At 51.8% G+C, this 57671-nt stretch carries 42 protein-coding genes and 1 pseudogene (2 of these 43 cut by a window edge); 13 read left to right on the top strand and 30 right to left on the bottom strand.

The annotated features are described in order from the left end of the window. The 3 genes in view from OGY01_RS01020 to OGY01_RS01030 are tightly spaced (at most 27 nt apart) and all read left to right on the top strand, a layout consistent with a single transcriptional unit that may run on beyond the window. On the top strand, nt 1–89 hold the 3' end of the coding sequence (locus tag OGY01_RS01020) for an ArsC family reductase (RefSeq protein WP_045446030.1). Its footprint begins 268 nt before the window's first position; the window shows 89 of its 357 coding nt (coding positions 269–357); its start codon lies off the left edge, out of view; its stop codon occupies nt 87–89. A 3-nt stretch (nt 90–92) separates the two neighbouring features. Beyond that, entirely contained in the window at nt 93–1220 is a 1128-nt protein-coding gene (dapE, locus tag OGY01_RS01025; RefSeq protein ID WP_045446033.1) for a succinyl-diaminopimelate desuccinylase, read from the top strand. Between the two features lie 27 nt (nt 1221–1247). After that, nucleotides 1248–1448 (top strand): YpfN family protein, encoded by a 201-nt coding sequence (locus tag OGY01_RS01030; RefSeq protein ID WP_003835080.1) that lies wholly within the window; start codon nt 1248–1250, stop codon nt 1446–1448. 79 nt (nt 1449–1527) lie between these two features. Here the strand turns inward: OGY01_RS01030 and ypfH are convergent, their stop codons facing one another. The 6 genes from ypfH to dapA form a co-directional block, all read right to left on the bottom strand. Then, nucleotides 1528–2226, bottom strand: coding sequence for an esterase (gene ypfH, locus OGY01_RS01035; RefSeq protein WP_045446036.1), 699 nt, complete (start codon nt 2224–2226; stop codon nt 1528–1530). Between the two features lie 85 nt (nt 2227–2311). Continuing rightward, a complete protein-coding gene (locus OGY01_RS01040; RefSeq protein WP_286492259.1) occupies nt 2312–4315 on the bottom strand; it encodes a tRNA(Met) cytidine acetyltransferase TmcA in 2004 nt (667 codons plus the stop codon). 15 nt (nt 4316–4330) lie between these two features. Then, nucleotides 4331–5197 (bottom strand): KPN_02809 family neutral zinc metallopeptidase, encoded by an 867-nt coding sequence (gene ypfJ, locus OGY01_RS01045; protein WP_045446047.1) that lies wholly within the window; start codon nt 5195–5197, stop codon nt 4331–4333. A 128-nt stretch (nt 5198–5325) separates the two neighbouring features. After that, entirely contained in the window at nt 5326–6039 is a 714-nt protein-coding gene (purC, locus tag OGY01_RS01050) for a phosphoribosylaminoimidazolesuccinocarboxamide synthase (RefSeq protein ID WP_045446050.1), read from the bottom strand. A gap of 110 nt (nt 6040–6149) precedes the next feature. Next, nucleotides 6150–7184 carry an outer membrane protein assembly factor BamC gene (gene bamC / locus OGY01_RS01055; RefSeq protein ID WP_045446053.1) on the bottom strand — a complete coding sequence of 345 codons (1035 nt, stop codon included), beginning with the start codon at nt 7182–7184 and terminating at the stop codon, nt 6150–6152. 16 nt (nt 7185–7200) lie between these two features. Continuing rightward, on the bottom strand, nt 7201–8079 hold the full coding sequence (dapA, locus tag OGY01_RS01060) for a 4-hydroxy-tetrahydrodipicolinate synthase (RefSeq protein WP_286492260.1): 879 nt from the start codon (nt 8077–8079) through the stop codon (nt 7201–7203). Between the two features lie 145 nt (nt 8080–8224). Between dapA and OGY01_RS01065 the strand changes: the two genes are divergently transcribed. Then, nucleotides 8225–8797 carry a glycine cleavage system transcriptional repressor gene (locus tag OGY01_RS01065; RefSeq protein ID WP_197086121.1) on the top strand — a complete coding sequence of 191 codons (573 nt, stop codon included), beginning with the start codon at nt 8225–8227 and terminating at the stop codon, nt 8795–8797. Next, on the top strand, nt 8797–9267 hold the full coding sequence (bcp, locus tag OGY01_RS01070) for a thioredoxin-dependent thiol peroxidase (protein ID WP_006683508.1): 471 nt from the start codon (nt 8797–8799) through the stop codon (nt 9265–9267). The genes OGY01_RS01065 and bcp overlap by 1 nt, the downstream gene beginning before the upstream one ends. Before the next feature lie 52 nt (nt 9268–9319). Here bcp and iadA read toward each other — a convergent pair whose 3' ends face one another. Both iadA and OGY01_RS01080 read right to left on the bottom strand, forming a co-directional pair. Further along, nucleotides 9320–10483 carry a beta-aspartyl-peptidase gene (gene iadA / locus OGY01_RS01075; RefSeq protein WP_286492261.1) on the bottom strand — a complete coding sequence of 388 codons (1164 nt, stop codon included), beginning with the start codon at nt 10481–10483 and terminating at the stop codon, nt 9320–9322. An 84-nt stretch (nt 10484–10567) separates the two neighbouring features. Beyond that, nucleotides 10568–11632, bottom strand: a complete 1065-nt coding sequence (locus OGY01_RS01080; RefSeq protein WP_045446065.1) for an AI-2E family transporter — start codon at nt 11630–11632, stop codon at nt 10568–10570. Between the two features lie 225 nt (nt 11633–11857). Here OGY01_RS01080 and bepA point away from each other — a divergent pair, with 225 nt between their 5' ends. Further along, nucleotides 11858–13321: a beta-barrel assembly-enhancing protease gene (gene bepA / locus OGY01_RS01085; protein ID WP_200010300.1), complete on the top strand. Its 1464-nt coding sequence runs from the start codon at nt 11858–11860 to the stop codon at nt 13319–13321. A gap of 12 nt (nt 13322–13333) precedes the next feature. Next, a complete protein-coding gene (gene arsC / locus OGY01_RS01090; RefSeq protein WP_045446071.1) occupies nt 13334–13693 on the top strand; it encodes an arsenate reductase (glutaredoxin) in 360 nt (119 codons plus the stop codon). Nucleotides 13694–13729: 36 nt separating this feature from the next. Here the strand turns inward: arsC and OGY01_RS01095 are convergent, their stop codons facing one another. The 3 genes from OGY01_RS01095 to upp form a co-directional block, all read right to left on the bottom strand. Further along, nucleotides 13730–14431, bottom strand: coding sequence for a DnaA inactivator Hda (locus OGY01_RS01095; RefSeq protein WP_223307030.1), 702 nt, complete (start codon nt 14429–14431; stop codon nt 13730–13732). Between the two features lie 95 nt (nt 14432–14526). Further along, a complete protein-coding gene (uraA, locus tag OGY01_RS01100; protein WP_045446077.1) occupies nt 14527–15819 on the bottom strand; it encodes a uracil permease in 1293 nt (430 codons plus the stop codon). 96 nt (nt 15820–15915) lie between these two features. Then, nucleotides 15916–16542, bottom strand: coding sequence for a uracil phosphoribosyltransferase (upp, locus tag OGY01_RS01105; RefSeq protein WP_045446080.1), 627 nt, complete (start codon nt 16540–16542; stop codon nt 15916–15918). A 441-nt stretch (nt 16543–16983) separates the two neighbouring features. Between upp and purM the strand changes: the two genes are divergently transcribed. From purM to ppx, 4 genes and pseudogenes are all read left to right on the top strand, one after another. Next, nucleotides 16984–18021, top strand: a complete 1038-nt coding sequence (gene purM / locus OGY01_RS01110; RefSeq protein WP_286492264.1) for a phosphoribosylformylglycinamidine cyclo-ligase — start codon at nt 16984–16986, stop codon at nt 18019–18021. Then, the gene (purN, locus tag OGY01_RS01115; RefSeq protein ID WP_045446086.1) at nt 18018–18659 is read left to right on the top strand and encodes a phosphoribosylglycinamide formyltransferase; all 642 of its coding nucleotides are present in this window, start codon (nt 18018–18020) and stop codon (nt 18657–18659) included. The genes purM and purN overlap by 4 nt, the downstream gene beginning before the upstream one ends. Nucleotides 18660–18868: 209 nt before the next feature. Next, nucleotides 18869–20932 (top strand): annotated as a pseudogene (ppk1, locus tag OGY01_RS01120) (polyphosphate kinase 1); the annotation flags it as partial. A 131-nt stretch (nt 20933–21063) separates the two neighbouring features. After that, the gene (gene ppx / locus OGY01_RS01125; RefSeq protein ID WP_286492265.1) at nt 21064–22605 is read left to right on the top strand and encodes an exopolyphosphatase; all 1542 of its coding nucleotides are present in this window, start codon (nt 21064–21066) and stop codon (nt 22603–22605) included. Here the strand turns inward: ppx and OGY01_RS01130 are convergent. Beyond that, nucleotides 22585–24855 carry a bifunctional diguanylate cyclase/phosphodiesterase gene (locus tag OGY01_RS01130; protein WP_200010304.1) on the bottom strand — a complete coding sequence of 757 codons (2271 nt, stop codon included), beginning with the start codon at nt 24853–24855 and terminating at the stop codon, nt 22585–22587. The two genes, ppx and OGY01_RS01130, sit on opposite strands and share 21 nt — an antisense overlap. A gap of 355 nt (nt 24856–25210) precedes the next feature. On the opposite strand from OGY01_RS01130, the gene OGY01_RS01135 reads away from it, so the two are divergent. Next, nucleotides 25211–25402, top strand: a complete 192-nt coding sequence (locus OGY01_RS01135) for a YfgG family protein (protein WP_048220835.1) — start codon at nt 25211–25213, stop codon at nt 25400–25402. Nucleotides 25403–25658: 256 nt separating this feature from the next. On the opposite strand, the gene guaA is transcribed toward OGY01_RS01135, so the two are convergent. Together guaA and guaB are read right to left on the bottom strand one after the other, a co-directional pair. Beyond that, nucleotides 25659–27236 (bottom strand): glutamine-hydrolyzing GMP synthase, encoded by a 1578-nt coding sequence (gene guaA, locus OGY01_RS01140; protein ID WP_045446095.1) that lies wholly within the window; start codon nt 27234–27236, stop codon nt 25659–25661. 63 nt (nt 27237–27299) lie between these two features. Continuing rightward, entirely contained in the window at nt 27300–28766 is a 1467-nt protein-coding gene (guaB, locus tag OGY01_RS01145; RefSeq protein ID WP_045446098.1) for an IMP dehydrogenase, read from the bottom strand. 161 nt (nt 28767–28927) lie between these two features. Here guaB and xseA point away from each other — a divergent pair, with 161 nt between their 5' ends. Further along, nucleotides 28928–30301, top strand: a complete 1374-nt coding sequence (gene xseA / locus OGY01_RS01150) for an exodeoxyribonuclease VII large subunit (RefSeq protein WP_200010305.1) — start codon at nt 28928–28930, stop codon at nt 30299–30301. 18 nt (nt 30302–30319) lie between these two features. On the opposite strand, the gene OGY01_RS01155 is transcribed toward xseA, so the two are convergent. From OGY01_RS01155 to OGY01_RS01230, 16 genes are all read right to left on the bottom strand, one after another. Continuing rightward, nucleotides 30320–35854, bottom strand: a complete 5535-nt coding sequence (locus OGY01_RS01155; protein ID WP_286492267.1) for an adhesion domain-containing protein — start codon at nt 35852–35854, stop codon at nt 30320–30322. A gap of 110 nt (nt 35855–35964) precedes the next feature. After that, complete coding sequence (locus OGY01_RS01160) at nt 35965–36930, bottom strand: SinI family autotransporter-associated protein (RefSeq protein WP_045446108.1); 966 nt, start codon at nt 36928–36930, stop codon at nt 35965–35967. Nucleotides 36931–36985: 55 nt separating this feature from the next. Then, entirely contained in the window at nt 36986–39172 is a 2187-nt protein-coding gene (gene sinH / locus OGY01_RS01165) for an intimin-like inverse autotransporter SinH (RefSeq protein WP_286492270.1), read from the bottom strand. 218 nt (nt 39173–39390) lie between these two features. Beyond that, nucleotides 39391–39606, bottom strand: a complete 216-nt coding sequence (locus OGY01_RS01170) for a zinc ribbon domain-containing protein (protein WP_045446115.1) — start codon at nt 39604–39606, stop codon at nt 39391–39393. A 51-nt stretch (nt 39607–39657) separates the two neighbouring features. Further along, nucleotides 39658–40740: a Gfo/Idh/MocA family oxidoreductase gene (locus OGY01_RS01175; RefSeq protein ID WP_286492272.1), complete on the bottom strand. Its 1083-nt coding sequence runs from the start codon at nt 40738–40740 to the stop codon at nt 39658–39660. Nucleotides 40741–40803: 63 nt separating this feature from the next. Continuing rightward, entirely contained in the window at nt 40804–42345 is a 1542-nt protein-coding gene (locus tag OGY01_RS01180; protein WP_045446122.1) for a peptide MFS transporter, read from the bottom strand. A gap of 298 nt (nt 42346–42643) precedes the next feature. Next, nucleotides 42644–44116, bottom strand: coding sequence for a ribosome biogenesis GTPase Der (der, locus tag OGY01_RS01185; protein ID WP_045449743.1), 1473 nt, complete (start codon nt 44114–44116; stop codon nt 42644–42646). A 117-nt stretch (nt 44117–44233) separates the two neighbouring features. Further along, a complete protein-coding gene (gene bamB, locus OGY01_RS01190) occupies nt 44234–45412 on the bottom strand; it encodes an outer membrane protein assembly factor BamB (RefSeq protein ID WP_045446125.1) in 1179 nt (392 codons plus the stop codon). A gap of 10 nt (nt 45413–45422) precedes the next feature. Continuing rightward, nucleotides 45423–46043 carry a YfgM family protein gene (locus OGY01_RS01195; RefSeq protein WP_045446128.1) on the bottom strand — a complete coding sequence of 207 codons (621 nt, stop codon included), beginning with the start codon at nt 46041–46043 and terminating at the stop codon, nt 45423–45425. A 13-nt stretch (nt 46044–46056) separates the two neighbouring features. Beyond that, nucleotides 46057–47331: a histidine--tRNA ligase gene (hisS, locus tag OGY01_RS01200; protein WP_045446131.1), complete on the bottom strand. Its 1275-nt coding sequence runs from the start codon at nt 47329–47331 to the stop codon at nt 46057–46059. A gap of 110 nt (nt 47332–47441) precedes the next feature. After that, nucleotides 47442–48560 (bottom strand): flavodoxin-dependent (E)-4-hydroxy-3-methylbut-2-enyl-diphosphate synthase, encoded by a 1119-nt coding sequence (gene ispG, locus OGY01_RS01205; protein WP_048220829.1) that lies wholly within the window; start codon nt 48558–48560, stop codon nt 47442–47444. A gap of 26 nt (nt 48561–48586) precedes the next feature. Beyond that, the gene (rodZ, locus tag OGY01_RS01210; protein ID WP_286492274.1) at nt 48587–49585 is read right to left on the bottom strand and encodes a cytoskeleton protein RodZ; all 999 of its coding nucleotides are present in this window, start codon (nt 49583–49585) and stop codon (nt 48587–48589) included. 283 nt (nt 49586–49868) lie between these two features. Continuing rightward, nucleotides 49869–51035, bottom strand: a complete 1167-nt coding sequence (gene rlmN, locus OGY01_RS01215) for a dual-specificity RNA methyltransferase RlmN (RefSeq protein WP_045446140.1) — start codon at nt 51033–51035, stop codon at nt 49869–49871. A 169-nt stretch (nt 51036–51204) separates the two neighbouring features. Next, nucleotides 51205–51636, bottom strand: coding sequence for a nucleoside-diphosphate kinase (gene ndk / locus OGY01_RS01220; RefSeq protein ID WP_045446143.1), 432 nt, complete (start codon nt 51634–51636; stop codon nt 51205–51207). Between the two features lie 138 nt (nt 51637–51774). Further along, nucleotides 51775–54087 (bottom strand): peptidoglycan glycosyltransferase PbpC, encoded by a 2313-nt coding sequence (gene pbpC, locus OGY01_RS01225; RefSeq protein WP_286492275.1) that lies wholly within the window; start codon nt 54085–54087, stop codon nt 51775–51777. Further along, nucleotides 54088–57671: the 3' portion of an alpha-2-macroglobulin family protein gene (locus OGY01_RS01230; protein WP_286492276.1), read on the bottom strand. It continues 1348 nt past the right edge of the window; the window shows 3584 of its 4932 coding nt (coding positions 1349–4932); its start codon lies beyond the right edge, outside the window; its stop codon occupies nt 54088–54090.

Consider the following 57671-nt stretch of genomic DNA (forward strand, 5'->3'; position numbering starts at 1 on the left):
TCAAACGCCCATTGCTCTGCGCGCCGGGTAAGCCTATGCTGCTGGGTTTCAGTGAATCCAGTTATATGCAGTTTTTTAATGAGGTGTAGTCTATGTCGTGCCCGGTTATTGAGCTGACACAGCAGCTTATTCGCCGTCCTTCCCTGAGCCCGGATGATGCCGGGTGCCAGGCGTTAATGATTGAACGCCTGCGCGCGGTAGGTTTTACCGTTGAGCGTATGGATTTTGGTGACACACAGAATTTTTGGGCATGGCGCGGACAAGGTGAGACGCTGGCATTTGCCGGTCACACTGACGTAGTGCCCGCTGGCGATGTTGATCGCTGGATTAATCCGCCATTTGAACCGACGATCCGCGACGGTCTGCTGTTCGGGCGTGGCGCTGCTGATATGAAAGGCTCGCTGGCGGCGATGGTTGTCGCAGCCGAGCGCTTCGTCGCCCAACACCCTAACCACAGAGGCCGTCTGGCGTTTTTAATCACTTCAGACGAAGAAGCCAGCGCCAAAAATGGCACCGTTAAGGTTGTTGAAGCGCTGATGGCGCGCAACGAGCGGCTGGACTATTGTCTGGTCGGCGAGCCGTCCAGTACGGAAATCGTCGGTGACGTGGTTAAAAATGGGCGTCGGGGTTCACTGACCTGCAACCTGACCATTCACGGCGTGCAGGGTCACGTAGCCTACCCGCATCTGGCCGATAACCCGGTTCACCGCGCAGCGCCAATGCTGAATGAACTGGTGGCGATCGAGTGGGATCAGGGCAATGAATTCTTCCCGGCAACGAGCATGCAAATTGCCAATATTCAGGCAGGAACCGGCAGCAACAATGTTATCCCTGGTGAACTGTTTATCCAGTTCAACTTCCGTTTCAGCACTGAGTTAAATGACGAGATGATCAAATCCCGGGTGCTGGAATTGCTGGATAAGCACCAGTTGCGTTACACCGTTGACTGGTGGCTCTCCGGCCAGCCATTCCTGACCGAGCGTGGCAAACTGGTGGATGCAGTGGTGAACGCCATTGAGCACTATAATGAAATTAAACCGCAGTTACTGACTACAGGCGGAACGTCCGACGGGCGTTTTATTGCCCGCATGGGGGCGCAGGTGGTTGAACTTGGTCCGGTCAATGCCACCATTCATAAAATAAATGAATGCGTTAATGCCGCCGACCTGCAACTGCTTGCCCGAATGTATCAACGTATCATGGAGCAACTCGTCGCCTGATGAGTGGCCCTGTAAGAGGAAATGAGCATGGACTGGCTGGCTAAATATTGGTGGATTTTAGTGCTGGTGTTTCTGGTAGGCGTATTGCTGAATGTAATTAAAGATCTCAAGCGCGTCGACCACAAAAAATTTCTCGCGAATAAACCGGAGCTTCCCCCGCATCGTGACTTTAACGATAAATGGGACGACGACGACGATTGGCCGAACAAAGACCAACCGAAAAAATAACCCGTAGGCCGAATTATACGCGTAGCGTTGCCATCCGGCACCCGCGCCTGATGGCGCTACGCTTATCTGGCCTACAGGGTTACATCATCTCAATGACATCATCATCGTTTGGTTTCCCCCCACTTAACGCTTCATCGAAATAGTGCTTCGGCACAGTAAAGCGCAAATGGTCGAGAGCAAACTGCATGCTGCGATCGTCAATGGCGTGACCCAGGTTTTCAACGATATCCAGCGTCACATCACCGCCCGCGCGAATTAACGCGTCCTGAGCCGCAACGGCGTGAGATAACTCAATCACCCGGTCTTCACCACCGTGAATCAAATGTACTGTCGTGGCCGTCGTTGCCACTTCCGGCAAACTGGCGTAACGACCATTAAAGGCAATCACCCGTGATGCCAGTCCAGGCTCGGCTTTGATGCTTTCAAGCGACATAATAGCCCCCTGCGAAAAGCCTATCAGTGCAGTTGCCCCAGGTGCGACGCCGCTCTGTTTTTGCCAGTAGCGAACGGTTTCGATAAATACCGGCATGATAGCGTCAACACGTTCCTGACGGTTCTCTTCCGTTACGCCCTGAACGGAAAACCATTGACGCCCGGAGGTTGAAGCATATGGCTCAGCACCGCCTATACTCACTATCAGCGCATCCGGAAACAAAGGTGCAAACCAGGATCCTATCTCTCCCATGGCAACAGGGTTATCGCCTACGCCATGAAACAACAGCAGCAACTGTTGCGCGGGTTTATCGGGGCTTTGAACAACAAAATGGTCATGTTTCATGGCGATCTCCTTAACTGATGAGCGTCATTCTACGCCGCTTAATCGCAATGACCATGCCAGGAAATTGAAGAAGTTAGTGAAAAAATTACCATTGCATAATGCGATTATGTAGCCGTTGTTCGCGTTCATTATCCAGTTGCGCTAACGCCTGCGCCGCCTCTGCACGCTGAAGCAGTAACAATGCTTTACGACCAGAAACGTTCAGTCGCTCGCACAGTTGTGCGTCAGTGCAGTGCTCTTGTAAACGTCCTCGCAGCGCCGGGAGAGGAAGCGTACTGTTCTGAAGCAGGCGACTCAGACAACCCAATGAGGTAAGTAGTGGCCGATGTGCAAAGGCAAATCCCGCCAGTTCTTCCCAGTCATCATCATTAAGCGTAGTTTCTTTCAGTGGGGATACCGGAATGGCCTCGTCATTCCACTGAGCCAGAATCACAGCGTCACGACGCAAGCGCAGGTTCTCCCTCTCAGCGAGACGCCTCCCCGCCTCACTGATGGGCAGTAAAGCCATTGCGGTGTAGCACCCGCTGCTGGCTTCCCGGTGGTTCCCCATACGAACCAACACAAAGCCACAACGCTGCCAGAAACGCCATAGCTCTTGCGTATAACCAAAACTGACGGAGAGGTAATCACACTGCGTGGAATAGCGATGGGCCTGCATAATCAACTGTTGCCCTATACCTTCCCGCTGGCGCGCGGGGTGAACCGCGATACGGCTGACACGACGTCCAGTGAGCGTCGCCGCCAGCGGATAACATCCGTGGGCAGCCAGAGACTGAGCCACCAGATTCCCTCTTGGTCGACGGTGCCCGGCAAAGACAGCCTGACTTAATTCTGCGGATAATCCTCCTTCGTCCACCAGCCAGACGGCACCAGCCACCGAGTCCGAGGCCGATGCCTGAAGAAAATGCTGACCTGGCGCATCCATCATCCGGCGAAGATCCAGCGGTGAGGTGCGATAATGCGCCCCGGAAAGCAACTGATATACCGCCAGCGGCAGATTCGGCCTGGTGCGCCAGGCATTCGCTTCAAACGTGGAAAAACGGATCTCTCCCCGAGGCGAATGCATAAAAGTTTCGTCATCGAATACCAGTGCATCGCTGACGACTTTTTCCAACGGACACCCCTGCGCCCACCGGACGGGCTGCTGTAACTCATATCGGCGCAGCGCCGGGAAACGGGCGCAGAATTTTAACAAGAACCCTCTGCCGGTTCCCTCATAACCCTGAACTGTAGTCGTTAACAACGTGCGGGGAAAACGCGAAACCAGTTGATGCAGCAACGGTGCGGGAATGGCAGCGGCCTCATCAACAATAAGCCAGTCTGCGGTTTCAGTCCCGGCTAACAGCGCATCCGGGGCCATAAAGCGGTAACGCTCACCGGCAAAGCGTGCCAGCACATCGGTTGCCGCTTTAGCGGGCGCAGTAACAATTGCCGTTCCCTTCATGCGTGAAATCAACTGCCCTGCTAAGGCTGATTTACCCCGACCACGTGCTGCAGTCACTGTTACCACACCACAGGGCATAGCCAACAGATGTTGTAAAATCGCCGCCTGCTCAGGCTGAGGCTCCCCATTCGCGGCTTGCCAGCCAGCACGTTCAGGGAAATGCGGGCATGAAAATAACTGATTCTGCAGCCAGTGCAGAGCTTGTCTGTCGCGAGTGATGACCCGTTTGAAGTGTTCGACAAAGTGTGGCGTTGGGATGGGTTGCGCGCAGTCACTCCAGCGCAGCGAATCTACATCCGGATGTGTCTGCCAGCTGTTCCAGGGGGGCGTCAGCAACACCAGCCAGCTCCCGGCATACAGCGTACCACTTAATGCGGCAAACGCTGCGGCGTCAAACCCAGACCGCGCATCAAAGACTGCATGACGAAATTCACGTCCCAGTAACGTTTGCAACGCCTGTGGCGTACAGCCCGGCTCTGAGGGAGGCTCTGCACCAACCCACAGCCAGTCGCCGGGTAATGTATCGCGCAGCGCTAACGCCTGCTCCTGACACCAGAGTCCCTCGCCACTGATAATCAGCAAACGGCGGATCCCTTCCCGGGTCATTTGTTCAGTTAGCGCACGCAGCGCGATGTAGTCAGACATCCCTGCCTCAATATCTTACATGCCTTTACCAAAGGTATTGCATTGCGCCGGATCGCCGCTATCAAAGCCTCGCTTAAACCAGGTAAGACGCTGTTCAGAGCTCCCGTGCGTAAAGCTGTCCGGCACCACCCGTCCTTGCCCCTGCTGCTGCAGGCGATCGTCGCCAATGGCCTGTGCGGCGTTCAACGCTTCTTCCAGATCACCTGATTCCAGCACACCTTGCTGTTGCATACTGTGCCCCCAGACGCCGGCAAAGCAATCCGCCTGCAGTTCCATACGCACGGAAAGTCGATTCACTTCAGCCTGTGAGGCGTTCTGTTGCATCTGGCGAATCTTTGGCTCGATACCCAGCAGTTTCTGCACATGGTGACCCACTTCATGCGCAATGACATAGCCCTGAGCAAAATCACCATCAGCGCCCAGCTTATTTTTCATGTCGTCATAGAATGAGAGGTCGATATAAACAGTACCGTCAGCTGGGCAATAAAACGGTCCCATAATGGACTGACCCACTCCGCAACCGGTACGCATGGAACCACGATACATCACCAGCCTGGGTTGCTGATAGGTACGGCCCATTTTTTCAAACTGCTGCCCCCAGGTATCTTCCGTTGTCGCCAGAATCACCGAGGTAAATTTGGCTGCTTCATCATCGTTGGGACTGATGGAGCGCGTTGATTGTTCTTGTGAAACGGGTTGGCCTGTCATTAATCCGGTGAGATCCACGCCGTAATACCCTGCCACGAGCACCACAATCAGCAGGATGATGCCGCCTTTACCACTTGGCAAACGAAAACCTGGCCCGCCCATAGAAGGACCGCCACCAGAGCTATTACGTCTGTCTTCTACATTGTCACTTTCACGACGCCCTTGCCAGCGCATAATCACCTCAACTTTTTATTCATTATGATGATGATCGTAGGCGGTTCGGAACAGGATTACCATAAGAAACAGTAATCAAATAGGTATGATTGATGAGCCGGTGAGCGATCGCCGGCTCGAAGGAGGGATCAGTCTAACTTCACGCCCAGGCGATGCGCGACGGCTTCATAGGCTTCGATCAGGCCGCCCAGACTCTGGCGGAAGCGATCTTTATCCATTTTATCCAGGGTTTCTTTATCCCACAGGCGGCTACCATCCGGAGAGAATTCATCACCCAGAACGACTTCGCCTTTATACAAGCCAAACTCAAGTTTGAAGTCGACCAGAATCAGGCCTGCGTCATCAAACATTTTCTTCAGCACGTCATTGGCCTTGTAGGTCAGCTCTTTCATACGTGCCAGATTCTCTTTGCTCACCCAACCAAAAGTTTCGCAGTAAGAATCGTTAATCATCGGGTCGTGCATTGCATCATTTTTCAGGAACAGATCAAACAGCGGCGGATTCAGTTCAATACCTTCCTCAACGCCTAAACGCTTCACCAGAGAACCTGCCGCACGGTTACGCACCACGCACTCAACCGGTACCATCTCCAGTTTTTTCACCAGACATTCGGTATCAGAAAGCAGTCGCTCCATTTGGGTAGGAATACCCGCTTCTTCCAGCTTAGTCATAATGAAATGGTTGAATTTATTGTTCACCATACCTTTACGATCAAACTGTTCAATGCGCGCGCCATCCCCTGCTGACGTATCATTGCGGAATTCGAGCACCAACAGGTCCGGGTTTTCCGTGCTGTATACGGTCTTCGCTTTACCACGATACAACTCAGCTTGCTTTTGCATCTTTATTACTCCTGGGTGTGAATTAACGATAAATATTGCGCTTTTCTGCTGACGCACACGTTTGCGTATCATATCAGAAAAAAAGGCTGGATTACTCCAGCCCTTTATTTTTACTTACTGAAAGCTGCCTGGAAGACGGCAACCAGCGCGTCGTTCTGGCTTTGCGTCAGGGTGTGTCCCTTCGGATCGATAAACTGCATACTGCTGCGGTTGTCTAAATCACCGACCTGCAGTTTGTAGTCACCGGATACCAGACCCGGATCGGTTGCGCCCAGTTCCTGCCAACCGCTGTCAGACAGTGGTTTGTAGGTCACGGCGAAACTGCCCTGAGAACGGGTGCTGTCGGTCACTTTCATGCCCACTTTCTCAAGAGCCGCCGGCAGACGTTGCCACACCACGTTGAACGGTCCACGAACGACCAACATCGGTAAACCGGTGTCATCGGCAGCACTCTGGACATCCATAGTTGCTGCAGAGCGGTTCTGCGCGGCATTCGCAGCATCGGTGGCGTTCTTATCCAGACCCGCAGAGATGACGTTCATCATCTCAGCGCTATAGCGCTGCATTGACGCCGCATCAGCTACTGGCTTACCGGCCTGTTCGAGGTTAACCAGCTTCACCGTCACCGCTTGCTGATAGCCCTGCGGTTTAACCGAGATTTGATAACGTCCACGGTACTGTTCGTCTTCATCCAGACGGTTCCAGTCAACCCAATCGGTAGTCAGCGTCTGGCTGGCATCATCGCGTTTGGTGATAGTGTAATTTTTAGACTGAATCACGCTGACAACCTGCGGCCACAGAGTGTTGGCACGGCCATTTTCCACCAGCAATGTTGCCGTATCACCCGCAATCTGGGTACGTGCGCCACTGACTAATGCTAACGGCTGAGCCGGTGGGCGAATATCCAGCGCTTTACCCACGGCACCACTGCCGTTAGTAACCGGGATATTATAGTCACCTGCGGTTATCGGCAGAATCATCCCAGCTGGCGCGTGAAGCTCAGCAAGCGGTGCAGCCTCCAGATAGGATTCGTCACCGCTCACCTGGCGCTTATAGCGCGAATCAGAACTACAGGCCGCGAGCAACATAACAAGCGAAACACCCGCAACCTTGGCCAGGCGCGACTTTTGTACTGAGTAAGCCATCAAATCTCCCTAAACTTTACAGCAAACCGGCATGCTTAAGCGCCGCTTTGACGATATCACGAGCATCGTCCGTGATTGGCGTCATCGGCAGACGCAGTGTATCGGTCGCCACAAGTCCCAACTCCTTACATGCCCATTTCACCGGGATAGGATTGGGTTCGACAAATAGTTTGTTGTGTAACGGCATCAGACGCTGATTGATCACCCGCGCCTCGGCAAAGTGCCCTTCTGCCGCCAGTTTGCACATTTCAGCCATATCACGTGCCGCTACGTTAGACGTAACAGAAATCACGCCATGACCACCAAGCTGAATAAAGTCCAGCCCGGTCGCGTCATCACCGCTGAGCAGAATAAAATCGTCTGAAACCAGCTCTTTGATCTGGTGAACACGACTTAAGTTCCCTGTGGCCTCTTTGATAGCGACAATATTTTTTACTTTCGCCAGACGACCAACGGTTTCCGGCAGCATATCGCAGCCAGTACGGGACGGCACATTATACAGAATTTGCGGCAGGTCAGTATGTTCAGCGATGGCTTTGAAATGCTGGAACAGGCCTTCCTGGGTTGGGCGGTTGTAGTAAGGCGTCACCGTCAGGCAGCCGACAATACCACTGTCGTTGAAACGCTGCGTCAGACTAATGGCTTCTGCGGTCGCATTGGCGCCGGTTCCGGCAATCACCGGAATACGCCCGTCGGCCAGCTCCAGCGTCATCATTACCACGTCGCCATGCTCATCATGACTCAACGTGGCGGACTCACCGGTGGTGCCAACCGAAACGATCGCCGAGGTGCCGCTGGCGACATGATAATCAATCAGTTTTTTCAGGCTCGACCGGCAGACTTTACCTTTCTCATCCATCGGCGTAATAAGCGCGACAATACTTCCCGTGAACATGGGCCATCCTCTGTGCAAACAAGTGTCTCAATGGTACGTTTGGTACGACAATAAAAGCAAGCGACCATAGCCCTTCTGATTGTTGTATGCATGTTTTTTTTATGCTTTCCTTATGATTACCTCACCTCTCAAAGGAAGAACAGGTTTGACACCGTCATCGCAACACTATCTGGTCATTACTGCGCTGGGTGCTGATCGCCCGGGAATTGTGAACACCATCACTCGTCATGTCAGCAGTTGTGGCTGTAATATTGAAGACAGCCGACTGGCCATGCTAGGTGACGAGTTTACTTTTATTATGCTGTTATCCGGTACCTGGAATGCCATAACCCTGATTGAATCAACCTTGCCGTTGAAAGGTGCAGAGCTGGATTTATTGATTGTGATGAAGCGAACGACTGCTCGCCCCCGTCCGGCGATGCCCGCCACGGTATGGGTGCAGGTCGATGTCCCCGACTCTCCCCATCTGATAGAACGCTTTACCGCACTTTTTGACAGTCACCAAATGAATATCGCGGAACTGGTTTCTCGCACACAACCGGCTGAAAACGGAAAGTCTGCACAACTGTTTATCCAAATCACGGCACATAGTCCCGCGTCACACGATTCGGCAAATATTGAGGATGCCTTTAAAGCACTCTGTACAGAACTCAATGCGCAAGGCAGTATTAACGTCGTCAATTACTCACAGCATGATGAACAGGATGGAGTTAAGTAATGAACCCACTGAAAGCCGGTGATATCGCACCGAAATTTAGCTTGCCGGACCAAGACGGAGAACAAGTAAATTTAACCGACTTCCAGGGACAGCGTGTTCTGGTTTATTTCTACCCGAAAGCCATGACGCCGGGCTGTACCGTGCAAGCCTGCGGCTTACGCGATAACATGGATCAGTTAAAAAAAGCAGGTGTTGAAGTCCTGGGGATCAGCACCGATAAACCTGAAAAGCTTTCCCGATTTGCTGAAAAAGAAGTGCTTAACTTCACGCTCCTGTCCGATGAAGATCATCAGGTATGCGAGCAGTTCGGTGTCTGGGGTGAGAAATCGTTTATGGGAAAAACCTACGATGGCATCCATCGCATCAGCTTCCTGATTGATGCCGAGGGTAAAATCGAACACGTGTTTGATGATTTCAAAACCAGCAATCACCACGATGTGGTCATGAACTGGTTGAAAGAAAACGCCTGATGTACATTGTGCCGGATTAGGCTTTTACACCGCCATCCGGCACAACCGCTATCTACTCAAATGTACCTTTAACGCATGCTTTCTTCTCTCTCACTACCGCAACCCCCTTCGCCCAGAGGTGATAAACTTCCAGCTCGTCGTTTAGTACCAGAATATCCGCATCACATCCGACCGCCAGACGGCCTTTATGCTCAAACCCAAGGAACTCCGCTACTGTGCGTGTCAGCGGACGTAGCGCCAGCTCCAACGGTATGGCATGAACCTTCACCAATTGGCGCACCGTATCAGCAAGTGATTCGAATCCGGCTACACCAATCCCCGTCAGATTACCGTGTTCATCAAATTCCGGCTGGCTGCCATTACCATCTGAACTCAGGGTAATACGCGACAGTGGAACTTCATGGCGCAGCGCAGTAGCAATAGCCATTGCCGGGGAGACAGGCTCATCAATACTGCTGGTGATGTCGATATAACCGCCTTTGCGGGCATACTCTAACGCGGCCTGAAACAGCGGCTCCGCACGGTTAACATGCGTTGGCAACAGCTTGGTGACAGGTACATCACTGCTGTTCAGAATGTCATACAACGACTCCAGCATGCGCGGACTGTCACCCATATGGAATACGCTGATCCCTGGTTTTTGTCCCAGCAATCCACCTACGCGCGACTGAGCCGCCATATTCGCCAGCACTGCTGTATTCGGGGCAGATGATCGATGGTCGGAAACTGCACATTTAACCCCAATCACTTTATCGATCAATGCCACATCGCGTTCAATACTGCCGGTAATAGTCGGCGAAGGTAAAGAGTAAGCGCCGGTTAGCATCCAGGCGCTGATGCCTTCATACTCCAGAGCTCGGGTTTTAGCCAACAGCGACTCCGGGTGGCGGGTGATGCCGTCAGTTCCCAGTAATCCCACAACCGAAGTAATACCTGCTTCAACCAGGCGCGACAGACGTACCTCCGGCGTGCGGGTATGTGGCCCAGCTTCCCCGCCGCCACCGATCAGATGGACGTGCTGATCGATAAACCCCGGACAAACAATAGCACCATCAAGATTGATACACTGGCAGCCAGGAAAATCTTCTGCAACGATTGTGGGCGCAACAGCAACAATTTTGCCATCAGAAACCAGTATATCCTGTAGTCCCAGATCTTCAGGTGCGTAAACGTGTCCACGTTGGAACAGCGTCAGATTAAGAATTGAACAGTTCATAACCTTCCTTGTCATGCAGCAACCTGCATAATTCAAATAGAGAATATGGATACCCGGCGGCATTGCGCCGCCACAGCATCCTGATTAGGATTCGTCAATCGTCTGACCATCCGGCCAGGCATGAACTACCGCTTTAATTAGCGTCGCCAGCGGAATAGCAAAGAATACGCCCCAAAAGCCCCAGAGACCGCCGAAAATAACCACTGACAGAATAATCACCAACGGATGCAGATTTACAGCCTCGGAGAAAAGTACAGGGACCAGCAGATTGCCATCCAGCGCCTGGATTATCAGGTACACGGCAAAACAGCTCCAGAATTCGGTCCCGAGACCAAACTGGAACAGTGCCACACCAACCACCGGAATCGTCACCACAAAGGCGCCGATATACGGGATCAGGACTGAGAACCCGACCAGCACCGCCAATAGCAGAGAATAGTTGAGGCCAAACAGCAGGAAGCCAAGCCAGGTCGCAACCCCCACCACCACCATTTCGAGCACTTTGCCACGAATGTAGTTAGTGATTTGCTGATTCATCTCTTTCCAGACCTGCCCCGCCAGCCCGCGATTACGCGGCAACACCCGACGCACAGCATTCAGCATCTGCCCTTTGTCTTTCACCAGGAAGAACACCATCAACGGCACGAGAACCAGATACACCGCCAGTGTCAGTAATCCGACCAGGGAGGCCACAGAATATTTCACCACCGAGTCGCCCATCGTGAGCATCCGCGAGCGCATATTCTCCGCCATCGCATCAATAATGCCAGCGTCCATCAGCGCCGGATAACGTCGTGGTAAGGTTGCGGCAAAGTCAGAAAGCTTATTCAGCATGCCGGGCATATCACGTATCAGATAAATCCCCTGCTGCCACGCGACAGGCATCACCACGAACGCCATCAGTAGCAAGATACCGACAAACACCACCAGCACAATGGATGTCGCCCAGGGTCGGGAACAGCCGATATTTTCCAGACGCACTGTCGGCCATTCAAGCAGGTAAGCCAGCACAATCGCGACCAGCAGCGGTGCTAACAGACCGCTAAAGAAAAAAAGAATACCAAAACCGGCAACCAGGATAACCAACAAGGCAATAGCCTCTGGGTCGCTAAAGCGGCGGCGATACCATTGCATCAGCATTTCGAGCATAAAACCCTTCCATGAACCTCAATAGCGGGATTGCGATCCCGAATTGTATCGAAATGTCACAAAAAAGACTTCGCTTTTTATGACTCATTCCGAAAAGTGAAAAGACATTCTTCCTGGGTGTTCATCGCAGGATTTCGCAGTTACACTCCGAATGCTGCCGGAGTGTGAACGATACTTCGCAGCACGGGTCAAAATGGCTATCTCCATGAATACAGGACAGAGGTTATGTTCAGGCAGTTGAAAAAAAACCTGGTTGCTACCCTCATTGCTGCACTAACTATCGGTCAGGTCGCGCCCGCATTTGCTGATACTGCGGACACGTTACCCGATATGGGGACCTCAGCAGGGAGCACACTCTCCATCGGTCAGGAAATGCAGATGGGCGACTATTACGTGCGCCAACTGCGCGGCAGTGCGCCGTTAATTAACGACCCGCTGCTGACCCAATATATTAATACTCTGGGGATGCGCCTGGTATCCCACGCAGACTCAGTAAAAACCCCGTTCCATTTCTTTTTGATTAATAACGACGAAATTAACGCCTTTGCTTTTTTTGGCGGCAACGTTGTTCTGCACTCCGCACTCTTTCGCTATTCCGATAACGAAAGCCAACTGGCCTCGGTAATGGCGCACGAAATCTCCCACGTCACGCAGCGCCACCTGGCGCGCGCCATGGAAGATCAAAAACGTACCGCCCCGCTGACATGGGTAGGCGCACTGGGTTCAATTTTATTAGCAATGGCCAGTCCGCAGGCGGGGATGGCAGCCCTTACCGGCACCCTGGCGGGAACGCGTCAGGGGATGATCAGCTTCACCCAACAGAATGAACAGGAAGCGGATCGTATTGGTATTCAGGTACTGCAGCGCTCAGGTTTTGATCCGCAAGCAATGCCAACGTTCCTGGAGAAACTGCTCGACCAGGCTCGTTACTCCACACGTCCACCTGAAATTCTGCTGACTCACCCCCTGCCAGAAAGTCGTCTGGCGGATGCACGTAACCGAGCTAACCAGATGCGTCCAGCCGTGGTGCAATCGTCTGAAGAATTTTATCTGGCAAAAGCACGAACCCTGGGGATGTATAATTCTGGCCGCAACCAGCTAACCAGCGACCTGCTGGATAACTGGTCGAAAGGCAATGTCCGTGAACAGCGGGCTGCACAATATGGTCGGGCGCTACAGGCGATGGAAGCCAGTAAATATGACGAGGCGCGTAAAGCGCTGCAGCCTCTGCTGGCTGCAGACCCTAACAATGCCTGGTATCTCGACCTGGCTACGGATATCGATCTCGGCCAGAAGAAAACCAGCGATGCCATTAATCGCCTGAAAAATGCGCGCGACCTGCGCGTAAATCCGGTATTGCAACTTAATCTGGCGAATGCATATTTACAGGGCGGACAAGCCAAAGAGGCCGCAACCATCCTCAATCGTTATACGTTTAACAATAAAGATGACGCTAACGGCTGGGATTTGTTAGCACAAACGGAAGCCACCCTGAATAACCGCGATCAGGAGCTGGCGGCACGTGCGGAAGGGTATGCCCTGGCGGGGCGTCTTGACCAGGCCATCTCTATGCTCAGCAGTGCAAGCTCGCAGGTGAAACTGGGAAGCCAGCAACAGGCCAGATACGACGCCCGTATCGACCAGCTACGCCAGTTGCAAGAGCGTTTTAAACCGTATACGAAGATGTAACAGGAAAACACAATGTCAGACGCGATTAAAATCTACCATAACCCACGCTGCTCAAAGAGCCGCGAAACGCTGGAGTTACTGAAGTCCAACGGTGTAGAACCGGAAGTGGTGCTTTATCTGGAGACACCTGCTGACGCAGCAACCCTGCGTGAACTGCTGCAGATGCTGGGAATGTCCAGCGCTCGCGAATTAATGCGCCAGAAAGAAGATCTCTACAAATCACTTAACCTGGCGGACAGTAGTCTGAGTGAAGATGTGTTGATTGAGGCGATGGTGAAAAACCCGAAATTGATGGAGCGCCCGATTGTGGTGGCAAACGGTCAGGCGAGAATTGGTCGTCCGCCGGAACAAGTACTGGAAATCATCGATTAACATCAAATAACACCGCAGCCTTTCCGGTTGCGGTGCTTACAGTTTTAAAATCTCTTTGACGAACGGAATAGTTAGTTTGCGCTGAGCGGTGATCGATGCGTGGTCGAGTTGATCCAGTGTCATAAACAAAGTGCGCATTTCCCGATCCAGTCGTTTTAACAGAAAGCGCCCCACATCTTCCGGAAGTTCGAACCCGCGTAATCTGGCACGTAGTTGCAAAGCCTGAAGCTTGTCTTCATCCGAGAGCGGCTGCAGCTTATAGATTTGTCCCCAGTCCAGGCGCGAAGCAAGATCCGGTAGTCCCAGATTCAGCTGTCTTGGCGGGCGATCGCCGGTGATCAGCAGCCGGGTTTTCCCTGACTCAAGAATACGGTTGTAGAGATCAAAAATAGCCATTTCCCACAGGGAATCCCCGGCAACGCATTCGATGTTATCAATACACACCAGTGACAGATGTTCCATACCGTCAAGCACTTCCGGTACGAACCAGGTACGTTTGTCCAGTGGTACATAACCTACCGCATCGCCGCGCTGAGACAACTCGGCGCATGCTGCATGCAGCAAATGGCTACGGCCCGCGCCTTCGCGCGACCAGAGATAGATATACCCGCTATGTTCCTGACGCAGCACGTTTTGCAGTGCAGCCAGTAGAGAGGAGTTATCCCCCGGCCAGAAACTCGCGAAAGTTTCATCGTCAGGAAGATAAAGTGGCAGAGAGAGCTGTGCCGGTGTGTTCAGAGATACCTCAACCCAGGATTTCATAAAATCGCGTTGAGTTTACCACAGAAATGCGTCGTGATAGAACCGGGCAGCGTCGCTGCCCGGTCAAAGACTTAGTGTTGCGGGGTGTCTTCTGCATCTTTGGCGTCGAGGACAACTTCCTCCGGACGCAGCAAGCTAATCGCTTTGAAGATCAGGCTCAGGCATACGCCGACAATAGTCGCCAGTGCCATCCCTTTCAGTTCAGCGGCACCAATGTGAACCTTTGCACCACTCACACCGATAATCAAAATAACCGACGTCAGGATCAGGTTTTGCGCTTTGTTGTAATCAACTTTCGATTCGATCAACACGCGAATACCAGATGCGCCGATAACTCCGTACAGCAGCAGCGACACACCGCCCATCACCGGTAGCGGGATAATCTGAATCGCGGCAGCCAGTTTACCGACGCAGGAGAGCAGAATGGCAAAAATAGCCGCACCGCCAATAACCCAGGTACTGTATACACGGGTAATGGCCATCACGCCGATGTTTTCGCCGTAAGTGGTGTTAGGCGTGGATCCAAAGAAGCCAGAGATCACCGTCGACAGACCGTTGGCGAACATCGAGCGATGCAGTCCAGGATCGCGAATCAAATCTTTTTTCACGATATTCGCCGTTACCACCAAATGCCCTACGTGTTCAGCAATAACTACCAGTGCCGCAGGCAGGATGGTCAGAATGGCAACCCATTCAAAGCGTGGTGTGTAGAAGGTCGGCAGAGCAAACCAGTGAGCCTGAGCAATCGGCGTGGTATCCACAACGCCCATCACAAAGGAGAGCGCATAACCCGCCAGTACACCAATCAGAATGGGGATAATGGCCATAAAGCCACGGAACAGTACTGAACCAAAAACAGTTACCGCCAGCGTTACCATAGAGATGATAATTGTTTTGGAATCTGGCATTTGCCCCTCTGCAGGAAGCAAACCAGCCATACCAGCTGCAACGCCAGCCAGTTCCAGACCGATAACGGCAACGATTGCGCCCATGGCCGCAGGCGGGAACATCACATCCAGCCAGCCGGTCCCTGCTTTCTTAACGATGAAAGAAACCAGGCAGAACAGAACGCCGCACATAATAAAACCACCGAGCGCCACTTCATACCCAAGCGGTAGCAACAGCAATACCGGAGAAATAAACGCGAAGCTGGACCCCAGATAGGCAGGAATTTTGCCTTTACAAATGAAGAGATACAGCAGTGTACCAATACCGTTAAACAGCAGGACAGTTGCCGGGTTGATATGAAACAGGACAGGCACCAGTACCGTTGCACCAAACATGGCGAACAGGTGCTGCAAACTAAGCGGGATCGTCTGTAAAAGCGGCGGTCTCTCACTCACCCCGATAGCACGGCGCGTCATAGTGTTTTCCTCTGAGTGTTGTTTGTTATTAGTGATTAGGTTGTTTTATTCAAAAAAAAGCCGACTCTTAAAGTCGGCTTCTTTTTATTTATTCATTTACTTAGTACCAAAAATCTTATCGCCAGCATCGCCGAGTCCCGGAATAATGTATCCTTGCTCGTTCAGCCCCTGGTCGATAGATGCGGTATATAGCTCAACATCCGGGTGCGCTTTTTCCAGTGCCGCGATACCTTCCGGTGCGGCTACCAGCACCAGTACTTTAATGCTGCTGCAGCCCGCATTTTTCAGCAGGTCGATGGTGGCGATAACGGAACCGCCAGTGGCCAGCATCGGATCGACGATCAGCGCCATACGCTCATCAATATTAGAAACCAGCTTCTGGAAGTACGGTACCGGCTCCAGAGTCTCTTCGTTACGGTACATGCCAACTACGCTGATACGCGCACTCGGAACGTTTTCCAGTACGCCTTCCATCATACCCAGGCCCGCACGCAGGATTGGTACAACAGTGATTTTTTTACCTTTAATTTGGTCTACTTCAACCGGGCCATTCCAGCCTTCGATGGTTACCTTTTCGGTTTCCAGACCAGCGGTTGCTTCATAGGTCAGCAGGCTGCCAACTTCCGAGGCGAGTTCACGAAAGCGTTTAGTGCTGATGTCATTTTCACGCATCAGTCCCAGCTTGTGTTTGACGAGTGGGTGTTTGACTTCCACGATCTTCATACTCTTCTCCTTTCCTCAGACGAGTGGCAACCACAAAAAAATCGCCGGATTATACCGCTTTTCCTCTCTGGCGCAACACTGCATACGCTTGATATGGATCAACCAAAGTCATTTGCGTTCGGGAGATGAGTATAAAACAAGGCCACAGTCTTGACGGAAAATAGTATCAATATATTGAATTATATAAGCATTATCTTCTGGTCTGTATGACGTATTGAAGCCACAAAAAAGATTTTCTGAATATTGTTCATCAGACTCACACCCGTTAACACGTATCCAGCATCGTCGGGTTGCGGTTTATTGTGCTATTGAAAAGGTCAAACGCTGGAAAAAACAGCAGAAAAAAGTCGTTGCAGAGCAGGCTCGCAAACGTTTGCTTTCCCTGTTAGAATTGCGCCGAATTTAATTGCTACCGCAAGTTAACGCGTGGGGACCCAAGCAGTGACCGATAAAACCTCTCTTAGCTATAAAGATGCCGGTGTTGATATTGACGCAGGTAATGCTCTGGTTGATCGAATCAAAGGCGTAGTGAAGAAAACTCGTCGCCCGGAAGTTATGGGTGGATTGGGTGGCTTCGGCGCGCTGTGCGCATTGCCGCAAAAATATCGTGAACCTGTACTGGTTTCCGGCACTGATGGCGTAGGTACAAAACTGCGTCTGGCAATGGATCTAAAACGCCATGACACCATTGGTATTGACCTGGTGGCGATGTGCGTTAACGACCTCGTGGTTCAGGGCGCTGAACCGCTGTTTTTCCTCGATTACTACGCTACCGGCAAACTGGATGTGGATACCGCTGCCAGCGTGATTAACGGTATTGCTGAGGGATGTCTGCAGTCTGGTTGTGCGCTGGTCGGCGGGGAAACCGCTGAAATGCCGGGGATGTATCACGGCGAAGATTACGACGTGGCCGGCTTCTGCGTTGGGGTAGTAGAGAAATCAGAAATTATCGACGGTTCAAAAGTAGCTGATGGCGATGTGCTGATTGCACTCGGCTCCAGCGGCCCACACTCCAACGGTTATTCCCTGGTGCGTAAAATCGTGGAAGTCAGCGGTTGTGACCCGGAAACGACCGAACTGGAAGGAAAACCACTGGCCGACCACTTACTGGCGCCGACACGCATCTATGTGAAATCCATTCTGGAACTGATCGAGAAGGTCGATGTGCATGCTATCGCACACCTGACCGGCGGCGGTTTCTGGGAAAATATTCCGCGCGTACTGCCAGATAACACGCAGGCGGTCATCGACGAATCCTCATGGCAATGGCCAGCCGTCTTCAACTGGCTGCAAACCACAGGTAACGTCAGCCAGCACGAGATGTATCGTACCTTCAACTGCGGCGTAGGTATGGTCATTGCCTTGCCGGAAACTGAAGTGGAAAAAGCACTCGCCCTGCTGAATGAGAAAGGTGAAAACGCTTGGAGAATCGGTATCATCAAAGCTTCTGATTCCGAACAGCGTGTGGTTATTGAATGAAAAACATCGTGGTGCTCATTTCCGGCAACGGAAGCAATTTGCAGGCGATAATTGACGCCTGCAAACAGAAAAAAATCAATGGCACCATACGTGCAGTATTTAGTAACAAGGCCGACGCGTTCGGCCTTGAACGTGCACGAGAGGCAACTATTCCGGCACATTCGCTGGAAGCAGGCCAGTTTGCCAGCCGAGAAGCATTCGATCGGGAACTGATAAAAGAGATAGATGCTTATGCACCGGATGTGGTGGTGCTGGCCGGATATATGCGCATCCTCAGCCCGGCATTTGTCGACCACTATGCCGGACGCTTACTCAATATCCACCCTTCCCTGTTACCTAAATATCCCGGCCTGCATACCCACCGTCAGGTGCTGGAAAACGGTGATGAAGAACATGGAACCTCCGTTCATTTCGTGACCGATGAACTCGACGGTGGCCCGGTTATTCTGCAAGCGAAGGTTCCGGTTTTTGACGGTGACAGCGAAGATGATGTTACTGCCCGCGTTCAGGCGCAGGAACACGCCATTTATCCGCTGGTGGTGAGCTGGTTTACCGACGGTCGCCTGAAAATGCGCGATAACGCGGCCTGGCTGGACGGCAATCGCCTTTCACCACAAGGCTATGCCGCTGACGAATAAAAGTCCCTCACATGGCCGGATAGGACGCAATGATGTCACCATCCGGCCATGAAGCCCCAGCTTGCCCGATGGCGCATCTACTCTTCCCCTTTCTCTTTGCTACCAGACGGTTTATTGTCATACTTTTCTGGCACAGTTGGACATCTGAGAGCAAAGCTCGCCATAATAAATCGGTAGTGTCCCGTGAATGAAACGGAGTAAAAGTGGTAATGGGTCAGGAAAAGCTATACATCGAGAAAGAACTCAGCTGGTTAGCGTTCAATGAACGTGTACTCCAGGAAGCTGCTGATAAATCAAACCCGTTGATTGAACGGATGCGTTTCTTAGGCATCTATTCCAATAATCTTGACGAGTTTTACAAAGTTCGTTTTGCCGAACTGAAGCGCCGTATCATTATTAGCGAAGAACAGGGTTCAAACTCCCACTCCCGCCATCTGTTAGGCAAAATCCAGGCCCGCGTATTGAAAGCCGATCAGGAATTTGACGGCCTGTACAATGAATTACTGCTGGAGATGGCGCGCAACCAGATCTTCTTAATCAATGAACGCCAGTTATCAGTGAATCAACAGAGCTGGTTACGCCATTACTTCAAGCAATACCTTCGCCAGCACATCACGCCGATCCTGATTAACCGCGAGACAGATTTAGTTCAGTTTTTAAAAGACGACTATACCTATCTGGCCGTGGAGATCATTCGCGGCGATACCATTCGTTATGCTCTGCTGGAAATTCCGTCCGACAAGGTTCCCCGCTTTGTGAATTTGCCGCCGGAAACGCCGCGCCGCCGCAAACCAATGATTTTGCTGGATAACATCTTACGTTATTGCTTGGATGATATTTTCAAAGGGTTCTTTGATTACGATGCGCTGAATGCCTATTCGATGAAAATGACCCGCGATGCCGAATACGATTTGGTGCACGAGATGGAATCCAGCCTGATGGAACTCATGTCATCCAGTCTGAAGCAGCGTCTGACCGCAGAACCCGTGCGCTTTGTGTATCAACGCGATATGCCGAATGCGCTGGTTGAGGTTCTGCGTGAAAAATTGACCATTTCTCGCTATGACTCGATAGTTCCCGGTGGTCGTTACCATAACTTCAAAGACTTTATTAACTTCCCTAACGTTGGCAAAGCCAATCTGGTGAACAAACCGCTGCCCCGGCTGCGCCATATCTGGTTTGATAACGAGAAATTTCGTAACGGCTTTGACGCGATCCGTGAACGCGATGTTCTGCTTTATTATCCGTACCACACTTTTGAGCACGTACTTGAATTACTGCGACAGGCCTCCTTCGACCCGAGCGTGCTGGCGATAAAAATTAACATCTATCGCGTGGCAAAAGACTCTCGCATCATCGACGCGATGATTCATGCCGCACACAACAGTAAAAAAGTCACCGTGGTGGTGGAATTGCAGGCACGTTTTGATGAAGAAGCTAACATTCACTGGGCCAAGCGTCTTACCGAAGCAGGCGTACATGTTATCTTCTCCGCGCCAGGGCTGAAAATTCACGCCAAGCTATTCCTGATCTCACGTAAAGAAGGCGATGAAGTCGTGCGCTACGCGCATATCGGGACGGGTAACTTCAACGAAAAAACGGCACGATTGTATACCGACTACTCTTTACTGACTGCCGATTCGCGCATTACCAACGAAGTCCGCCGGGTATTTAACTTTATTGAAAATCCGTATCGTCCGGTAACTTTCGATTACCTGCTGGTTTCCCCGCAAAACTCACGACGTCTGCTGTACGGAATGATCGATAAAGAGATTGCCAATGCACAGCAAGGTAAGCCTTCCGGCATCACGTTAAAACTGAATAACCTGGTTGATAAAGGCCTGGTTGACCGCCTCTATGCGGCATCAGGCTCAGGTGTGCAGGTCAATTTGTTGATCCGCGGTATGTGCTCCCTGATCCCGAATCTGGAAGGTATCAGTGACAATATTCGCGTCATCAGTATCGTTGACCGCTACCTTGAACACGACCGGGTCTATATATTCGAAAACAGCGGTGATAAACAGGTTTACCTCTCCTCCGCAGACTGGATGACGAGAAACATCGATTATCGTATCGAAGTTGCCACACCGCTTCTCGATCCACGCCTTAAGCAACGCGTGCTGGATATTATAGAGATCCTGTTCAGCGATACGGTGAAAGCCCGTTACATTGATAAAGAACTGAGTAATCGCTACGTGCCACGTGGAAACCGCCGTAAGGTTCAGTCACAATTGGCGATTTATGACTACATCAAATCACTCGAGCAACCTGACACTAGCCTAAATAATTCAAGTTGTGGGAAGGCGGCAAATGAGAGAGTCCCCGGGAGCTTACGCCGGTAAGTGACTGGGGTGTAAGAAAGCAGCCAACACAAACACAACTTGAAGTATGACGGATAAACGCTATGCCAATACACGACAAGTCACCACGACCGCAGGAGTTTGCTGCGGTCGACCTTGGTTCAAATAGTTTTCATATGGTCATTGCCCGGGTAGTCGATGGCGCGATGCAAATTATCGGACGCCTGAAACAACGCGTACATCTGGCGGATGGGCTCGGCGAAGACAACAAGCTGAGCGAAGAGGCGATGGAGCGCGGATTAAGCTGTCTGTCATTATTCGCGGAACGTCTGCAGGGCTTTCCACCATCAAGCGTATGCATTGTGGGGACTCACACTTTGCGCCAGGCGCTGAATGCGACTGATTTTCTGAAGCGAGCAGAAAAGGTCATCCCCTACCCGATTGAAATTATCTCCGGTAACGAAGAAGCCCGACTGATATTTATGGGCGTTGAGCACACACAGCCGGAGAAAGGTCGCAAGCTGGTTATCGACATCGGCGGCGGTTCGACTGAACTGGTTATTGGGGAAGACTTCGAGCCGAAACTCGTCGAAAGCCGCCGTATGGGCTGCGTCAGTTTTGCTCAAATGTATTTCCCTAGCGGCACAATCAGCCGGGAAAATTTCCAGCGCGCGCGCATGGCGGCCGCGCAAAAACTTGAAACGTTAACCTGGCAGTTTCGTATTCAGGGCTGGAACGTGGCGCTGGGAGCCTCAGGCACGATCAAAGCGGCGCACGAAGTACTGCTGGAAATGGGTGAAAAAGATGGTTTTATCACCCCCGAACGTCTGGACATGCTGACCAGCGAAGTGCTGAGACATTCCTCATTCGAAGCGCTCAGTATGCCTGGGTTATCCGAGGACAGAAAAGCTGTTTTTGTACCGGGCCTGGCTATCCTGTGTGGCGTTTTTGATGCGCTGGGTATCCGTGAACTTCGACTTTCTGATGGCGCACTGCGTGAAGGCGTGTTGTATGAGATGGAAGGACGTTTTCGCCATCAGGATGTACGTAGCCGCACCGCCAGCAGCCTGGCGAACCAGTACAATATCGACAGCGAACAAGCTCGTCGCGTGCTGGAAACCACCATGCAGATGTACGACCAGTGGCATGCACAGCAGCCCAAACTGGCCCATCCGCAACTGGAAGCATTGCTCAGATGGGCAGCCATGCTGCACGAGGTTGGGCTGAACATCAATCACAGTGGCCTGCACCGTCACTCGGCTTACATTCTGCAAAACAGCGACTTGCCAGGTTTCAACCAGGAACAGCAATTGATGATGGCGACGTTAGTTCGCTACCATCGTAAAGCCGTAAAGCTGGATGATTTACCACGCTTTACGTTGTTCAAGAAGAAACAGTTTCTGCCGTTGATCCAACTATTACGACTGGGTGTATTGCTGAATAATCAGCGTCAGGCGACCACAACGCCGCCGACACTTACGCTGGTAACTGACGAAAATCACTGGACATTACGCTTCCCGCACGACTGGTTCAGCCAGAACGCGCTCGTCCTGCTCGATCTGGAAAAGGAGCAGCAGTACTGGGAAGCCGTAACAGGCTGGCGTCTTAAGATCGAGGAAGAAAGCTCACCCGATATCGCAGCGTGAATTTTCAGCAGGTGTCAGCGCGTCTGACACCTGTTCCTCCAGAATCTCATTCAGCGGCAACGGTTTGCCAATCAGATAGCCCTGCATGTAATCAATGCCCAGAGAAATCACAGCGCTGCGAAGCTCTTCGGTTTCGACATACTCCGCAACCACCATCATTCTTTTCATCCGCGCCAGATGACAAATCGAAGCAACAATTTGGTAATCAAGGCTGTTCGAGACAATATTACGAATGAAGCTGCCGTCAATCTTCAGGATATCGGCACTCACGTCTTTAAGCCGCGCATAGCTGGCATAACCAGTACCAAAGTCATCAATCGCAATCTGACACCCCAATACCTGTAATTGCAGCAATGTTGCCTGGGCCTGTTCCGCATTGGTTAGGGCGTTACTTTCCGTTATCTCAAAAACCAGTTGCCACGCTTCAATCTGATATTTCTCCAGCAATTTAGCGATATCGGATGGAAGGCGGGCACGACACACTGATGTTGGAGACAAATTGATAGCAAAACGACGGGCTGGAATGCTTTCCCGATTTTGAGCCATAAATTTCAGTGTGTTTTCAATTACCCAAAGGTCAATACTGGATGACAGCCCAAACTCATGAGCTGCGGGTAAAAAACAATCAGGAGGAATGGTTTCCCCCTCCTCCCCCTTAAGCCGTAGCAAGATTTCATGATACATATCACCGCGTACACCCAAAATCGGCTGCGCCATCAGGAAAAAGTGATCATGCTCCAGCGCCTGCTGAAGTCGGTTCATCATTGCTACTTTATCTTTCAGATCTCGCTGCAAATTCATGGCACCACGTCGCTGCAAATTTTCAGGCGCATTGGTGACAAGGGAGAAATCGGCAATGGTACTCAGTTCGCCTAATAGCAGGTAGATATGACTGACCGGAGAGCGTACATAACAGTAGCTCATCCCAACCTGCGGCTGTAGAGCCATACCATCCCAGATAAAGCGGAATTGCTTAATATGCTTATCAAGTGCCTCAATACGTCGCTGGTGTGATTCGGTAGTAAGACGCAAAACAAGGTCATGTCCGGACATCTGGTATACACATTCATCGGGTGCCAGTTGTTCGGTGATCCAGTGAGAAAGCTTCTGCTTGTACTGGATGCGGAGCATAACGCCATAGTTTTTCCCGAGTAGCTCTAACCCCGGCACGCGCAAATAGCAGAGTGCTGACCATGGCGTACTCTTTAACGCCCGATTTAAAGCTCGAAGATTAGGGATATGTACTACAGGATCCAGATAAGCAAGACGGCGGGCCCGAGCGCTGACAATTCGCTGACGTGTCGCCAGCACTGCCATGTAACATACGATAAAAGAAAAAACCAGGTAGCTCGAGGAGGTGATCGCAAGCTGTGTATCGTAGCCGGGATACCAAGGCATATAGCGCTGATAATAATGAATTGCAGCAATCAGTATTACAGCCCAAGCTAACGAAATAAATCTATAACCGTAACGCATTGCCCCCCACAACATAACAGGCAATAAGAGCGACAGGGTATAATTCGTGCTAAATATTGAGCTATTATCATTTAATGGCATACACAGCAATACCATTAACGCAGCCAATATTATCAACCAGATAGCGAACTCTTTTTTTGATACTTTAGTATCAAATTGCAGCTTTAACTGAGAAAAATAGCTACGCAAATACAGTGGATTACGCGCAGTTCGGATAATAAAATAACACATTGGAACACCGATGAGATTCCCCACCAGCAATGCCTGATAGTTAATGAGTGTCGTAATATTAAAAGGCATAACTCCCATCATGCCAGATTTACTTTCATACACGCCAACAAACGCAGCAAACTGAAAGAGTATCAGGAATAACGTAGCCGGGCAGAAAACCTGCCAAAACATGCGCGGGAGCATCAGATGAGAGTCACCATGAGCAACATTGTTGCGTCGTGGGGAAAACACCCGATACCCACCCCAACTGAGTACAACTGTGATTATAAAGTGCGTGATAATTGAAAACGTTTCAGACAGACCTAACTGTGAATATTTAGACCAGAAAATAGCAATGATAATTCCCGGCAATGCTGCCAGGCCAAAAAATAGCATCAGACTAATCATCAGTGCTAAAGGCAGATAAAAAAGGACAATATTACCGGTACTAATATGTGCGTAAGTATTTGCTGAGCTCAATAAAGGCAGCAGCAAGGAAGGTAAGATGAGAGGTAATGCCCACCATTTATCTCTAATGCGAATATAGTTTTTATTGAGTTTCATAGATGCTCAGTAGGATCCTTCACATCCTGAAGGAGTTTCAGACAGGTATCCCACCTGACTTTAAAAAATGATGTTTAGTTCATCACAGCGGCCCTCAATTTTAGTTATCGCTTACGGAGGGCATTTGATATGTATCAAAAAAAATATCCCTCATTAATCATTTATTACTTTTTTTCTTTTTTATTTTCGTTAATTCATTATTAATGCAAATAATAAAATTATGTTCCATAACATAAAAAGATAAAACAACCGATGCGTTTTTACATTTTACATAATGATGAATTGACCATTCCCTCACAGTGTGCCTTAATGTAAGTATCGCCCACACTGTTGGGTACATTTGAAGGAACCTTTTGTGAGTCAGGCTACCAGTATGCGAAAACGACATCGATTTAACAGTCGCATGATCCGTATCATATTGCTTATCAGTTTTCTCTTCTTCTTCGGACGCTTCGTCTACTCTGCCATTGGTGCCTGGCATCATCACCAGGATAAAAAAGAAGCGCAACAGTCTTCACTCTCCGTAGAAACGCCTGCTCAACGCTAACTTTTGTTGACTGCCCCCGTGAGAAAATTGGCGGCTTAATACCGCCTGAACACTTTTTTGTTACGCCTTTCAGCCTCAACCAGCACCAGACGTCAGCGTTACTAAATGCTCACCCCCTGTGAATCTACTCCTCATATTTCGATGTGGCGTTGCTATTACGACTGCAACGGAGCCGTGCTGAAATTAAAAAGCCCTCTGTAAAAACAGAGGGCTTTAAGCGTGTTACTACCTGTTCAGAATCAGGTAAAAGTAGGTGTTATTCCCACTCAATCGTAGCTGGCGGCTTACCGCTAATGTCATACACTACGCGGGAAATACCGTTCACTTCGTTGATGATACGGTTGGAAACACGGCCTAAGAAATCATACGGCAGGTGTGCCCAGTGAGCGGTCATAAAGTCGATAGTTTCAACAGCACGCAGGGAAACAACCCAGTCGTACTTACGGCCATCGCCCATAACGCCAACCGAACGAACCGGCAGGAACACAGTGAACGCCTGGCTTACCTTGTTGTACAGGTCAGCTTTGTGCAGCTCTTCAATGAAGATAGCATCCGCACGACGCAGCAGGTCGCAGTACTCTTTCTTCACTTCGCCCAGTACGCGCACGCCCAGACCTGGCCCCGGGAACGGGTGACGGTACAGCATGTCGTACGGCAGACCCAGCTCCAGACCAATCTTACGCACTTCGTCTTTGAACAGCTCTTTCAGCGGTTCAACGAGGCCCATTTTCATCTCTTTCGGCAAACCGCCCACGTTGTGGTGAGATTTGATAACGTGTGCTTTACCGGTTGCAGAAGCGGCAGATTCAATCACGTCAGGGTAGATTGTCCCCTGCGCCAGCCACTTCACGTCTTCCAGACGCAGGGCTTCTTCGTCAAACACTTCGACGAATACGCGACCGATGATTTTACGTTTAGCTTCAGGATCGTTCTCGCCTTTCAGCGCGCTCAGGAAGCGTTCTTCTGCCGGGACGTGAACGATATTCAGACCAAAGTGGTCACCAAACATGTCCATCACCTGCTCAGCTTCATTCAGGCGCAGCAGGCCGTTATCAACAAATACGCAGGTCAGGTTCTTACCGATTGCACGGTGCAACAGCATTGCAGTAACGGAGGAGTCAACACCGCCGGACAGACCGAGGATCACTTTATCGTCGCCAACCTGCTCACGAATACGGGCAACGGCGTCATCAATGATTTTTGCCGGCGTCCATAGAGCTTCACACTGGCAGATGTCGCGAACAAAACGCTCCAGCATACGCAGGCCCTGACGAGTGTGGGTAACTTCCGGGTGGAACTGCACGCCGTAAAAACGTTTTTCTTCGTTTGCCATAATAGCGAACGGACAGGTTTCAGTGCTGGCAACGGTGACGAAGTCAGAAGGAATTGCCGTCACTTTATCGCCGTGGCTCATCCACACGTCCAGCAGCGGTTTGCCGTCTGCTGTCAGGGAGTCTTCGATGCCGTGGATCAGGGCACTGTCGGTTTTCACTTCCACCTGCGCATAGCCGAACTCACGCTCGGTTGAGCTTTCTACATGACCGCCAAGCTGCATCGCCATGGTCTGCATACCGTAACAGACACCAAATACCGGTACACCAGCTTCGAACACATACTGCGGCGCGCGCGGACTGTTGTCTTCGGTAGTGCTCTCAGGCCCGCCAGAAAGAATAATACCGCTTGGGTTGAATTCGCGAATTTGTGCTTCCGTAACATCCCATGCCCACAGTTCACAGTAGACGCCCAGTTCACGTACGCGACGAGCCACCAACTGAGTGTATTGCGATCCGAAATCCAGGATGAGAATGCGATGTTTATGAATATTGTCTGTCATTGACGCTAATTCCGAGGCAAGTGAAACAAATTCGCCTGGCATATAGCCAGGCGCGGAAACATATCAGGAGCCCATGCGGTAGTTAGGGGACTCTTTGGTGATGGTCACATCGTGAACGTGACTTTCCTGAATACCGGCACCACTGATGCGTACAAATTCTGCTTTAGTGCGCAGCTCGTCGATAGTACCACAACCGGTCAGGCCCATACAGGAGCGCAGGCCGCCCATCTGCTGGTGGATGATCTCTTTCAGGCGGCCTTTATAGGCTACGCGACCTTCGATACCTTCCGGAACCAGTTTGTCAGCGGCGTTATCGCTCTGGAAATAACGGTCGGAAGACCCTTTGGACATCGCACCCAGAGAACCCATACCACGGTAAGATTTGTAAGAACGGCCCTGGTACAGTTCAATCTCGCCCGGGGATTCTTCAGTACCTGCCAGCATGGAGCCAACCATGACAGCAGCAGCACCAGCGGCGATAGCTTTGGCGATATCGCCAGAGAAACGGATACCACCGTCGGCGATAACCGGAATACCAGTGCCTTCCAGCGCTTCAACTGCGTCAGAAACCGCAGTAATCTGCGGAACACCTACGCCGGTAACAATACGAGTAGTACAGATAGAGCCAGGACCGATCCCTACCTTCACTGCGCTTACGCCAGCCTCTGCCAGGGCGCGTGCACCTGCGCCAGTCGCTACGTTACCGCCGATGATTTGCAGATTCGGGTATTTGGCACGCGTTTCGCGAATACGCTGCAACACACCTTCAGAATGGCCGTGAGAGGAGTCAATCAGCAGAACGTCAACGCCCGCGGCAACCAGCGCGTCAACACGCTCTTCGTTACCTGCGCCAGCACCTACTGCAGCACCTACACGCAGACGACCATGCTCATCTTTACAGGCGTTAGGTTTACGCTCAGCTTTCTGGAAATCTTTTACGGTGATCATGCCAATCAGGTGGAAACCATCGTCAACAACCAACGCTTTCTCAACGCGTTTTTCGTGCATTTTGGCAAATACAACATCACGCGCTTCACCTTCGCGCACAGTCACCAGACGCTCTTTCGGCGTCATGTAAACACTAACTGGCTGGTTGAGGTCGGTTACAAAACGCACGTCGCGACCGGTGATGATACCGACAAGTTCGTTATCTTCAGTCACAACCGGGTAGCCCGCAAAACCGTTACGCTCAGTCAGTTCTTTCACTTCGCGCAGAGTTGTGGTTGGCAATACAGTCTGAGGATCAGTCACTACGCCTGATTCATGTTTCTTCACACGGCGAACTTCTTCCGCTTGGCGCTCAATGGACATGTTTTTGTGGATAAAACCGATGCCGCCTTCCTGTGCCAGTGCAATTGCAAGGCGCGCTTCAGTCACGGTATCCATGGCTGCGGAGAGCATAGGAATATTCAGACGAATGGTTTTCGTCAGCTGCGTGCTGAGATCAGCAGTATTCGGCAGAACGGTGGAATGAGCGGGAACGAGGAGGACGTCGTCAAACGTCAGGGCTTCTTTGGCAATACGTAGCATGGGCAATATCTCGACCAGAGTGGTTAATAAATATTGCCGTGGCATTATACAGAGCGTAACCGATTGCATCCACACTTTTTTGCAAAAAAACCTTGCGATCCCCTGTGGGCGGGTTACTATCGATTGAATAACCTGCTGATTTAGAATTTGATCCCGCTCACATGTTATCCTCCCAGACCTCTTCAATTTTTACCGTAAGTCGCCTTAACCAGACGGTGCGTCTGCTGCTCGAGCAAGAAATGGGGCAGGTATGGATCAGCGGCGAAATATCTAACTTTACCCAGCCCTCATCAGGTCACTGGTACTTCACCTTAAAAGACGATGGTGCCCAGGTACGCTGTGCGATGTTCCGCAACAGCAACCGCCGTGTAACCTTTCGCCCGCAGCACGGACAGCAGGTGCTGGTTCGCGCCAACATTACGTTGTATGAACCGCGCGGCGACTATCAGATTATTGTTGAAAGCATGCAGCCTGCGGGTGAAGGCTTGTTACAGCAAAAATATGAGCAACTCAAAGCCAAACTTCAGGCTGAAGGGCTGTTCGATCAGCAGCATAAGCAACCTCTGCCCTCTCCGGCCCATTGCGTCGGCGTGATCACCTCGAAAACCGGGGCCGCATTGCACGATATTCTCCACGTGTTGAAACGACGCGATCCTTCCCTGCCCGTTATCATCTATCCGACTGCCGTTCAGGGTGATGAAGCGCCTGCTCAAATCGTTCGCGCCATTGAACTGGCGAATGCGCGTAGCGAGTGCGACGTATTGATCGTTGGCCGGGGCGGCGGTTCGCTGGAAGATTTATGGAGCTTTAACGACGAACGTGTAGCACGGGCAATTTTTGCCAGCCGCATTCCGGTAGTTAGCGCCGTCGGCCATGAAACCGATGTAACCATCGCCGATTTTGTTGGTGACCTGCGTGCGCCAACGCCGTCAGCCGCCGCCGAAGTGGTAAGCCGCAACCAGCAGGAATTACTACGCCAGGTGCAGTCCGCACAACAGCGTCTGGAAATGGCGATGGATTATTTTCTCGCTAATCGCAGTCGTCGCTTTACCCAGATTCATCACCGCTTACAGCAACAACACCCTCAGCTACGCCTGGCACGTCAGCAAACCACGCTGGATCGCCTGCAAAAACGCATGAGTTTTGCGCTGGAAAACCAGCTCAAACGTGCCAGTCAGCAACAGCAGCGACTGGCACAGCGACTGAACCAGCAAAACCCGCAGCCGCGTATTCATCGCGGGCAGACGCGTATCCAACAGCTCGAGTATCGTCTGGCAGAGCTCGTCCGCGCACAAATGAGTGCAACACGCGAACGTTTTGGCAATGCGGTAACACATCTGGAAGCCGTCAGCCCACTGGCAACGCTGGCGCGAGGATACAGTGTCACTACCGCAACGGACGGAAAGGCTCTGACAAAAGCGAAGCAGGTAAAACCCGGCGAAACGCTCACAACACGCCTTAGCGATGGCTGGGTGGAAAGCGAGGTGAAAAAAATCACCCCGCTCAAAAAACCACGTTCGCGCAAAGTAAGCTAAATTCACTGACCGTAAACGTTACTGTATGCAGGTGGCGAAACCTTTGTCCGTTGCCGGATGAACAATGCAGTTCTCCGTCCCGTTGGATTCATTGTATCCACAGAAGTAACTCGAACTCGTCGTATTAGATAAATAGAGATAGCTCGGCGTTGTTGGCCAGCCAGTGCTACTCATCTGGTTGTGCAAGGCGTTCAAGTCGTTGATATCAGGTGCATCGCTCAAGCTGCCACATTGCGCAGCCAAATCGTACTGACCGGTATTGTGGGTATAGGCCAGCACCCAGTGCTCATTATCCAGATTCAGGCTGAGCGGTGCGGTAAAGCCTGAGCGCATTTCAGACGTCAGTAATGGCCGATGCAACTGTTTGCCATTTACTGTAACCGTATCCGGCATGTGTCCCCAGAAATTTGCCGACGCTACGTTCGGGCTGGTGACCACGGTAAAAATGGCGTCCAGCGTCGCGTTAATACTGGCGTTATTATCGAGCGTAACTTTCAGCGTCGTTTTATACCCCGGCGTATTGTTCTGCTTAATCGTAAAGGTCGCCGTACCGTCTGCTCCGGTAGTACCTTTTACTGAGTTACCGCTGTCGGCAAGTGTAACCGCAGCACCGGATGGCGGCTGAACGGTGAGATCATCCATCGCATCTACGTCGCCGTACAGCGTTTCTCCCACATTCCGGGGCAAGGCATCACCACGCGTCAGAGTAAAGGCGACATTTGGCACCGTTTTCCCGGCACTATCTTTCACCGTTACGGTGACGGGCAGAGCGTCTCCTTTTTTCGCTTTCGCAGCCTGAGTACCTGTATCAAACGCCGTCGAGGTCAGTTCAATCATTTCCGCTTTAGGATGTGGATCCACCAGACAAAGAATCAGGTTTGTGATTGTCGTACTGACATCCTGTCGCCACTTACCGTCAATGAAACTGATAGACTGGTTATCCCATTTACTTCCCGATTGCACCTGGTCATACGCCCACCAGTTAGCCCCAGAGAGAAGCGGCAACCCCAGGTCTGTTTCTATCTTCGAGTTCGGGTGATCGTTATACAAAACCTGTAGTTCACTGCGCAGCGGCTGATACTCCTCGTTACACCCTGACTGGCTGCTGTCTGATTTATTGACTCCCGACGGCTTCACCCAATCCTCACGATTAATAGTGATAAAGGATGCCCCCGACAGTTCAGCTTTGAGCTGCGGACGTCGGAACTTCACGCCAGCGCTACTGGTGAACGTTTCCGGCATATGGCCCCAGAAGTTCGCTTCTGGGGTGTCCGGGCTTGTGAGCGTGGTAAAAACGGCGCTTAGTGTTTGCGATGCAGTACTTCCATCATCCAGTGTCGCCTGCAGTGGTATTCTGACACCCTGCCCCCTGCCAGTCTGGTAAACGTCCAGCATGACGGTACCGTCGGGGCCGGAAACACCGTAAAAATTATCATCGGTCATCAACCCCCCACCCTGACTGGCATTATCTGTGACCCAAATCAGCACTGACTGATAATCATGCCATTCAATGCCCTGGCGGTTTACCGTTACGCCATGATTAATCATGAAGGGCGCATTTCCCAAAAGGTTGCCCTTACTGTCACGCGTGGTCACCTTAAAGATTGCGCGCTCATGGTTGTCTGGTTCATCGGTTTTGACTTTAACCACATCGTAGCCGTCAATTTTAACCGTATCACTCGAAGTCAGCTCAACCTTTGCCACCATCAAATTAGCGGTGGTCTGGCAGGTCATATATCTCATGTCACTTGCAGACAGGACGGTACTGGTTGCATTACTGAGCTGGACGCTTTTGTATCGTCGATCCCCTGAATTTGCGGGATTCGCAGAGCTGGAGCCATAGTTTTTCAGGACAGGCCAGCCATCAACCTCATGCCCTCTCCAGCTACCTGATAAACCTGACAGCGAATCCACATTGGGAATATATGCCGCCCCGCAGCCACCATTGCTGCTCTTCTCCGCCTGCGCTTCGGTAAACAGCGCCCAGATTTCGTTATCTTCCTCCGGCCCTTTACGTTTATTGCCGGGATTACCCGTAAGTTCAGCAAATAAGATTGGGCGCTTAAAAGTTATACCGTCTGCCACTAACGTTTGCGGCATATGGCCCCACATTTTCGCTTTACTGGTATCCGGGCTGGTGGGCACGGTGAAAATAGTATCTATGGAGGCTTTTTTGGTCGGATCAGAGTAAAGCGTAGCAGTGATAGCCGTTTTGGTGCCGTGGGTGTCTGGCCGGGTAATAGTAAGAATTTTGCTACCATCATTGCCAGTTATGCTGGTGTAGAGCGTTGCAACATCGTTCAGCGAAGTTCCTTCCACCACCACCGGAGCAACAATGCCGTCACCGCTACCGGCAATGTGTTTTTCATTGGATCGGGTATATCCATCGCCACGATTAAGGGTAAATGGCATATCCGGCATCGGATTGCCTGCCGCATCTTTTATCGTCACCTTCACCTGTAACGTTTCGCCCTTTTTAAGCTTCGCGGCGTTCAGTGAACTACTCCACTGCGCCTGATCCACCACCTCCAGGGTGATGTTCTGAGCAGAGGGATTCGCGTTGGTCAGACAGCTCATATAGACGGGTGAGCTGTTGTTATTTACCAGCGTGCCGTTGTTCAGCCAGGTGGCGTAGAGATGCGGTACTTTATCGGCTGGTGTGCTACTCCAGTATTCCTCGCGTTGGGTCGGCCAGCCGTGTACGGCCTGAATGGCGTTATTGCTGTTGGCATCGTATAGCGCGGCCAGCTGCGTTCTGCCCGGTACCTTATTCGGTTCGCAACCGCCTGCAGAGATATCTTCGATATCTGCCTGCGCAACACGCGCCCAGATTTCATTATTTTCGGTTAGCGAACTCTGCTCACCTGCCACTTCTGAGGCTAATTTCGGGCGTTCAAAGGTCAGGGAGCCGACATGAATGGTGTCATCCATATGCCCCCACATTTGCGCGCCGGAAACATCCGGGCTGGTTGGGACGGTAAAAACGACGGAGTAATTAACGGTATTCGGCAGGGAGGAATTGACCGGCATAACGGTAAGCGGTGTTCTTAAACCCACCCCCTGCGGCTGTTCAATTTCTATCGTAGCGATCCCCTGCGCATCTGTGGAGCCGGAATAGACTGTTGATGTCTCCCCGGTACCGTACTGTGTGCCGTTCACGGTGATAACACCACTGGTCGGATCGGTGTAGCCTGACGCCTGACCAGCCCGATCAAGCCCCATTCCTTTGGTAATCGTAAAAGCCGCATTAGGGACTGGCGCATTATTGGCAGCATTGACGGTATGCACCGTCATAGTGATTTTTTCACCGACCTTCGCTTTGGCAAGTTTTGAGTCCGGCGCAGTATCTTTGTCGGTATCGACGACCACTTTCGCTATCAGCTCGTCGGCAGAACAGGTGAGGTAGTTTGGCTTAAGCCCTGAATAGGAATCGACCGCCCCGCTCCCCAGGTCAACGGAGACATGCGTGTCAGGTTGCGCCACGGCCGTCAGATAATCCTGCTTTGCCGTCGGCCAGCCGTGTTCGGTACTGATGGTGTTTTCCTGGTGATCTGCATATAAGCTTTCCAGAGAGCGTTGTTCAGGAATATGTCCGGCACCGCATTCTGTCTCCATGCTGGTGCCTTGATCAAACAGCGCCCAGTCCTCGTTATTTTCACGCACCGAACCGACTTCGTTAGTCGTTTCATCCACCAAACGTGGGCGTTTGTAGAGATGACCCGCTTCCATAATCCCATTGCCCATATGTCCCCACATTCGGGCATATGAGCTGTCCGGGCTGGTGACGACGGTGAAGATCACGTCTTTTGCGTCCGTGGCGGTAAAGTTGCTGCGCATCTTCGCCGTGATATGCGTTTTTACCCCAGCGCCACCGGCGTTCGTCAGCAGCACAGTCGCCTGGCCATTGACGTCGGTCATCCCCTCATAGTTGTGCTCGTCCATCTTCCGCAAATTACTGTCGCCCGTGAGCTGTACCGGGTGAATCTCCCAGTCCGGACTGGTTTCGCCCTTGCGGTTGACGCCATCATCCAGATGCAGCGAGAAGTAGTAGTATGACAGCGGCTGATTATTATCTTTCTTATCGGTAATGGACAGACGCATGGCAACCTGTTCGCCCACCTGCACTTTCGTCGCCTGTAGACTCTTATCATACTGTTCCAGCGTCAGCGTAAGCTCCGGCTCGACATCAGGCTCTGTTTTATCCACGCAGCTCACGATGAACTTTGTGCTGTCCGGCTTTTGCGCTTCGCTGCGGTCAGACACGTCTGCCGCATGATGCTGCCCGGTCATACCAGCCAGAGATGACCAGTAGTAGTTACCCTGCATCGGCCAGCCTGCGACTTCCTGAATGGAGGTCGGAACCACCGTTGCCAGCGCGCCGAACTGGCGCATCCCTGGCAGAATAGCGCAGTGTTTATCAGCCCCGCTCCAGATAAATGTCGACCAGGTTTCGTTGTGATCCTCAACCGTACCGTCTTCATTGCTCACTTCAGCCGCCAGTTTCGGGCGGGTAAAGGTGTACTGCTGCGCCGTCAATGTGTCTTCCATATGGCCCCACATGTTAGCCTGCGATACATCGGGGCTGGTAAGGACGGTGAAGATCACTGCAGTTTCGCTGGTCTGTGCGATCCCCGGCAAATGGACAGTCAGAGATGTTTTAACCCCCGGACCATTCTGCTGCGTCACCTTCACCATCGCCACACCACTGGCATTGGTAGTGCCATGATATTCCGTCTCGGAGGTGGTCAGCTCCGTGGTCTCCAGCATTACCGGCCCGGCATTGTTCACCACACCCTGACGGTTTTTTGCATCACCGCGCTTGATGATAAATGGAATATTGCCCGCGGGATTTCCCTGGCAATCTTTCGTGGTGACGATCAACGTAATGGCATCACCGACTTTGGCTTTCGCAGCGTTAAGCGTGTCGTCATAGCCAGCAACGTTCACGGTAACCAGATCGCCCTGCGCTGGCGCAATATTCAACGTCACCAGCTTTTCGCTGAGTACAACCGGACCTTGATTTGGTGTACCGGTCAACGTGAACAGATCCAGCGAGGGTAAGCTTTCATTCGGATCAAACTGTGGGATCGCTGCCAGTTTATGTCCTGCCAGATTTTGTGCGCAGAAGGAACGATCCGGCCGGGGTTGCGGGTTGAGCGGTACATCCGGCGTAGCGGCTTCAGTCCAGACCAGTGAAACAGCGGGCAGAGTCTGATTTGCCCAACGTAGTATGGGTGGACTACCGAAGATGTCGCCCTCCGTATCGCGCGGGTTAATAAGCACCATACTGGTAGCTGTTGCATCCACGCTAAAGTCCCTGGGCATTGCATCAAAAGCGACCGCGTGCTCTGTGGTGGGATCAAGTTGGACGCTGCCCTGATAGACCGGCACGCTGGCACTATCGGCAAAGGGGCTGGTGCCGTTGATCACCCCGGTTGAAATCCCTGGTTGTATCCATTGCCCTCCTTTTAACGCCGCCTGTGCAGGGAATATCACCGCAGGAGTAAGCAACAAAAAAATCATCCATTTAGCAAGCTTCTGATACCCATCCATGAGTAAAAACCACCTTTTCATCATCTTTTTTCAATACGTTTTGATTAGAGGCTTTCGCTAAGCAAAACGTATGGAAAATGCCATCCCATAAGGGATGACATTTATTGATGTTACTTGCGCTGGAAATCGATAGACAAACCGTAGCCCTGAACACCGTCGTTGCCAATGGTGATGCCATCTCCGGTATAATCGAAAGCTGCCTTCGCTTCGGCATTGGTAAGCGGAATAACCAGATCCTGGTTGTTGTTGCCAGGATTGACCAACCCACCCGCTGTACCCAACTGCAAGCTGGTGCCGGTGAACCGCCAGCGATAGTTATACTGGTTGGTAACCTCTTCGCCCGTATCGTATTTATCAGGTGTTCCCCCCGCTTTATCTTTCCACAGCAGGACCTTATAGGTGGTATTGGTTTTAAGTTTGGTGGTTGTGCCAAGCAGATTGGTGGTTGAGCCGGTTTCATAGATAACAGCATGCACTGCATCATCAAATACCGGGCCCTCTGGGATATCATCGCTGTCCGATCCCCCACCCGTATTGGCTGACAAATCGTTCAGCAAAATCTCCTGTGCCACATTAGGATCGCCGGTGGTTGTTGTCGGTGTTATTTTGATACCGATATAGCGATCTGCATCCGCGTCTACAATCGTGTAGCTATCGCTGCCTTTCGAACCGATCTCCTGAGGATCTGCACCAGACTGATCGCTGTAACTCATCCACTGCACGGTTGCTTTTGTCGCTGTGTTATTGTTATCCAGGTCACCCTGCTCATCGCCAATGGCCCAGTTTATCGTCACTTTGTCGCCGACATGGAACTGCCTGTCACCTTCAGAGCTGACTGTACGACTGCCGCGATCAACAGTAACAGTGACATGCGCTTTATCAGTATCGGCAATATCTGTCGCGCTTCGGGTGATCCACGGCACCGTCCCTTGAATGCTCCCGGTATTCTCTGTCACTGACTGCCATTGCCCGGCTTTCAGTTGCCCATCTGCCGCTATCGCTGGCACTGCACAATAACCCGCTAAAGCCAATGCCAGCGCGACTTTGGTCAAATGCTGTTTTGTTTCCTGCTGCATATTTACTCTCCTTAGTTAAACTTCAGCTGCTGGCCGATCGGCCATTACGCCCATTTCATCTCTTGCGATACATGACGCGCAGCCCATAGCCTTGCACCCCATCACCGGCCCCCGCACCAAACATCTGTGCTGCCTCTCGATTGCTGGCAGGAATAACCATATCTTTATTATCGGTATTAGCCTGTGCTCCCGTTTCACCATGCGCGCTCTGTCCGGTGAATTGCCAACGGTAGTCATACTGCGCCATTTCGTTGTCGCTTAATTTTTCTGACTGCTGGAAGTGACTATCTTTGTTGGCATCGCGCCAAAGAATAAAACGGTAGGTACTATCGAGAAGAAGAGGCTCTTTACTGCCGATTAAATTCACAAGTTTAGCCGCGCCAATCCGATAAATAAGCGCATTTAATTCCCCTGAGCCAGCATCAAAAAACGTCACATTGATATAGTTACTGTCGTTGTAAGGCTGTGCTTTAACTTTCCAGCGGAAAGTACCCGCCAGCGTACTGGCCAGCGTGAGAGTACCTTTCTCTTTATCTTGTGCCGCAATAAATACACAGGGCGTTTCACCTGGACAGGATTTCTTCGCCAGGCTGATTTTTTTATCATTCGAGTCATACAGTTCCGGACTAAGGTTATCATCCGGCAAAGGATTCCCCTTGCTGTCAGTGCCATCACCAAAACTGTCGGTAACGTCAAGATCAACCACTACGCCATCGACACCATCTGCCTGAGCACGGGCATCATGGTTGTGATTGTTCTCATCCGGTACGCTGGAAATGTTATTGACGATAAGTTCGATTTTGCGATCCTGTTGAACGGTTATGTCAACCACGCCGGAGTTTTGTCGGTTGCCCTTTTCATCTTCCAGCGTCAACCGTACTCGCCAGGTATTGATCCTCTGCTGTTCCGCTTCGTCAGAACTGTACTGCCAGGCAGGCAGCGTCAAATTCCAGTGGTTATTGTTACCTTCGGTGATCGCCTCTTCTTTGATGACTGGCATAACCAACGTACGCGCGGCGTTGTTTTTCGCTTGCCAGGATGCAGCTATGATTTTGTAGTGATGGCTAATAAGCGCGTTGATCGTCCATTTGCATTTCTCCAGCCCGATGGCCTCTTCCGGGGAATCCTTAATCACACACTCCGGATGCGCATTAGTTGCATCAGCTTTCAGCCATAACGTGACGTCTAGTGGTGCTTTCTCACGATATTCCAGCACAATAAAATTGTTACGTTCGACAAAATCATGACGGCTCCCCTTTAGCGAATGCGATGCTTTCACATTGTCTGCATTGAGTTGATCTTTTAGAGGCACGCCGAACTGGTAGCTCAGTGCAGCATTGATGGCGAGATCGTTGTTGTCACCCGTACCGGCTTTATAATCCGTACTGATGGTCAGTAATGGAACAGGCTGATAGTTCAGGCCCAGCGTAATAGCCTGAGGATCCTTTTCTAAATTGTCGCTCCCGAAAAGGGCAACTTCATTACCGTAGTACTGCTCATAAATAATGTTGCCGCCAAACTGAGGATACGCGGGCAGCCAGGCTTCTGCGCGAACATCCCAGCCACGCGCCGGTCGCTCTTCATAGAAATCCAAATCTTCAGAATCTTTCCAGTCTGAAAGCGGGTGATAATAATTTCCGGAGAGTTTTAAATAATCTGCCCATGCTTCTGCGCCTAAACCAAGCCGACGATGCCCACGGGTAAAATCATAATCATAAAATATATTTGCACCCAGCAGCCATTCATTTAAATCATGTCTTACACCAAACCCCATATTTCCAATAGTACGATCATCTTTTCGCTGGGTTGAAAATTGACTGAAATAAACAGTACGCCGGGTCTCATACCAGGGAACGAAATAATCGATTGAAGAACCGTCCAGATCACCGCCTTCTCCAACAGACAAATTGGTTCGCACCTTACCATAAGGAGACATCAGCCCCTCAAGAGAGGATTGAGCCGTTGAGGTTATCTGCCCTTGCAGATAGCTTCTGGCCTGCGACTCCAGCGCTTCAGGAGTAAGGTTCGTAAATCCCTGTGTCGCAGACCCCATGACATAGTCGGCACTTTGCTCTTTAAGTGAACTTTTTTTGTGTTCTTGTTCTTCCTGCGTGGATTCACTTGCCAAATCGGGAAATGAATTATCAGAAGAGGACTCACCCTTGTTCGCAGATGTCTCCGGTACTGCATATGCCGCACCAGAAATGAGCATAAAAATAATAAAGCGCATCCATTGCACCATAATATATCCCTATGAATTAAGGCTCCCATTATTAATATGAAATTAATCAGCCTCATTAATATTATATTATGGAACTACGAAAACATGCACTTCAGAAAACCTAAATTAATTCTTAAAAATAACTAAACACGTTTTTTAAGATTATATTCATCCTTGTCCCGAAATATTCATAAAATGAATATTTCGGGACGTAATGACATCTGATTAAAATCATTCAGTCAACGTGCAATAAACTCCACACGTTTTTTAGAGATGAGCCCATGGCCATTCTGGCAAAAATAATCCACTGCACCGCAGGCTTTTAGTACCTGCAGTGGCTGATGGCACTCCGGGCAATGCGCCTCCAGTTGGACATCTTTATTGCAGCGCTCACAGTGTGCCACACCATTTTGTGGTTCCAGTTGAGCATGACAATCCGGGCAGTTAATCGACATGGAGACTCCTTACAGGGAATTCATTATTGCTTTGATATTAACACGATACACTTAATGTGGCCCACGCAACTGTTGCTGCAACGTTAGCAAGTGCTCGACTTCTTCAAGCCTGCGTTGTGTCGTGTGCCCCACCTCTTGCGGGCTGCGTTCAAACAGACTTTGCGCCCCCAGAATGTGCTCTGCCAGGCAATGAGCGTAAATCGTACCTGGAAGACTCCAGCGCAGCACAGTGTCACCATCAATAAGTTCAAGTACATCTTCTGCGCCACGTCGGTCATAGCTGATGATTCGTCCATCACTTAAATGAAGTCGCAAACCTTTTTGTCCACCAGCCGGACCCGCGTATTTGTTTAGCCAGATATCCAGCGCAATACCGCTAATTTGCCCCTGGAGATGAGCCTCTCCCTCTGCGGTGTGCAGATCGCCCAGGCTGATATCACGTCCAGGACGGTCTTTGGCCTTCATAACTTGCAACGTGATGTCGTCATTTCCCCCCAGGTAACGCACTGTTTCACGCAGCATCGCCAGCACATGCGTACCAATATCCAGTATCACGCCATCCGGATGGCGAAGTTCGCGTGTATCCGGCTCACCAGTAGCAAAGTTGAGCGCTATTGGCTCCCCTGTTGCGTTAAATCCACTCGGCTCCTGCAAAAAACCTTCGATTCTGACGATGTCGGAAAAACGAGAGATAAGAGCCTGCGGGCGGTTATCACCGCGCCACTGCGGATCGAGTTTCCCCAATGCCAGTTGCATCGCGCCGGTGCGTGCCATCCAGTGATCGAGCGCCAACACACGAGACGCGACGCCGGGCACCGCAAGTAACGTTTTCAGTTTTTCTATTTGAGGAAGCGTAGCGACAATCGGTTTTTCGACCACTATGCGTGATATGGGTGAGGCCAGCGCCAGTTCAAGAACTTCAAGATGGTGAAGGGATGCGGTCGTGACAAACAACGTATCAAGAGGCTGGGTTAAAAGTTCAGCGAGTGACGAGCAACGTGTCACACCTTCTGGCTGCTTTACAGGTTGCAGATCAAATCCGAGACAACTGGCTGAATTCCCGAAGAGGTTTCGTATTGCGGGCAAATATGCCGTTTCAACCACTGCGCCAAGCCCAACAAACCCTAACAGCATGTACTCACCTCATCGATTGAATTGCCGGGGCATAACACCTGCCCCGACAAAGTTGAGGTTTTATCAGGTGTTGGTTGCCGGTTTAGTCTGCACATTCTCCAGCATGCGGCGTACCGGAACAATGAGAACAATCAGTACTGCGGCACAGATAAGCAGCGCAATGGAGCAGCGCGCAAACAGATCCGGCAGCATATCTAGCTGATCGGCCTTCACGTGACCACCAATCAGGCCCGCCGCCAGGTTACCCAGCGCACTGGCGCAGAACCACAGTCCCATCATCTGACCACGCATTCTTTCTGGTGCCAGCAGCGTCATAGTAGCCAGACCAATCGGACTCAGGCACAGTTCGCCGAGAGTCAGCATCAGGATACTGCCCACCAGCCAGAAAGGTGAAACGCCCGCACCGCCGTTACTCAGCACGTTTTCCGCCGCCATCATCATCAGACCAAAGCCCGCCGCAGCACAGAGAATGCCAATAACGAATTTGGTGATACTGCTCGGGCGAATGTTCATGCTGGCCAGCTTCGGCCACGCCCAGCTGAACACGGGTGCCAGCAGGATGATAAACAGCGCATTGATCGACTGGAACCAGACAGCCGGTATTTCAAAATCGCCAATCATACGGTTAGTGTAGTCGTTGGCGAACAGGTTGAATGAGGTTGGCTTTTGCTCGAACGCCGACCAGAAGAATGCAGCAGAAATCAGCAGAATAAAGCAAACCAGCAGTCTGGCACGCTCTTTACGGTTCAATCCGGCAAAGAAGAACAGGTAGATAAAGTAGAGGGCAACGGATGCCGCAATCACGTACACCAGCATGCTGGCTACTGCGACCGGGTTAATCACAATCACGCCCTGGGCGATCAACGTAACAACAATTGCCACACCTGCTGCCAGTGCCAGCAACCACGCTCCCACACCTTTTCTCTTCACCACCGGACTGTTCCAGGTGGAATCCAGTCCGACTTCACTGTCGTAACGTGTCATTGCTGGCACAGCAAAGATACGGAAGATGAGCAATGCTACCAGCATCCCTATCCCGCCAATACCAAAGCCCCAGTGCCAGCCATGGCTTTTAATCAGCCAGCCGGAGATCAATGGAGCAATGAAGGAGCCTATGTTGATGCCCATGTAGAACAGTGAAAAACCGCCGTCACGTCGCGCATCGCCTTTTTTGTACAGCGTACCGACCATAACAGAGATACAGGTCTTGAACAGGCCGGAGCCGAGCACGATGAACATCAGGCCAATAAAGAACAGGTTGTCACCCATTACGGCTGAGAGCGCAATCGACAGGTGGCCAAGCGCAATCAGGATAGAACCATACCAGACTGCTTTCTGCTGACCGAGCCAGTTGTCCGCCAGCCACCCGCCAGGCAACGCGGCGAGATACATGGTGCCGGCAAAGATACCGACAATCGCTGAGGCATTTTCACGTGCCAGCCCCATGCCGCCATCATAAACGGTGGCGGCCATAAACAGGATCAGTAGCGGACGAATACCGTAAAACGAAAAACGTTCCCACATCTCAGTGAAGAACAGTGAGCCGAGCGGATAAGGATGACCGAGGAACGTTCGGCTTTCTTTTTGATTAACAGAGGATTGCATAATTCTCCCGAAAAGGTATGTCGTTGTGCTTATAAACACCGCGATGTACGCCAGCCAGTTACTTATCTGGCCGATTTTTTACATGCGGCGAAGAATAATTTAACCATTTGATAACCTGATGCTAGTTTTGTCTAGTACCAACCCCAGGACTTTAAGATGAAAATTCGACAATTGTCTACTTTCTTAGATTTAAACTTGGCGAATGAAGAATAGTGTTTGACATCGCGTAGACAAAAATACGCTTTAAAAAAACAAAAAAAAACCGCGACGAGCGCGGTTTTTTCGAACTCAGCAAATATTATTTGCTTTTCTTAATGTGCTTAATCAAACGCTTACGTTTACGCATCTGGGTTGGGGTCAGTGTATTACGTTTGTTCGCAAACGGGTTTTCCCCTTCTTTGAACTGAATACGGATCGGCGTCCCCATCACTTCCAGTGACTTACGGAAGTAGTTCATCAGATAGCGTTTGTAAGAATCTGGCAGATCTTTCACCTGGTTGCCATGAATCACCACAATCGGCGGGTTATAGCCACCGGCGTGAGCATATTTCAGCTTCACACGACGTCCACGTACCAGCGGTGGCTGATGATCTTCTGCCGCCATGGTCATGATGCGAGTCAGCATTGCGGTACTGACGCGACGCGTTGAGCTGTCATACGCTTCACGTACGGATTCAAACAGGTTACCCACACCGCTACCGTGTAGCGCAGAGATGAAGTGTACGCGCGCAAAATCGATAAAGCCCAGACGGAAGTCCAGCGTCTCTTTTACCTGCTCTTTCACTTCCTGCGTCAGGCCGTCCCATTTGTTGACGACAATGACAAGTGAGCGCCCACTATTGAGGATAAAGCCGAGCAGCGACAAGTCCTGGTCAGAGATACCTTCGCGTGCGTCAATCACCAACATCACTACGTTGGCGTCTTCAATCGCCTGCAGCGTCTTGATAACGGAGAACTTTTCTACCGCTTCAGTAATTTTACCGCGCTTACGAACACCTGCGGTGTCAATCAGCACATATTCACGACCATCACGTTCCATCGGGATATAAATACTGTCGCGTGTCGTTCCCGGCATGTCGTAAACCACAACGCGGTCTTCGCCCAGAATACGGTTAGTAAGTGTGGACTTACCTACGTTAGGACGGCCAACAATCGCCAGTTTAATCGGCAAATCTTGCGGGTTGAAATCATCTTCTGGCTCCTCTTCACCGTTTTCTTCAGCTTCGAGTTTTGCCCAGTACTCCGCATCTTCATCGACTTCTTCCTGAGGAGCTACGTCATCCATCCACGGCAGCAGAACATGTTCCAGCAGACTGAGAACACCACGACCATGGGAAGCCGCAATCGGGTGGATTTCACCCAGGCCCAGCGAATAGAAATCGACAACCGCCTGGTCCGGATCGAGCCCGTCAGTCTTATTGGCGACGAGGAAAGTGGGTTTCTGGCGGGAACGCAGATGTTTGGCAATGGCTTCGTCTGCCGGCATCAGTCCAGCACGAGCATCCACCATGAACAGCACAACGTCAGCTTCTTCAATAGCCAACAATGACTGTTCAGCCATTCGGGTTTCGACACCGTCTTCAGTGCCGTCAATACCGCCGGTATCAATACAGATAAACTCGCGGCCTTCAATTTCCGCACGACCGTACTTACGGTCACGAGTCAGACCCGGGAAATCCGCAACCAGCGCATCTCGGGTGCGAGTTAGACGGTTAAATAACGTGGATTTGCCAACGTTAGGGCGCCCGACAAGCGCGACCACAGGTACCATGTTTAAAGCCTCATTTAAAAAATCATCAGACAACGGACGCATTTTTGCGCCGTTGTTAAAAACAGTAAAACGGCCCCTGCACCAGGAGCCGTTTTTCAAAGCGAGCGGCCGGGACGATTAACGCGTAATGGAATACAGCGTACCGTCTTTCGCCTGGATGAGCAGTTTACCATCAGCCGAAACAGGTTCGGTCAGGAAGCCTGAGCTATCAACTTTCTGCTGGGCCACAAAACGACCGTCATCAACGTTAATCCAGTGCAGATAGCCTTCGCTATCACCCACGACTAAGTTGCCATTGTACAGCACCGGAGACGTCAGCAGACGGTGCAGCAGATCGCTTTGCGTCCACAGCGTTACGCCGCCGTCAGTAGTTAACGCCAGCACGCGGTCATTCTGATCAACCAGATAGATACGGTTTCCATCAACGATGAAGTCATTCACTGACCCCAATTCGCGTTTCCACATAATCTGACCGCTGCGCAGATCAAGCGCCGTCAGGTTACCATTATAAGCCAGGGCGTAAACAACGCCATTGACGATAACCGGCGTGGTATCAACGTCACTCAGACGATCGATTTCAGTTGGACCCGTTGCCTGAGAAATACGCTGCTGCCAAATCATCTGGCCTTGCTGCATCAGCACGGCACTCACACGACCGTTATCCCCACCCACAATGGCTGCGCCAAAAGCGGTTGCTGGGGCTGACTCGCCGCGTAAAGAAAGGGAAGGCATGTCCAGGTTAACGGTCCATTTAATGGCACCATCCGCTTCATTTAACGCCTGTAGTTGACCATTGCTGGTATGAATCAGCACCACGCCATCGCTGACAACCGGACGAGACAGGGCTTCACCGGCGACTTTCGTCTGCCACGCCGTAGTACCATCGCTGGTATTCAATGCGTAAACCTGTGCTTTTTCGCTACCGATATAAACATGACCACCGGATACCGTCACACCACCGGAAAGCTGTGCTGACGTTCTGGAGAACCAGCCGTCTTTCTCCGCCAGATTGACGGACCAGACTTCTTTACCATCGGCCGCGTTCAATGCTTTAACTACACCAGTACGATCGGCAGCATAAACGACGTCATCCGCCAGCGCAGGATGAAGATTAGAATAGAAATCACCAATACCGTTGCCTACAGAGGTGCTCCAGGCTGTAGACGGAGTAAACTGATTTTCGACCACCGGTAATGGGGACATCTTAACGACATCTTCTTCGCCACTAAACAGTGAACAGCCGCTCAATAGGGTAACGGAAAGCAGCCCTGGCAGAAGTAATTTACGCAATTGCATCGGGTCCCTCTCAGATGGACAAATTATTGATTTTCATCTGCATCATTTCGCTCAGAGCAGGAGAGGCATCGCTTTTCACGCCAGCTTCCCATGCGCTACGCGCACCTTGTTTATCGCCTTTGCTCAGCAACGCTTCACCACGCAGATCGGCCACGATAGCCACCCACCCTTCGCCTTTAACAGCATCGAGTGTTTTCAGCGCAGTATCGGCTTGTTTAAGCTGAACCTGCACGCGTGCAAGACGCAGATTAATCACCGCTTTGAGATTCTCATCGCTGGTGGCCGCCAGTCCTTGTTGCAATTGGGTAGCGGCTTTCTCAAGTTCATTTTGGTCAACAAACTGCTGCGCAAGTTCCATTGAAGCTAACGCGCCGTATGTATTTTTGTTCTCCGCGGCAAATTTCTCTGCGGCAGGAATACTATCCGGTTTACCTGCGCTTACCGCAGTCACCGTATTTTGATATGCCAGAGAAGCAGAGCGTGCGGACTCCGTCTGATGGCTGGTCCAGTAACGCCAGCCGACCAGCGCGCCAACCCCTAAAATTACCCCAACAGCCAGTGCTTTGCCGTTTTCAGCAAAGAAGCGTTTAACCGCATCAACCTGGTCGTTTTCGTTCTCGTAAATTTCCACGCTGTCCTTCTCCTTAGCCCAGTAAAGTGCGCAAATGCGTGGCAACGCTATCCTGCGCTACTGCCGTTTGCTCCCCAGAGCGCAAATCCTTCACTACAACAGTACCGTCAGCCACCTCGGACTCACCCAGTACCAGTGCAACGCGGGCGCCCCACTTATCGGCGCGGGCAAACTGTTTCTTAAAGTTGCCGCCACCGTGGTTGGTCATCAGTTTCACACCGGGAACTTCATCACGCAGACGTTCAGCCAGCGTCATTGCCGCCGACTGTGTATCCACACCCGAAGCGACCAGGTATATATCGACAACAGGGGAAGCAATAAATTCCGGATTAACTGCCTGAACTAACAAAACAAGTCGTTCCAGACCCATGGCAAAACCCACTGCCGGAGTCGCACGACCGCCAAGTTGCTCTACCAGGCCATCGTAACGTCCACCCGCACACACGGTACCCTGCGAACCCAGGCTGCTGGTTACCCATTCAAACACGGTGCGGTTGTAGTAGTCGAGGCCACGAACCAGGCGCTGGTTAACGGTGTAGGCAATTCCAGCAGATTCAAGCAGCTTGCACAGACCCGCGAAATGCTCGCGAGAGTCGTCATCCAGGTAGTCACCCAGTGCAGGAGCATCATTAAGCAGGGCCTGTACTTCAGGGTTTTTAGAGTCCAGCACGCGCAGCGGATTGGTATACATGCGACGCTTACAGTCTTCGTCCAGCTTTTCTTTATGCTGCTCCAGGTAGGCCACCAGTGCATCGCGGTAATTTGCACGCGCTTCGAGTGAACCGATAGAGTTCAGCTCCAGGCTAACATGCTCGGATATACCCAGCGCGCGCCACCAGCGAGCTGTCAGCATAATCAGCTCTGCATCGATGTCCGGACCTTGCAGGCCAAACACTTCGACACCCAACTGATGGAATTGGCGATAGCGTCCTTTTTGCGGACGTTCGTGACGGAACATCGGCCCGATGTACCACAGACGCTGTTCCTGATTGTACAGGAGACCATGTTCGATGCCGGCGCGTACGCAGCCCGCGGTTCCTTCAGGACGCAGAGTCAGGCTGTCGCCATTACGGTCCTCAAAGGTATACATCTCTTTTTCAACCACGTCGGTAACTTCACCGATCGCACGTTTGAATAACGGGGTCTGCTCTACAATCGGCAAGCGGATTTCACTGTAACCGTAGCTACCGAGCACGTTTTTGAGTGTGCCTTCAATGCGCTGCCAGATGGCGGTTTCGCCAGGCAGATAATCGTTCATGCCGCGAATGGCTTGAATGTTTTTTGCCACGTTTATTCTCTTTATGAATATAAAAATGAACCCTCAACGCTAACCCGAATACTACGGGCGCCATGCGGGTTCAATCATACACGGGAAGCACGCCGCTTCCCATCACGTTATTATTTTTCAACCTGCTGCACATCAATTCGACGCGTTTCATCCAGAATGCTGGCTTTGGCACGAATGCGGGCTTCAAGCTGCGTAATCATATCGTCGTTATCGATACGATCCTTACGCACTCCGTCTTCATACAGGCCGCTTTTCTTGTTGCCGCCGGTCACGCCCAGCGTCGAAACCAGTGCTTCACCAGGTCCATTTACCACACAACCGATAATCGAAACATCCATTGGCGTGATGATATCTTCCAGACGTTGCTCCAGCGCGTTAACCGTACCAATGACGTCAAATTCCTGACGGGAACAGGTTGGACAGGCGATAAAGTTGATCCCGCGCGCGCGGATGCGCAGCGATTTCAGAATATCGAATCCCACTTTGATCTCTTCGACCGGATCGGCTGCCAGAGAGACTCGCAGCGTGTCGCCGATCCCTTCGGACAACAACAATCCAAGCCCGATCGCAGATTTAACCGAACCACTGCGCGCGCCACCGGCTTCGGTGATCCCAAGATGCAACGGCTGATCGATCTGTTTCGCCAGCAGACGATAGGATTCTACCGCGAGGAAAACGTCCGAAGCTTTAACGCTGACCTTGAACTGGTCGAAGTTCAGACGATCGAGATGATCCACATGACGCATAGCTGATTCCAGCAACGCCTGCGGCGTAGGTTCGCCGTATTTTTCCTGTAGATCTTTTTCCAGCGATCCGGCATTTACGCCAATACGGATAGGAATATTTTTATCACGAGCGCAATCCACCACCATGCGGATACGCTCTTCGTTACCAATATTGCCAGGGTTGATACGCAAGCAATCGACGCCGTATTCCGCCACCTTCAGCGCAATGCGATAGTCGAAGTGAATATCGGCAACCAGCGGGACAGATACCTGCTGTTTGATGAGCTTGAACGCTTCGGCTGCATCCATTGTCGGTACTGAGACACGAACAATGTCAGCGCCTACGCGTTCCAGCGCTTTGATTTGATTGACCGTCGCCGCCACATCAGTGGTGCGTGTGTTCGTCATAGACTGTACGGCGATGGGTGCGCCATCGCCAATCGGCACATTCCCAACGTAAATGCGTGTCGATTTTCTACGTTGAATTGGAGCCTGGTTATGCATTAAAAAATCTCCCGCATTGCCGTCTGTTACTGAGCCGGTGATTGTTCGGCATTAACGGTCAGACGCGCAACCTGGTTAGTTCTGATAAAACGACTCAGGTCGACAGGTTTACCCTGATACTGAATCTGCACTGCTGCCGGAGCACCAATTTTCAGTTTGTACGGTGCCTGGCCGGTAAGATTTAAATTGCCATCTTTACGCTGCATGCCGCTAAACAGTTTTTTACCGGTCGCGTCCGTAACTTCCAGCCAGCAGTCGGCGGTAAAGTTCATTACCAGGGCATTAGCATCAGCAGCAGGTGTTGTGACACCCGCCTGATCAGTAGGCAACGGCGCAGCTGTATCTGGCGCAACGGGGGCTGTGGTCGCAGTATCAACATTCGCCTGGGAAGGTGCCACAACAGCATTTTGCGAAGCATCTGTAGCAGGTGCTGGTGTCGTAGCAGCATCAGGCGTTTGCGCTGAACCGGCTACTGCACTCTCTTCCTGAGCCGGGGTATTATCCTGGCTTGCTGCTGCGCTGGTATCCAGCGGCACGCTTTGTGCATTATCTTTACCGGCATTCAACTCAGCAGAAGACTGATCGGCCATCGTGGTGATCTCTTCCTGCTGCGCTTTATGGTTCTGCCACCACCAGGCACCTGTCAGTCCTACAACGACGAACAGCACCAGCCAGGTAAAGGTCATTAACCAGCCGTCACGTTTTTTACGACGTTTACCCAGCGAAAAGCTTTGCATCGGGGCAACTTTGGCTGGGCGAATCGGAGCCTGTTTTTCCAGCCCTGGCAACAGTTCTTCTTCAGGAATATGCACCAGACGCGCATAGGAACGGATATATCCACGCAGGAATGTTGAAGCAAGATCGGCTGGCGCCTTATCTTCTTCAATATCACGTACCGTGGAAACCTTCAGGCAAAGTCGCTCCGCGACTGCCTGCTGGCTGAATCCGAGTTGTTCACGGGCATTGCGCAGACGAACGCCGGTGGTTAGTGCTTCATTTTTGTCGTGCGTGGCTTCAGTATTCATTCGCTACAGCTGCGTAAATTGGGGTTCTGATGCCGGTGAGTCACAATGCTCACCCACACCGCGAAACATCTGGTCAGTTAACCTTAGTCTGACAGTATAAAACGGTCTGACTATCAATGACAAAACAGCGTAAACCTGAGGGCTAAACTCTTGTTGCGCCGCTACATACTGCCTTAAAGTCGACAAAAACGCACCGTTATTATTGTCGAGGCAGCGACAACAAAGAACCTCATGTACTTATATCGCACTACGGCACATTAATTATACCGTAGTGCGCTCAACATCAAACGGTCTTGATATCGATAGACTCACCCTGCATACGCTTACGCAGAGTACGCTTGGTGCGGTCAATAACATCACCCGCCAGCTGACCACAGGCTGCATCAATGTCGTCACCACGTGTTTTACGCACAATGGTCGTGAAACCATAGCTCATCAACACTTTGGAGAAACGATCGATACGGCTATTGGAGCTACGGCCATACGGCGCGCCAGGGAACGGGTTCCATGGGATCAGGTTGATCTTACACGGCGTATCTTTCAGCAGTTCGGCAAGCTGATGGGCATGTTCGGTACCATCGTTGATGTGATCCAACATCACATACTCAATCGTAACGCGCCCCTGGTTCGCATTGGATTTCTCCAGATAACGACGCACAGCCCCCAGGAACGTTTCAATATTGTATTTTTTGTTGATCGGCACAATCTCGTCACGAATTTCATCGTTCGGCGCATGCAAAGAGATCGCCAGCGCAACGTCAATCATATCACCCAGCTTATCCAGCGCAGGTACAACGCCTGAAGTAGACAGCGTCACGCGGCGTTTTGACAGGCCAAAACCGAAATCATCAAGCATGATTTCCATTGCCGGTACCACATTAGTCAGATTGAGCAGCGGTTCACCCATGCCCATCATCACTACGTTGGTAATCGGGCGCACGCCCGTCGCTTTCACCGCCCCGACGATCTTCGCCGCGCGCCAGACCTGACCAATGATTTCCGATACTCGCAGGTTGCGGTTAAAGCCCTGCTGAGCCGTAGAGCAGAATTTGCACTCTAACGCACAACCAACCTGTGAAGAAACACACAGGGTAGCGCGGTCATCTTCCGGGATGTAGACCGTTTCAACGCGCTGATCGCCAACCGCGATGGCCCATTTGATGGTGCCATCAGACGAACGTTGTTCTTCAACAACTTCAGGCGCACGAATTTCAGCCACTTCTTTCAGCTTGTTACGCAGCACCTTATTGATGTCAGTCATGTCATCAAAGTTGTCGCTGCAATAGTGGTACATCCATTTCATGACCTGATCGGCACGAAACGGCTTTTCGCCCATCTCTTTGAAGAATTCGCGCATCTGCTGACGGTTCAGATCCAGCAGGTTAATTTTTCCATTTTTATTTGGAACCGCAGCAATGGCGACTTCAGAGGTGTTAACTAATTCAGACATAATATTTTCCGGCCTCGTTGTTACACGTTATGGCCCGTGGAGGGTTAAAAAGAAACGCCCCGGCAAGCGGTCTGCTCTTCCGGGGCGTTGCATTGTACAAAGTCTGGCGCAGGGATGCCACGTTTGCACGAAGCATTAGCGAAAATAATATGTAAACGAACCCGTTAAATTAACGAGTACGAGCGCACACTTCGCCTTCACCGAAGAAATAGGCAATTTCGCGCGCGGCAGATTCTACCGAGTCGGAACCGTGAGTGCCGTTCTCGGTGAAACTGTCAGCGTAGTCCGCACGCAGGGTACCCGCCAGCGCATTCGCCGGATTGGTAGCGCCCAGCAGATCACGATGACGCTGGACGGCATTCTCGCTTTCCAGCACGGAAACAACAATTGGACCAGAGGTCATGAATTCAACCAGACCGTCAAAGAACGGCTTACCGTCGTGCTCGGCATAGAAACCACGAGCCTGCTCAACGGTCAGGTGCAGCATTTTAGTACCGACAATTTTGAACCCTGCAGCTTCAAAGCGCGCAAAGATGTTCCCAATAACGTTTTTTGCCACCGCATTTGGTTTGATGATGGAAAAAGTACGTTCAATAGCCATGATTACCTCTGAAAAAAGATGTTTTGTTGTGGTTTACCTGGCGCGGATTATAAAGAGCATCCCGGCGGTTGACTATTGACGAAGGTAACATTTCTTTAAAATAAGATGAATTTTAGCAACAACCGCTATCAAACGAATCTATTGCAAAGAAAATCTCACCGCCGTAACCTGCCCGGCATCATCCATGACCAGCAACTGATATTCCCCTTTAACCGCCAACCGCAAGGTAAGAGAGCGTCCTCGCTCCTCCAGTCGCTCGCCGTTAAGAAACCACCAGCGCTCACCTGCTCCACCGCTGATATACACCGGTACTGAGACCTCCGGTGAACCGGGTAAGCGCTTCACAATCGCGCCATCACGCACACCTGTCAACTGGAGCGGTAACAAAGCGTCCTGTCCCAGCGGAGGGCAAATTGATGAAACTGGCGGTAGCCGCGCAGTACGGCGTTCAGAAGGTGGTAGCCAGGATTCCAGTGGTAAAGGCCAGACGATTAACGTTTGTTCATGCGCCTGTTCGCAATCCGCAGCCACTCGTTTTCCCGCCTCATCTAACCAGACTGGAAAACGGATACCACTGACCCCTTCCTGCTCAGGTAATAACAGCGTGGGCGGTTGGCTGCCATCCAGTAGCCAGGTGGCTAAACGACGACGACAGTTGCTATCACCGGCTGGAAGCGATTGCCCCCCAGGCCAGCACACCACACCACGGCTGACAGAATCTGGACGTGGATCTTCAGGCTGATTCGCCCCGCGCGCCAGCAGCAGATTATTAACCTGATTCAGCAAAGGCACAGCACTGGCAAAACCGAATTGCCCGACCACCGGAGTACCATCCGGTCTGCCAGTCCAGATACCCATCACATATCGCGCGTTAACACCAATCGCCCACGCATCGCGATAGCCGTAGCTGGTACCGGTTTTCCATGCCAGCGGCACAACTCTGCTCAGGGCATTATCCGGTAACGGCTGGGCTTCATCCGCCATAATCCGACGAATGATCCATGCCGCCCCCGGTGACATCAGCGGACGTTCCAGCAGTGGGTCGTCTGGTTGCAAGCGCAATGTCCCCGCTTTGCCATGCCGGGCAAATACGCTGTACGCCGCCGCCATGTCCTCAAGCCTTGCACCTGCGCCTCCCAGGATCAACGAAAGATTCGGCGCCGCTCCGGTTGGTAAGTACAACGGTAAACCGACGTTACGCAATTTAGCGGCAAATCGCTTCGGGCCATAGGCTTCAAGCACCTGGACGGCAGGTAAATTCAGCGAACGTACCAACGCCTCGCTCATGCTCACTGGGCCATGAAAACCGCTGTCAAAATTACCGGGACGATAATCTCCTGTACGTCGCGGTACGTCCTGCAACAGGGAAGCCGGATGAATCAGTCCCTCATCCAACGCCAGACCATAGACAAAGGGTTTAAGCACCGAGCCTGGCGAGCGAATCGCATTCACCATATCCACATGACCAAAGCGAGCGTCGTCATTCATATCCACTGACCCCACCCAGCCACGGACGCTCATATCGGTATGATCAACGACAATCATTGCCAGCGAACTGCGCGCCGGAAGCCGTCCTTTCCAGTTTTGCGCCAGTTCTTCCAGTTGGCGTTGCAGTCCTGCATCCAGCGTGGTCACAATTTTGTCACGCTGACTTTTGCCCAACATCATGCGCGAGAATAATGGTGCTAATTGCGGCATCTGTCTTGGTGCCAGCCAGACCGGTTCTTCACGGGATTCCTGCACCTGCTTAGCTGACCAGATACCCTGCGTCGCCATGCGCTCGAGCACTTTATTGCGCGCGGCTTCGGCACGATCCGGCCATCGGTCGGGGCGCAGACGACTTGGTGCCTGTGGCAGAACAGCCAGTAAAGCAGCGTCGGAGTAACTCAGTTGCGCAGGTGATTTGCCAAGATACGCCCAGCTTGCCGCGCCAACCCCCTGAAGCGTGCCGCCAAACGGCGCACGGTTCAGATACAGTGTCAGAATGTCATTTTTGGAGAGATGCCACTCAAGCTGGAGTGCGCGCCAGAGTTGGCGAAATTTGCCGCCAAAGGTGCGCGGATGAGGATCGAGCAGCCTGGCCACCTGCATGGTGAGCGTGCTGCCACCAGAAATCACTCGCCCCGACGAGAGATCCTGCCAGGCAGCGCGGAGCACTGATAACGGATTGACGCCGGGATGTTTCCAGAACCAGCGATCTTCATAGTTGATCAACGCCTCAAGGTAACGGGGCGATACTTCATCAATGGTTACCGGATAACGCCAGATACCCTCAGCGTCGGCAAAGCGCCACAGCGGCGTACCGTCATGCGCCACCACCACGCGTGCCGGGTTGACCTCAGTGAGCGGCAGTGGCCAGATTTTGTCTGCACCCCAGACAACTGCCGCCATCAAAAGCGGTGCGGCTGCCAGCCAAAGCCAGCGGCCGCGTTTACCAACCCAGCGCATCATTTACGGTCTGACAATCAGTGGTCCCTCTGCCGTACCGGTGGCTCGCCATTGCGGAACATACATCGATTCCACCTGCGGGACGGGAACCTGATACGTTCCCGGCGTTACCGCTCGCGCCAGATACACCAACGTGACCGGTTGCCCTTCGTTGACAGCCACTGCAGCGACAAAGCGATCGTCACGGAATTCAACGTGCTGGATATCCGCCTGCTGCATCTGATTAAGCAGATTCTGCACTTCGCTTGCGCTGTCCTGCAGACTCGCGCTGCCGTTAGCCAGATTCTGGTTTTCCAGCTCCAGTCCGGCAGGCAGTAAATCAACCACCAGTGCATCCGGTACATTCTGGTTAGCTTTCACCGTCAGCCATACCAGCACCAGTTCCCCACTACGCAACGTCGAGAGTGATTTACTTTGTCCATCCGTACCCAGCACCTGACGCTCAATACTCAGCACATTGTTTGTCGGCAGCGGTGAAGTTTGCGGATAACCACTCACATCCAGGCGCAGCCACAGCGGCAGATTCCCCGTATTGGTTACCGTCAGCGTGGATAACTGGTCGGCATCCAGATTATGGGTTTTCGATTTTTCACCTGCCAACGGTTGTTCGGAGAGCGAGGTCTGCGCCTGCCAGGTTCCCGGCAGATCCTGTAGGGTACGCGCGGCCAGGAACAGCGCGTTATTTTCCTGAGTTGAGAGCCAACGCTGACCAAAAGCCTGTTCCGACAACGTATTCAACAACGTGTTCTGCACATCAGGTTTAAGCTTGTTCTCTTCCAGCAATGCCAGCATCAGTGCATTATCACGAAGCTGACTGCCGTAATCCGCCATCCACTGTTGTGCATCGCGACGCGGAGTATTCAGCGCCAGCGTCAACGCCTGTTCACTGCGATTCGCATCACCCATGTTTTTCAGCGCAATCCCCAGTTGCAGCAACGGTAAACCGGAAGCGGCCTGAGCACGACGCTCCCAAATCTCACGCAGTGCGCCAAGCGGTGCTTTTTGCTGACGAGCCAGTACCAGCGCGGCGTATGCCTGCACGGCAAATTTGCTTGCCGGTGTATCGTCGGTGTAGCGAATCGACATCATGCCCGGATCCTGCAAATAGCGCAGCAGTCGTTCGTTACCCCGGTTAATCACTTCTGCCGGAACGCTGTAACCTTGTTCGTTAGCGCGAACGAGGAAATCCATCACATACGCGCTCAGCCAGTACTCTTCAGGACCGTTCTTGTCCCACAGAGCAAAACCTCCGTTGTCACGCTGCATTTGCAGTAACCGGGAAATACCAATCTCAACCGCTGCACGACGCTTCTCATCACTATCGCCAGCAATCCCTAACGCCTTCAGTTGCGCGGCATTGGTATACAAAGACGGGAATAATCCGCTTGCCGTTTGCTCCAGGCAACCGTACGGATAGGCTTTTAGTTCACGGATGTAGCGTGCCAGATTTAGCGGCGGCTTACCGCTGAACAGTAGTTGCCCCTGCATGGTTACAGGGGAAAAATTGATCAGTTCCTCCCCTGGGATCTGCCACGTTTCACCAGGTTGCAGCGCCACGCCATTATTGATGGTCTGCGCCGGGAATGCCGGACGAACACCAATCTTCCACTGCTTATGCTGAGCCGGGAGCGTTTCTCCTGGCAACACCAGACCACTGATAACCGCCTGAATATCGCCATCGCCAAACCCTTCCAGCGCCCGCACCGGGATAAACAACGTAGTACGCACTCCCGGGGCAAGATTCACCGGCGCAGGGGCCTGACCAATCAGCTCCAGTAATCCACTGGCGGTAAGCTTGATATTCAGCGTCTGCGGCCTGTCAGTCAGGTTAGTCACATCCAGCGTCAGGCGCGAACTATCCCCTCCGGCTAAAAAGCGCGGCATATTCAGTTCGGCAATGACCGGCGCGGCGACAATCACTTTACTTTCGCTACTGCCAAAATCATCCGCCGTCCAGGCCTGGGCCATCACCCGCAGTTCACCGTTAAAATCACCAATCGGCAACGTCACCGTGCCTTCACCCTGATCGTTGAGTATTACCGGCAACGCCTGTTGTGCCACGATATTTATGTGATTGACCGGCGGTTTACCGCCACGTTTTAACTCATCGCCATCGCCACCAAAACGCAGCGCCGCCAGACGGCCCTGCCCTTCGATCACCTGACCATAAATATCGTAAATATCCGCCCCATAGCGTTTCTGCCCGAAAAACGCCTGCCATGGATCCGGCGTGGTGTAGTCCGTAATATTCAACACTCCGCTGTCCACCGCAGAAACCAGTACGTTAACTTGTTTTGGCACTGCACCGTTTTTAACACTGGCCTTCACTTTAACGGCCAGAGGCTGATTTGGACGCATTTTGGCAGGGTTATCCAGCGTCAAATCAAGACGGCGGTTTTCATCACCCAACGGCAGATGCAGCAATCCGACTGCGCGTTTTGGTGTTGCAGAACGCGATTTGTCACCAGGACGAATTACCAGTGCACTGAGATAAAGGTCGTGTCGATTCCAGGTTTTATCGACCGGGATAGAGAGATCCAGTCCATCAGCAGGTACATCTATCTCTTGCCACCACAGTGGCCCCTCGCTGGATTCCACCATCGCGTAGCCTTTGCCAGCGGTTGGCGCAGCGATGTGTAACTTCATGGTATCGCCAGGACGATAGTTGGGTTTATCCAGTTTCAGCGTTACGCGATCGGGACGCACCGCACCGCTACCATCGCTGTTATCCTGCCAGCTGTATCCGGCCCAGAAGCGCACGCTGCTCACCGTATCGTTCGGCGCTTTGACCTCCAGACGGTAAGCCCCCCACTCAACCGGGAAGCTAACCTTACCGGTTTCATCGGCCTTAAGATCCAGCGTCTGTTCACCTTCAACCAGATCCTTTTGATCAAATTGTGATTGCCACCCCTCGCCTTCTGACCAGTTCCAGTAGTAATCCCGGCGTTCACGAATCAAACGAACCTGTAAACCTGAAACGGCTTTTTTCGATCCCTGGGCATCAGCATACACAACATCAAAAGCTGCATTGCTGTCTTCATCAACAATGGGCTGATTAACGGTGGTATCCGTACGGTAGTCATATACAGATTTCGCTGCGAATTGTGGCCTGATGCCCGGCAGAATATCGGCAGGCCAGACAGACTGCTCGACCCGGCGCGTCACCGGACGACCGCCCGACTCCAGCAAACTCGCCTGCAAAATAACCTGTAGAGGGGAGTGCGCTTCTTGCCACTGGCTATTCGTTACCACTTCACCACGACCGTTTTCATCCAGCGTGAGCTGAACTTCATCCAGGCTGCGGGAGAGGTTTTCTTCGGCAATATTACCAAACTGGAATCCTGGCAATGCCGGCACCGCCTCACGCTGTGGCCGCAGGAAAAGCTGTCCCTGCAAAGCATTGCCATTCGCTGGCGCACCGTACAGATAGTAACCAACAACCGAGAACTTCACGTCGTCAGTCGGCGCTATCGGCATCTTGCTGGCGGTGAGATTGAGCGCCATCCGCTCTGGCATAAAATCTTCGACGTGGAAATCCCACATCCGCGCATGGTTATCCCCGGTGTTTGCCCGGATATGCCACATTC

The organism is Citrobacter sp. Cm038 (genome assembly GCF_030333105.1).
Taxonomy (GTDB): Bacteria; Pseudomonadota; Gammaproteobacteria; order Enterobacterales; family Enterobacteriaceae; genus Citrobacter; species Citrobacter murliniae.

What these genes read in the sequence shown, in the direction of transcription:
- uraA (WP_045446077.1), bottom strand. Translation starts at nt 15,819, where the DNA reads ATGACGCGCCGTGCTATCGGGGTGAGTGAGAGACCGCCGCTTTTACAG.
- dapE (WP_045446033.1), top strand. Translation starts at nt 93, where the DNA reads ATGTCGTGCCCGGTTATTGAGCTGACACAGCAGCTTATTCGCCGTCCT.
- purC (WP_045446050.1), bottom strand. Translation starts at nt 6,039, where the DNA reads ATGCAAAAGCAAGCTGAGTTGTATCGTGGTAAAGCGAAGACCGTATAC.
- OGY01_RS01170 (WP_045446115.1), bottom strand. Translation starts at nt 39,606, where the DNA reads ATGTCGATTAACTGCCCGGATTGTCATGCTCAACTGGAACCACAAAAT.
- dapA (WP_286492260.1), bottom strand. Translation starts at nt 8,079, where the DNA reads ATGTTCACGGGAAGTATTGTCGCGCTTATTACGCCGATGGATGAGAAA.
- bcp (WP_006683508.1), top strand. Translation starts at nt 8,797, where the DNA reads ATGAACCCACTGAAAGCCGGTGATATCGCACCGAAATTTAGCTTGCCG.
- ypfH (WP_045446036.1), bottom strand. Translation starts at nt 2,226, where the DNA reads ATGAAACATGACCATTTTGTTGTTCAAAGCCCCGATAAACCCGCGCAA.
- OGY01_RS01040 (WP_286492259.1), bottom strand. Translation starts at nt 4,315, where the DNA reads ATGTCTGACTACATCGCGCTGCGTGCGCTAACTGAACAAATGACCCGG.
- OGY01_RS01155 (WP_286492267.1), bottom strand. Translation starts at nt 35,854, where the DNA reads ATGGATGGGTATCAGAAGCTTGCTAAATGGATGATTTTTTTGTTGCTT.
- upp (WP_045446080.1), bottom strand. Translation starts at nt 16,542, where the DNA reads ATGAAGATCGTGGAAGTCAAACACCCACTCGTCAAACACAAGCTGGGA.
- xseA (WP_200010305.1), top strand. Translation starts at nt 28,928, where the DNA reads ATGTTATCCTCCCAGACCTCTTCAATTTTTACCGTAAGTCGCCTTAAC.
- iadA (WP_286492261.1), bottom strand. Translation starts at nt 10,483, where the DNA reads ATGAACTGTTCAATTCTTAATCTGACGCTGTTCCAACGTGGACACGTT.
- ispG (WP_048220829.1), bottom strand. Translation starts at nt 48,560, where the DNA reads ATGCATAACCAGGCTCCAATTCAACGTAGAAAATCGACACGCATTTAC.
- purN (WP_045446086.1), top strand. Translation starts at nt 18,018, where the DNA reads ATGAAAAACATCGTGGTGCTCATTTCCGGCAACGGAAGCAATTTGCAG.
- ppx (WP_286492265.1), top strand. Translation starts at nt 21,064, where the DNA reads ATGCCAATACACGACAAGTCACCACGACCGCAGGAGTTTGCTGCGGTC.
- der (WP_045449743.1), bottom strand. Translation starts at nt 44,116, where the DNA reads ATGGTACCTGTGGTCGCGCTTGTCGGGCGCCCTAACGTTGGCAAATCC.
- arsC (WP_045446071.1), top strand. Translation starts at nt 13,334, where the DNA reads ATGTCAGACGCGATTAAAATCTACCATAACCCACGCTGCTCAAAGAGC.
- ypfJ (WP_045446047.1), bottom strand. Translation starts at nt 5,197, where the DNA reads ATGCGCTGGCAAGGGCGTCGTGAAAGTGACAATGTAGAAGACAGACGT.
- bamC (WP_045446053.1), bottom strand. Translation starts at nt 7,184, where the DNA reads ATGGCTTACTCAGTACAAAAGTCGCGCCTGGCCAAGGTTGCGGGTGTT.
- sinH (WP_286492270.1), bottom strand. Translation starts at nt 39,172, where the DNA reads ATGGTGCAATGGATGCGCTTTATTATTTTTATGCTCATTTCTGGTGCG.
- bepA (WP_200010300.1), top strand. Translation starts at nt 11,858, where the DNA reads ATGTTCAGGCAGTTGAAAAAAAACCTGGTTGCTACCCTCATTGCTGCA.
- ndk (WP_045446143.1), bottom strand. Translation starts at nt 51,636, where the DNA reads ATGGCTATTGAACGTACTTTTTCCATCATCAAACCAAATGCGGTGGCA.
- OGY01_RS01180 (WP_045446122.1), bottom strand. Translation starts at nt 42,345, where the DNA reads ATGCAATCCTCTGTTAATCAAAAAGAAAGCCGAACGTTCCTCGGTCAT.
- guaA (WP_045446095.1), bottom strand. Translation starts at nt 27,236, where the DNA reads ATGACAGACAATATTCATAAACATCGCATTCTCATCCTGGATTTCGGA.
- OGY01_RS01030 (WP_003835080.1), top strand. Translation starts at nt 1,248, where the DNA reads ATGGACTGGCTGGCTAAATATTGGTGGATTTTAGTGCTGGTGTTTCTG.
- guaB (WP_045446098.1), bottom strand. Translation starts at nt 28,766, where the DNA reads ATGCTACGTATTGCCAAAGAAGCCCTGACGTTTGACGACGTCCTCCTC.
- pbpC (WP_286492275.1), bottom strand. Translation starts at nt 54,087, where the DNA reads ATGATGCGCTGGGTTGGTAAACGCGGCCGCTGGCTTTGGCTGGCAGCC.
- bamB (WP_045446125.1), bottom strand. Translation starts at nt 45,412, where the DNA reads ATGCAATTGCGTAAATTACTTCTGCCAGGGCTGCTTTCCGTTACCCTA.
- OGY01_RS01130 (WP_200010304.1), bottom strand. Translation starts at nt 24,855, where the DNA reads ATGAAACTCAATAAAAACTATATTCGCATTAGAGATAAATGGTGGGCA.
- OGY01_RS01080 (WP_045446065.1), bottom strand. Translation starts at nt 11,632, where the DNA reads ATGCTCGAAATGCTGATGCAATGGTATCGCCGCCGCTTTAGCGACCCA.
- rlmN (WP_045446140.1), bottom strand. Translation starts at nt 51,035, where the DNA reads ATGTCTGAATTAGTTAACACCTCTGAAGTCGCCATTGCTGCGGTTCCA.
- OGY01_RS01160 (WP_045446108.1), bottom strand. Translation starts at nt 36,930, where the DNA reads ATGCAGCAGGAAACAAAACAGCATTTGACCAAAGTCGCGCTGGCATTG.
- OGY01_RS01175 (WP_286492272.1), bottom strand. Translation starts at nt 40,740, where the DNA reads ATGCTGTTAGGGTTTGTTGGGCTTGGCGCAGTGGTTGAAACGGCATAT.
- rodZ (WP_286492274.1), bottom strand. Translation starts at nt 49,585, where the DNA reads ATGAATACTGAAGCCACGCACGACAAAAATGAAGCACTAACCACCGGC.